At 68.3% G+C, this 40459-nt stretch carries 42 protein-coding genes; 14 read left to right on the forward strand and 28 right to left on the reverse strand.

Annotation, left to right across the window (positions count from 1 at the left end; translation table 11 throughout):
- Positions 1 to 38: 38 nt before the first annotated feature.
- Together aguA and ER13_RS03535 are read left to right on the forward strand one after the other, a co-directional pair.
- On the forward strand, positions 39 to 1163 hold the full coding sequence (gene aguA, locus ER13_RS03530) for an agmatine deiminase (RefSeq protein WP_035306577.1): 1125 nt from the start codon (positions 39 to 41) through the stop codon (positions 1161 to 1163).
- Between the two features lies 1 nt (position 1164).
- The gene (locus ER13_RS03535) at positions 1165 to 2067 is read left to right on the forward strand and encodes a carbamate kinase (protein WP_035306579.1); all 903 of its coding nucleotides are present in this window, start codon (positions 1165 to 1167) and stop codon (positions 2065 to 2067) included.
- A gap of 49 nt (positions 2068 to 2116) precedes the next feature.
- On the opposite strand, the gene ER13_RS03540 is transcribed toward ER13_RS03535, so the two are convergent.
- The 4 genes from ER13_RS03540 to ER13_RS03555 all read right to left on the reverse strand — a co-directional run bounded on the left by ER13_RS03540 (position 2117) and on the right by ER13_RS03555 (position 7151).
- Entirely contained in the window at positions 2117 to 3319 is a 1203-nt protein-coding gene (locus ER13_RS03540; protein ID WP_035306581.1) for an efflux RND transporter periplasmic adaptor subunit, read from the reverse strand.
- Between the two features lie 2 nt (positions 3320 to 3321).
- Positions 3322 to 5691 carry an ABC transporter permease gene (locus ER13_RS03545; protein WP_035306583.1) on the reverse strand — a complete coding sequence of 790 codons (2370 nt, stop codon included), beginning with the start codon at positions 5689 to 5691 and terminating at the stop codon, positions 3322 to 3324.
- On the reverse strand, positions 5688 to 6425 hold the full coding sequence (locus tag ER13_RS03550; RefSeq protein WP_035306585.1) for an ABC transporter ATP-binding protein: 738 nt from the start codon (positions 6423 to 6425) through the stop codon (positions 5688 to 5690). The genes ER13_RS03545 and ER13_RS03550 overlap by 4 nt, the downstream gene beginning before the upstream one ends.
- 105 nt (positions 6426 to 6530) lie before the next feature.
- Positions 6531 to 7151, reverse strand: a complete 621-nt coding sequence (locus ER13_RS03555; protein WP_035306588.1) for an NAD(P)H-dependent oxidoreductase — start codon at positions 7149 to 7151, stop codon at positions 6531 to 6533.
- A 155-nt stretch (positions 7152 to 7306) separates the two neighbouring features.
- Between ER13_RS03555 and ER13_RS03560 the strand changes: the two genes are divergently transcribed.
- The 5 genes from ER13_RS03560 to ER13_RS03580 all read left to right on the forward strand — a co-directional run bounded on the left by ER13_RS03560 (position 7307) and on the right by ER13_RS03580 (position 11177).
- On the forward strand, positions 7307 to 7942 hold the full coding sequence (locus ER13_RS03560) for a helix-turn-helix domain-containing protein (protein WP_052004819.1): 636 nt from the start codon (positions 7307 to 7309) through the stop codon (positions 7940 to 7942).
- Positions 7943 to 8001: 59 nt separating this feature from the next.
- Positions 8002 to 9462: a sensor histidine kinase gene (locus ER13_RS03565; protein WP_008259660.1), complete on the forward strand. Its 1461-nt coding sequence runs from the start codon at positions 8002 to 8004 to the stop codon at positions 9460 to 9462.
- Positions 9455 to 10045 carry a response regulator FixJ gene (fixJ, locus tag ER13_RS03570; RefSeq protein WP_035306590.1) on the forward strand — a complete coding sequence of 197 codons (591 nt, stop codon included), beginning with the start codon at positions 9455 to 9457 and terminating at the stop codon, positions 10043 to 10045. The genes ER13_RS03565 and fixJ overlap by 8 nt, the downstream gene beginning before the upstream one ends.
- Positions 10046 to 10111: 66 nt before the next feature.
- On the forward strand, positions 10112 to 10480 hold the full coding sequence (locus ER13_RS19280; RefSeq protein WP_081836113.1) for a response regulator: 369 nt from the start codon (positions 10112 to 10114) through the stop codon (positions 10478 to 10480).
- Between the two features lie 73 nt (positions 10481 to 10553).
- Positions 10554 to 11177, forward strand: a complete 624-nt coding sequence (locus tag ER13_RS03580; RefSeq protein ID WP_052004821.1) for a sensor histidine kinase — start codon at positions 10554 to 10556, stop codon at positions 11175 to 11177.
- A gap of 7 nt (positions 11178 to 11184) precedes the next feature.
- Here ER13_RS03580 and ER13_RS03585 read toward each other — a convergent pair whose 3' ends face one another.
- The 9 genes from ER13_RS03585 to ER13_RS17630 form a co-directional block, all read right to left on the reverse strand.
- Positions 11185 to 11652, reverse strand: a complete 468-nt coding sequence (locus tag ER13_RS03585) for a pyridoxamine 5'-phosphate oxidase family protein (protein WP_052004823.1) — start codon at positions 11650 to 11652, stop codon at positions 11185 to 11187.
- Positions 11649 to 12008 (reverse strand): c-type cytochrome, encoded by a 360-nt coding sequence (locus tag ER13_RS03590; protein ID WP_008260903.1) that lies wholly within the window; start codon positions 12006 to 12008, stop codon positions 11649 to 11651. The genes ER13_RS03585 and ER13_RS03590 overlap by 4 nt, the downstream gene beginning before the upstream one ends.
- Positions 12009 to 12075: 67 nt before the next feature.
- Positions 12076 to 12234 (reverse strand): hypothetical protein, encoded by a 159-nt coding sequence (locus ER13_RS18265; RefSeq protein WP_008259103.1) that lies wholly within the window; start codon positions 12232 to 12234, stop codon positions 12076 to 12078.
- A 141-nt stretch (positions 12235 to 12375) separates the two neighbouring features.
- On the reverse strand, positions 12376 to 12636 hold the full coding sequence (locus tag ER13_RS03600) for a nitroreductase family protein (protein ID WP_008259074.1): 261 nt from the start codon (positions 12634 to 12636) through the stop codon (positions 12376 to 12378).
- Positions 12637 to 12659: 23 nt separating this feature from the next.
- Entirely contained in the window at positions 12660 to 13121 is a 462-nt protein-coding gene (locus tag ER13_RS03605; RefSeq protein ID WP_008261884.1) for an Hsp20/alpha crystallin family protein, read from the reverse strand.
- A gap of 76 nt (positions 13122 to 13197) precedes the next feature.
- Positions 13198 to 13677 carry a host attachment protein gene (locus ER13_RS03610; protein WP_035306598.1) on the reverse strand — a complete coding sequence of 160 codons (480 nt, stop codon included), beginning with the start codon at positions 13675 to 13677 and terminating at the stop codon, positions 13198 to 13200.
- Positions 13678 to 13684: 7 nt separating this feature from the next.
- Complete coding sequence (locus ER13_RS03615) at positions 13685 to 14185, reverse strand: DUF2267 domain-containing protein (RefSeq protein ID WP_052004825.1); 501 nt, start codon at positions 14183 to 14185, stop codon at positions 13685 to 13687.
- 10 nt (positions 14186 to 14195) lie between these two features.
- Positions 14196 to 15764 (reverse strand): MBL fold metallo-hydrolase, encoded by a 1569-nt coding sequence (locus ER13_RS03620; RefSeq protein ID WP_035306601.1) that lies wholly within the window; start codon positions 15762 to 15764, stop codon positions 14196 to 14198.
- A 24-nt stretch (positions 15765 to 15788) separates the two neighbouring features.
- A complete protein-coding gene (locus ER13_RS17630) occupies positions 15789 to 16643 on the reverse strand; it encodes a universal stress protein (RefSeq protein WP_050771617.1) in 855 nt (284 codons plus the stop codon).
- Positions 16644 to 16718: 75 nt separating this feature from the next.
- Here ER13_RS17630 and ER13_RS03630 point away from each other — a divergent pair, with 75 nt between their 5' ends.
- Both ER13_RS03630 and ER13_RS03635 read left to right on the forward strand, forming a co-directional pair.
- On the forward strand, positions 16719 to 17603 hold the full coding sequence (locus ER13_RS03630; RefSeq protein WP_196066361.1) for a universal stress protein: 885 nt from the start codon (positions 16719 to 16721) through the stop codon (positions 17601 to 17603).
- A 14-nt stretch (positions 17604 to 17617) separates the two neighbouring features.
- Positions 17618 to 20158 carry a cation-translocating P-type ATPase gene (locus ER13_RS03635; RefSeq protein ID WP_035306605.1) on the forward strand — a complete coding sequence of 847 codons (2541 nt, stop codon included), beginning with the start codon at positions 17618 to 17620 and terminating at the stop codon, positions 20156 to 20158.
- Here ER13_RS03635 and ER13_RS17635 read toward each other — a convergent pair.
- From ER13_RS17635 to ER13_RS03685, 11 genes are all read right to left on the reverse strand, one after another.
- Positions 20148 to 20957 carry a universal stress protein gene (locus ER13_RS17635; RefSeq protein WP_052004830.1) on the reverse strand — a complete coding sequence of 270 codons (810 nt, stop codon included), beginning with the start codon at positions 20955 to 20957 and terminating at the stop codon, positions 20148 to 20150. The two genes, ER13_RS03635 and ER13_RS17635, sit on opposite strands and share 11 nt — an antisense overlap.
- An 11-nt stretch (positions 20958 to 20968) precedes the next feature.
- Complete coding sequence (locus ER13_RS18270; RefSeq protein WP_008263362.1) at positions 20969 to 21109, reverse strand: hypothetical protein; 141 nt, start codon at positions 21107 to 21109, stop codon at positions 20969 to 20971.
- Positions 21110 to 21359: 250 nt separating this feature from the next.
- Complete coding sequence (locus ER13_RS03645) at positions 21360 to 22730, reverse strand: metallophosphoesterase family protein (RefSeq protein ID WP_230307611.1); 1371 nt, start codon at positions 22728 to 22730, stop codon at positions 21360 to 21362.
- Positions 22731 to 22741: 11 nt separating this feature from the next.
- Entirely contained in the window at positions 22742 to 25891 is a 3150-nt protein-coding gene (locus tag ER13_RS03650) for a TonB-dependent receptor (protein ID WP_231492469.1), read from the reverse strand.
- 97 nt (positions 25892 to 25988) lie between these two features.
- A complete protein-coding gene (locus ER13_RS17640; RefSeq protein WP_052004832.1) occupies positions 25989 to 26963 on the reverse strand; it encodes a FecR family protein in 975 nt (324 codons plus the stop codon).
- The gene (locus ER13_RS03660) at positions 26953 to 27459 is read right to left on the reverse strand and encodes an RNA polymerase sigma factor (protein ID WP_164952572.1); all 507 of its coding nucleotides are present in this window, start codon (positions 27457 to 27459) and stop codon (positions 26953 to 26955) included. Before ER13_RS03660 ends, ER13_RS17640 begins: the two co-directional genes overlap by 11 nt.
- A gap of 180 nt (positions 27460 to 27639) precedes the next feature.
- A complete protein-coding gene (locus tag ER13_RS03665; protein ID WP_154726041.1) occupies positions 27640 to 28011 on the reverse strand; it encodes a hypothetical protein in 372 nt (123 codons plus the stop codon).
- A 70-nt stretch (positions 28012 to 28081) separates the two neighbouring features.
- Entirely contained in the window at positions 28082 to 28507 is a 426-nt protein-coding gene (locus ER13_RS03670; RefSeq protein WP_008264033.1) for a hypothetical protein, read from the reverse strand.
- Entirely contained in the window at positions 28507 to 28845 is a 339-nt protein-coding gene (locus ER13_RS03675; RefSeq protein ID WP_008260189.1) for a hypothetical protein, read from the reverse strand. The genes ER13_RS03670 and ER13_RS03675 overlap by 1 nt, the downstream gene beginning before the upstream one ends.
- Before the next feature lie 14 nt (positions 28846 to 28859).
- A complete protein-coding gene (locus ER13_RS03680) occupies positions 28860 to 29303 on the reverse strand; it encodes a response regulator transcription factor (RefSeq protein ID WP_035306612.1) in 444 nt (147 codons plus the stop codon).
- Between the two features lie 58 nt (positions 29304 to 29361).
- The gene (locus tag ER13_RS03685; RefSeq protein ID WP_035306614.1) at positions 29362 to 29781 is read right to left on the reverse strand and encodes a helix-turn-helix domain-containing protein; all 420 of its coding nucleotides are present in this window, start codon (positions 29779 to 29781) and stop codon (positions 29362 to 29364) included.
- Positions 29782 to 30153: 372 nt separating this feature from the next.
- Here ER13_RS03685 and ER13_RS03690 point away from each other — a divergent pair, with 372 nt between their 5' ends.
- The 5 genes from ER13_RS03690 (at position 30154) to ER13_RS03710 (ending at position 37318) form a co-directional block, all read left to right on the forward strand.
- Entirely contained in the window at positions 30154 to 31071 is a 918-nt protein-coding gene (locus tag ER13_RS03690) for an SMP-30/gluconolactonase/LRE family protein (protein ID WP_155988068.1), read from the forward strand.
- A gap of 58 nt (positions 31072 to 31129) precedes the next feature.
- Complete coding sequence (locus ER13_RS03695) at positions 31130 to 32383, forward strand: TetR/AcrR family transcriptional regulator (protein WP_035306617.1); 1254 nt, start codon at positions 31130 to 31132, stop codon at positions 32381 to 32383.
- 274 nt (positions 32384 to 32657) lie between these two features.
- Entirely contained in the window at positions 32658 to 34865 is a 2208-nt protein-coding gene (locus ER13_RS03700) for a TonB-dependent receptor (RefSeq protein ID WP_035306619.1), read from the forward strand.
- 68 nt (positions 34866 to 34933) lie between these two features.
- Positions 34934 to 36520, forward strand: coding sequence for an alkaline phosphatase (locus ER13_RS03705; RefSeq protein ID WP_035306621.1), 1587 nt, complete (start codon positions 34934 to 34936; stop codon positions 36518 to 36520).
- A 30-nt stretch (positions 36521 to 36550) separates the two neighbouring features.
- Entirely contained in the window at positions 36551 to 37318 is a 768-nt protein-coding gene (locus ER13_RS03710; protein ID WP_035306624.1) for a phosphatase PAP2 family protein, read from the forward strand.
- 7 nt (positions 37319 to 37325) lie between these two features.
- Here the strand turns inward: ER13_RS03710 and gspM are convergent, their stop codons facing one another.
- The 4 genes from gspM to gspJ all read right to left on the reverse strand — a co-directional run.
- On the reverse strand, positions 37326 to 37799 hold the full coding sequence (gspM, locus tag ER13_RS17645; protein ID WP_008259418.1) for a type II secretion system protein GspM: 474 nt from the start codon (positions 37797 to 37799) through the stop codon (positions 37326 to 37328).
- Positions 37796 to 38908 carry a type II secretion system protein GspL gene (gspL, locus tag ER13_RS03720; RefSeq protein ID WP_035306626.1) on the reverse strand — a complete coding sequence of 371 codons (1113 nt, stop codon included), beginning with the start codon at positions 38906 to 38908 and terminating at the stop codon, positions 37796 to 37798. The genes gspM and gspL overlap by 4 nt, the downstream gene beginning before the upstream one ends.
- Positions 38905 to 39891, reverse strand: a complete 987-nt coding sequence (gene gspK / locus ER13_RS03725; RefSeq protein WP_035306629.1) for a type II secretion system minor pseudopilin GspK — start codon at positions 39889 to 39891, stop codon at positions 38905 to 38907. The genes gspL and gspK overlap by 4 nt, the downstream gene beginning before the upstream one ends.
- On the reverse strand, positions 39888 to 40459 hold a 572-nt coding region (gene gspJ / locus ER13_RS03730; protein ID WP_035306632.1), incomplete at its 5' end, for a type II secretion system minor pseudopilin GspJ. The genes gspJ and gspK, both read right to left, overlap by 4 nt.

Below are 40459 nucleotides of genomic sequence, written 5' to 3' on the forward strand. Positions count from 1 at the left end.
CCGCTGAACCCACCCTCTCGTTTCCGAAAAGGTCCGCCATGTCTGAGGTTCTCGACACCACGCCCCGCGCCGACGGGTTCCGAATGCCCGCCGAATGGGAGCCCCATATCGGTTGCTGGATGATGTGGCCCGAACGGTCGGACAACTGGCGGGGCGGCGCAAAGCCGGCCCAGCACGCCTTCGCTGCGGTGGCGGCCGCGATCGCCGAAGGCGAGCCGGTGACGGTCTGCGTCTCGCCCGCCCAGTATGTGATCGCGCGCGCCATGCTCGCGCCGACCGTGCGGGTCGTGGAAATGACCAGCAACGACAGCTGGATCCGGGACTGCGGCCCGACCTTCGTCGTCAACGACCAGGGCGTGGTGCGCGGCGTCGACTGGAAATTCAACGCCTGGGGCGGGCTGACCGACGGCCTCTACTTCCCATGGGACCAGGACGATCTCGTCGGCGAGAAGGTCATCGAACTTGAGCGCGACGATCGCTACGCCCCGGACTTCGTGCTGGAGGGCGGCTCGATCGACGTCGACGGCGAAGGAACGGTGCTCGCGACCGAGGAGTGTCTGCTGAACCCCAACCGCAATCCCGGCAAGACCCGTGAGGAGATCGAGCAGTCGCTGCGCGACTACCTCGGCGTCGAAACCGTGCTGTGGCTGGAGCACGGCGTCTATCTCGACGAAACCGACGGCCACGTCGACAACATGTGCCGCTTCGTCGCTCCGGGCGAGGTGGTGCTGACCTGGACGGACGACCGCGCCGACCCGCAGTACGCCCGCTCGGCCGCGGCGCTGGAGCGCCTGGCCGGTTATCGCGACGCCCGCGGGCGTCCTCTGCAGGTGCACAAGCTGCACCAACCGGCGCCGGTGCTGATCACCGCTGAAGAGGCCGCCGGCGTCGACAAGGTGGCCGGCACCCTGCCGCGCGAGCCCGGCGACCGGATGGCGGCCTCCTATGTGAATTTCTACATCGCCAACGCGGTGGTGGTCGCGCCTGCCTTCGGTGATCCGCAGGACGCCCCCGCAATGGAGACATTGGCCCGACTGTTCCCGAACCGGCGAATCCTCTCCGTGCCTGCGCGGGAGATCCTGTTGGGCGGGGGCAACATCCATTGCATCACCCAGCAGGAACCGCTGGGGGCGCGCGAGCGCGCCGCAAGTCGGCCCCGGTGACATGCGGCGCGTGATCGCCGTGGGCGGCAACGCCCTGTTGCGCCGGGGCGAGCCGCTGTCGGCCGAAAATCAACGGCGCACCATGGCGGCGGCCGCCCCGGGGCTGGGCCGGGCGTGCGACGGTCACGATATCGCCCTGGTCCACGGCAACGGTCCCCAGATCGGCCTCCTGGCGCTGGAGGCGGAAGCCTATGAGGCGGCCCCTGGCTGGCCGCTCGACGTGCTGGGAGCGGAATCCCAGGGCATGGTCGGCTATGTCATCGCCCAGGCGCTGCGCAACGCCCTTCCCGCCCGCGAGGTCGCCGTGGTGCTGACCCAGACGCGGGTGGATTCCGCCGATTCCGCCTTTCTTCGGCCGACCAAGCCGATCGGCCCGGTCTATGCGTCGGACGTGGCCAAGGCGTTGGGCGCGGCGCGGGGCTGGACCTTCGCGCCCGACGGCTCCGGACTGCGGCGCGTCGTCGCCTCGCCCACGCCGCTCGAGATCGCCGAGGCGGCGACCATCGCCCGGTTGGTGGGGGCCGGCGTGATCACCGTCTGCGCCGGCGGCGGCGGCGTTCCGGTCGCCGACGCCCCGGACGGGTCCCGCCATGGCGTCGAGGCCGTGATCGACAAGGATCTGGCGGCGGCCCTGCTGGCCGCGCGGCTGGACGCCGACGAACTGCTGATCCTCACCGATGTCGATGCGGTCTACCTCGACTGGGGGCGGCCCCATGCGCGAGCGGTTCGGGACGCCCGGGCGGAAGACCTGCTGGGCCGCGACTTCGCCGAGGGCTCGATGGCGCCCAAGGTGCGCGCCGCGTGCGGCTTTGCGCTTCAGACCGGGCGGCCCGCCCTGATCGGGACGCTGGACGACATCGACGGCCTCCTGGCCGGCGCATCGGGCACCCGTATCCGACCCTGACATCGTTCGGAATGGCGTCGCTGTGCGGCCGACGAAGCTCGGACGGACGTCACCCCGCGCGCCGGGTCTTCACCCGGACGCCGTCCCGCACCTGGTCCGAAGGAAAGACCACCAACGAATCGCCGTCGGCTGCGCCCTCCAGAATTTCCGCGTCCCGGTCCGTGATCGCCCCGACCTTGACCGGACGCAAACGCGCCCTGCCCTGCTCAATCCGGAACACGGCCCATCCTCCGCTGTCGCGCACCAGCGCACCGGCCGGGGCGATCACCGCCGACGGGGTTTCGTGCAGGAACACCCGTCCCCAGACGCGATAGCCGGGCGCGAGCCCCGCGCGGCCGGATTCAGGACCAGTGAAACGCAGCATGACCCGCGTCCGCTGCTCCTCGATCCCCAGAGCAGATATCTTTGTGAAGGCCTGCGGCTCGACCAGCCGCACCTCGGCGGGAAGGTCTGCGGCGCCGCCCCAGTCATAAATCTCGGCCCGGTCGCCCGGCCGGATCCTGACGGCGTCCTGGGACAGGAATTCGATCTGCGCTTCCAGCCCTGCGGTCGCCCCCACCTCCACCAGCGGCGTGCCGGCGGCGACGTCGCGCTCGCTCTGCTGCAGCAGGGCCGTCACCACGCCGGATGTCGGGGACGTGATGGGGATCAGGCCGGCGCCCGCTGCTTCGGGACCGGTCAAAACCGCCTGGGCCGCCGCCACATCCGCGCGCCGGGCGAGAACCGCCGCGTCACCCGCCCGAAGCGCCTCGCGCGCGGATGTGGCCGCCGCCTGGGCGTTCTCCAGACCCTGGCGTGAGACGACGCCCTGCGCCGCCAGCGGCTCCAGCCGCGCCTGCGCCCTCGCCGCCCGGTCAGCCTCGGCCCTGAACTGAAGGCGCTGCGCCTCGGCCTGGGCCAGCATCGCGCGCGCAGCTGAAATGGAGGCCTCGGCCTGGGCGCGCATGCGTGGATCGAGAAAGGCAGAACGCGCGGGGCGCAGGGTCGCCACGACCGTGCGCCCCGCGATCACGGCGTCGCCCACCTCAAGCGGCAGCCGGGTCAGATGACCACTGACCGGGGCCGACACGACATAGGCCTGACGTACACGCGCCCACCCCTGGTCCGAGACGGTTTCCGCGATCGGCCCGCGATGCACGGCGGCAGCCTCCACCGTGACCGGACGGGGCGCGAACAGGACCGCCAGAATCGCCGCGGCCGCGAGCGCCAGCCCCCCCATGACGATCCAGCGTGTGTTGCGTTTTGCGGCCATGATTACTCCCGGGTCTTGAGGGCGGCGACAAGGTCAAGGCGCCAGATACGCTGACCGACGAGAACGGCGGCGGCCAGGACGGCGGCGAAATAGACGCAGACGGCGACGCCGTAGCCGTGCGCGGTGATGATCATCGGAAGTTGCATCTCCTGCTCCGCAAAGGCCGCGACGAGCGTCCTGGCGAGCGCCACGCCGCCAATGACGCCGAGAGGCATGGCCACAAGGGCCAACAGGAAGAGCTCACCCAGCAGGATGTAGGCGCATTCCGACTGGTCGAGGCCGAGAACCCGCAGGGTGGCCAGATCACGGCTGCGATCGGCGAGCGCGATCCGGGCGACATTATAGGCGACTCCGAAAGCGATGGCGGCGGCGAAGCCCGCGAAGAAGGTCATCTCGTCGTTCAGGATGCGCATGAAATTGGTCCGATACGCCTCGACCGTATCCGCGCGTGACGCGGCGCCCACGATCGCGGGCGCGCCCACGACGGAGCGGTAGAATTCGGCGCGACGGTCGCTCGCGACCTGGAGGGTCACCAGATTGACCAGGTCTCCCTCGCCCATGATCTGGCCGAGCGCCCGGCGGTCCATATAGGTGGAGAAGCCCGCGTAGTCCCGCGTGGTCCCCGTAACCGGCAGCACCACCCGGGGACGCCGGCCCTCGCTGACCTCGAGTTCCACCAGGTCGCCCGGCTTGACGCCCATACGCCCCGCCAGCGATTCTGAAAGGATCAAGCCCCGCCCCTTGAAGGGCACGCGGTGATCATCCGCGTCGATGGGCAGGGAGAGCACCGCGTCCGGCTCAAGGCCGGCGACGTACCCCTGTTCCTCGCGACCGTGGGCGCGGATGCGCGCGGCGGCGTAGCGCTCGCCTTCGGCCGCGACCACGCCCGGCAGGCGTCGAACCTCCGCCACCGCGACCACGCCTCGGTTCTCGGCGAAGGCCACGGCGTCCGTCCAGTGGCGCGCCCGGAAATAGGCCTGGTCGATCACCTCGTTGAGGCTGCCGAACATGAATTGCGAACCGACCAGCAGAGCCAGGCTCACCGCCAGGCCCAGCAGCGTCGACACGGCCCGGGTCGGAAAACGCTCGAGATTGCGGACGATCATCCGGCTGGACTGGTCCAGCCGCTCCCACAACGGAATCCGTTCAAGGAAACCTTTGCGATAGGCCGCCGGGGCCGGCGGGCGCATGGCCACCGCCGGTTCGAGGCGGGCGGCGCGCCTGGCGGCGAACAGCGATCCGCCCAGGGCGGCCGCGACGGAGAAGACCGAGGCCACAAGAAAGGCCTGCCAGGAAAACTGCAGGTCGAGGCGCGGAAAGCGCATGTACTGCGCCAGAAGCTCGGTGATGACCCGGCCCATCCAGGCGCCCAGAAGTCCGCCCCCGATCGCTCCGACCACGCCGATCAGCGCAGCCATCTTCAGATAGACGGCCGCCGCGTCGATATCGCCGTAACCGAAGGCTTTCAGCAGGCCGATCTGTTCGCGCTCGCTCTGCACCAGACGCCCCAGAACCATCTGCACCAAAGCCGCCGCCACCAGCAGAAACACCGGCGGAATGACCCAGGCGACGATCCCGAACCGGTCGATGCGATCCTGCTGGAACCGGTTCGAGACCTGGTCGGCGCGCCCCACCGCCGGAACCCCTCCATAGGGAGAGAGAATGCGGTCGACCGCCGCCAGAACGGCCGCCTCGCGCGCGCCCGCCGCAAGCTTGAGCGAGACCATGGCGAAGGCTCCGCCCAGGCCCGTCACCTTCTCGACCGTGGTCCTCGGCGCCCAGAACACGCCCTGGTGCGCTTCGTCCGGCATCATGGAGGCAGGACCGGGCACATAGACGAACTCCGGCGACAGGGCGGCGCCGACCACCTTGAAGGCGACCTGGCGACCGTCGATGACCATGGTCACCCGTTCGCCCATCTGAATGTGCGCGGCGTCGAGAAAGGTCTTGAGCGCCAGGGCCTCGTCGGTCCGCCCGGGCTCGGGATACCGGCCCTGGATCAGGACCAGCTTGTTCAGCGCCTGCCGCGGATCGTCCGGCAGAGAGATCAATTGGGCTGTGGCCGGACGCGTCAGCCCCGGGATCTGCATCAGGCCGTAGTTCACCGCGCGGGCGTCCACCGCGACGACGCCGTCGATGGTCGCCAGTTCCCGGGCGGCGGCCAGGGGCGCGGGCTTGACGCGGGCGAAGACGTCCGCAAACCGGGTCGTCTCATAGTAGCGGCCCTGGGCGACGACCAGCGCCTCCTGGGCCGAGAAACTCATGACGGCGACCGAAACCCCGCATGTGATCAGCAGGGCGATGGCGAGCACCTGCAGCCGCATGCGCCAGAGGTCGCGCAGGAGCTTGCGATCCAGCGACGAAGGTTTCACCAGCGCATCTCCCGCGGCGCGATCTTGCGGCTGTTCCGGATCGTCTCGGCGATCTGTCCATCCCGGAACTTGACGACCCGGTCGGCCATGTCCGCGATGGCGGCGTTGTGCGACACGATCAGGGTGGTGGCTCCCACGGCGGCGGTCACTTCCGCGATGGCTTCCAGGACCTGGATCCCGCTCTCGCTGTCGAGCGAACCGGTCGGCTCGTCGCAAAACAGCAGCTGCGGCCGTTTTGCGATGGCGCGGGCCACCGCCACGCGTTGCTGCTGCCCCCCGGACAGCTGCGCCGGAAAATGATCCATCCGATCCGCCAGCCCCACCCGCTCCAGCGCCTCTTCCGGCGACATCGGGTCGGTCGCGATTTCGGTGATCAGGGCCACATTCTCCCGGGCCGTCAGGCTCGGCACGAGGTTGAAGAACTGAAATATGAAACCCACGGACGCCCGTCGGTAGCGGGTCAACGCCGCGTCGGACGCGCCCGTCAGCTCGAAGGTCCTGAATTTCGCCGAGCCCGCCGTCGCACGATCCAGACCCCCGAGGATGTTGAGCAGAGTCGATTTTCCCGAACCCGAGGGACCGATCAGCACCAGGGTCTCGCCTTCGCGGATCTGGAAATCGACGCCGCGCAGCGCATGCACGGCCCCGGCCTCGGTCTCGGTCTCGTAGACCTTGGTCAGACCCTGGATGTCGAAGGCGATCGCGACGTCAGAGGCTGCTAAGGGAGAGGACATGAAGCTTGAGACCAGGCGGACCCTTTCCGGGCATGTTCGGACAATGCCACTTCGAGCGAAGGCGCGACTTGATGGAGGTCAACAGGGCCCCAGGGTGCGCAGAACCTAGGCGATCGGTGTGTGGCTGGCCATTAGTCGGCGGGCGCGGCGGTCGACCTCGGCGCAACATTCCTTAAACCGTACGGGAGCCAGTCCTGGCCCGATGGCGCCGAAGTTGTGACGATCCGCGATCTCCAGACCGGTCATGAGCGAGAGATGCTCATCGAACTGTTTATGCATGGCGGCCCAGGCGCCGCTGCGCTCTACCCAGTCCTGAGGCGCGCCGGACGAGGTGAAGCTGACAAGCTTGCGCCCGACCAGCAGAGGTTGATTGCCGCCGCGCTGGATCGGCGAATAGCCAAAGCCCATCCCGAAGACGCGATCCACATAGCCCTTCAGCATGGCCGGCGGCGCATTGAACCAGAGCGGATAGAACAGGGCGAAAACATTGGCGTCGCCGATCGCCTGGCGCTCGCGCACGACATCCGCCCGAGGCGCGTAACCGGGATGGTCCGGCATCTCCCGCGCGCGCATTCGCGGATCGAAGCCCAGGCGATAGAGGTCGCGCACCTCCACGACCGCCCCGTCGGCGCGGCACGCGTCCGCAAAGGCGGTCGCCATCGCCAATGTGAAGCTGCGGCGGCGAGGATGGGCGGCGATGACGGCGATGTGGAGGGACTGGGTCATGATCCAACCATGCCCCACCGACGGGCGGCGGCCTTGATCTCGCTCAAGGCGGGGCGTTTCGATCGCCTCCGTACCGACCCTTAGGGGCCGCTCCTGAATGTCGCGCAGATTGGCGGCTCTCTACTCAGATCGGGTCAGACAGGGAGAACCAGACGATGAGCGCCGCTGAAAGCTTCGCCTCCGCCCGTTCGATCGGCCACGACGCCTGGATCGGCGCGGCTCGGATGAGTTTCGCCGAGGGCAAGGAAATTTACGCCCAGGACGAAGACGCCGACCTGATCTACCGCGTGATCCGCGGCGCGGTGCGGACCTCACACCTGCTGGCAGATGGACGCCGCCAGATCGGCGACTTCTACTACGAAGGCGAAGTTTTCGGCCTGGAGTTGTCGTCGGCGCACCGGTTCTCGGCGGAAGCCCTCACGTCTTGTGAAATCGCCATGATCCGTCGAAGCTCCCCGGCGTCCGGCCGTGACGTCCAGGTCGACCGGCTGATGTGGGCGGCGGCGGGGTCGGAGCTGGCTCGGGCGCAGTCTCACATGCTGCTGCTTGGCCGGACCACTGCCGCCGAGAAGGTGGCCCGCTTCCTTCTGGACGTCCAGGCGCGGTGCTCGGGCGACGCGGCGATCCTGCCGATGAGCCGGCAGGACATGGCCGACTACCTCGGCCTGACCATCGAAACCGTCTCACGCATGCTGAGCCGGTTCCAATCAGAGGGCTTGATCCGTTTCGCTGGCGCGCGCCGTTTCAACGTCGTGCGGCCTACGAGCCTGGCCGCCAGCGCCGCATTCTGAACCGCCGTGCCGCTAAACGTGCTATATCGCCCCCAAGACGTGGAGCACGGGAAGGGGTGTTGCAGATTCAGTCGTCGATCCTGCGTCACACCCCGGGCCGCTGGGGCTATGCGGTGGCGGTCTTCGGCGCCCTGATCGCCCTGCTCCTGCGTCTACTGGCTGATCCGGTCTTCAATGACCGAAGCTTCCTGCTGCTCAACGTCCCGGTGATGCTCGCGGCGGCCGCCTTGGGCGGACGAGGCCCGGCGCTACTGGCCGCAGGCTTGTGCCTGCTCGGGAGCGTCCTGGTCTTGGGTGAGGCTTTCTGGCTCGGCCCCGCCAACCGGATCGAGGCCTTGGTCTTCCTCGTCATGGGGCCGGCGATCGCAGTGGTGGGGGAGCGACTGTGGCGAGGCGCCCGCGAGGCCGAAAGCCGGCAGGCGCAACTGCAATCCATTCTGGAGACCGTGCCGGAGGCCATGATCGTCATCGACGAGGCCGGGATCATGCAGTCGTTCAGCCCGACGGCCATGCGCCTGTTCGGCTGGAGCGCCGAGGAAGCGATCGGCCGGAACGTCAGTCTTCTGATGCCTGAACCCTACCGCCACGAGCACGATGATTACCTCAGCCGCTACCAGACCACGGGGGAACGTCGCATCATCGGCCTCGGCCGCATCATCGTCGGTCAGCGCAAGGACGGCTCCACCTTCCCGATGGAATTGGCGGTCGGCGAGGCGCGGATCGGAACCGGCCGCTTCTTCACCGGATTCGTCCGGGACCTGACCGAACGGCGGGCGCAGGAGCGGCGGCTTCAGGAGTTGCAGTCCGAGTTGGTCCATGTCTCCCGGCTCACCGCCATGGGGGAGATGGCCACCGCCCTCGCTCACGAGCTGAATCAGCCCCTGTCCGCCATCGCCTCCTACACCATGGGGTCAACGACCCTGCTCGCCTCGCCGAAGCCGGACCTGGACAAGGTGCGGAACGCCTTGTCCGCCGCCGGAGATCAAGCCCTGCGGGCCGGCGACATCATCAAGCGCCTGCGGGAGTTCGTCGCCAAGGGCGAGACCGAGCATGTGCTGGCGGACCCCGTGAAACTCATGGAGGAGGCGAGCGCCCTCGCCCTCGTGGGCGCCAAGGACCAGGGGATGCGGGTCGATCTCGCCTTTGACCGGAACACCGGCCCCGTCATCGTCGACAAGGTGCAGGTCCAGCAGGTCGCCCTAAACCTGATCCGCAACGCGATCGACGCCATGGGGGATGCGCCGAAAAGAGCGCTCCATATCGCCGTGGCGGAGGACGACGGCGATATGGTCCGCTTCACGGTCTCCGACACAGGGCCGGGCGTTCCGGAGACTGTTCTTGAGCGGCTGTTCCAGCCCTTTGTGACGACCAAGCCGGACGGCATGGGCATCGGCCTGTCGATCTGCCGCGGCATCATCATGGCACACGGCGGCCGCATCTGGGCCGAGAATCCGCCGGAAGGCGGAGCCCGATTCATCTTCACCTTGCCGACAGCGGACCAGGAGACCGCAGATGAGTGACCGAATCCATGTCATCGACGATGATGACGGCGTTCGCCAGGGGCTGGCTTTTCTTCTTGAGGCCCACGGGCTCGACGCGCAGTTTCATGCTTCAGCGACCGCCTTCCTGGCCGATGTCGAGGACCGGGGTGCCTGCATCGTGACGGACATCCGCATGCCGGAAATGACGGGTCTCGAACTCGTGAAACGGCTCCGCGACGAGGGCGATCAGACGCCCGTGGTGGTGATCACCGGACACGGCGACGTACCCTTGGCGGTCCAGGCGATGAAGGCCGGCGTGCACGACTTCCTGGAGAAGCCCTTCAGCGACGCACACCTGGTCGACGCCGTCAGGTCGGCCCTCGCCGAGCGGCCGCAGCCGGACGCCGCCCGGCGCGAGGCCGAGGCCCGGCTGTCTTCGCTGTCGCCCCGCGAACGGGACGTCCTGGCCGGAGTCGTGGAGGGCAAGCTGAACAAGGTGATCGCCTTCGAACTGGACATCAGCCCGCGGACCGTCGAGATTTATCGCGCCAATCTGATGAGCAAGACCGGCGCGCACAACATGGCGGAGCTGATGCGGATCGCCCTGGCCGCCGGCCTCTGACTTGCGCCAGATCAATGCGGTTGGACGGCAGACGCCTTAACCAAAGGCTTCACTTTGAAGCCGTCCATGTCTCTATCTCCACCACCGGTCGTTCTGCTCGTTGAAGACGACCCCGCTGTCCGCGCCGCGCTCGCCTTCGCCCTCGAAACCAGGAATTTCACCGTCGTCCTGGCCGTCAACGCCGCCCATGCGCTGGCTCAGGATGTCGAATCCGCCGCTGCCCTGATCCTTGACCAGAATCTTCCCGATGTTCAGGGGCTCGAGCTTCTGTCCTTGCTCCGTCAGCAAGGGGTAGCGGGGCCTGCCGCCCTGATCACGACTCACCCGCCCACGGACCTGGAGAACCGCGCGCGGGCCGCAGGCGTCCCGATCTTCGACAAGACCCGGCTTCATGATGGTCTGTTCGCCTGGCTCGCCGACGTGGTCCGGCCCTAGTCCGGCGGATTTCGGGCCGCGCCTCGTCCGCGCATGACTTGGATCAAACGCCGACCTGCCGGCGAAGGGTAGCTTGGCCGACAACCACAAGGAGATCGCCATGCCGCTGCAAAGCCAGGACGCGCGCGACGCTGTTCGCGCGGCTCATCACCAGATCGGGAACAGCCTGCAGTCTGTCGTCAGCCTCCTGCGCCTCGAAGGGCGTTCGGCGCGGCCGGAAGCCGCCGGCGTCCTCCTGGAAGCAAGTCGCCGGGTCCAGACCGTCGTGCGTCTACACCAGCGCCTGCAGGAGAATGGCGGGACCGTCCGCCTCGACGATCTGCTCGGCGACGTCTGCAGGGACGTGGCGGAACTCGACGCGTTGGATCGGGACGCCGAGATCCACATCGACGTCCACCCCTCCACGATGGACGCCCAGCGCGCCTCGGCTCTTGCGGCGGTCACCGCGGAATTGGTCGGCAACGCCCTGGAGCATAGCCTGGCGCGACGCTCCGGCCGGATCTCCGTCCTGCTGGCTCCTGCCGGAGAAAGCCTGATGCTGACCGTGACGGACGACGGAGAAGGCGCGGCCGGCGGTCGGCTGCCGGAAGGGTTCGGCCTGTCGCTGGTGCGCAGCCTGTGTCGTCAGTTGGAAGGCCAGTTCGCCTATGAGACAAGCGGTTCCGGAACGTGGGTCCGACTGGTCTTCCCTGTGTAAAGCCTGGCTAAACAGTATCCAGCCGGAAACGACGGGGCGCGCTGCGGCCGTCGCTCACCGTCACGAGACTCAGGCTTTCCGGCGAGAAACGGAAAAGCGCCACGGCGTTGGAGGCGGCGCCGAAGGCATGCTGATCGCGTCTGCACTTCGCAATCAGGTCGTTGACGTGCGCGACGAGCTCGAGGTCGACAACCTCTGCGGCGCGCCCGGTCATGGCGACGCCCAAGGCGTCCGCTGAGTCGGCGCCGGACCGCACCACCGCCGCCGTCCGGTCGTCCGCCGCCAGACGCTCGGTCCGAAGACTGTCGCGCGCAGAGACGAAATAGAGGATCAGGCCTTCGTTCACATAGCCGACCGTCGCCGCCCAGGGGTAGCCGTCGGCGCCGTTGACCGCGACCGTCGCCAGCCTCTGGCTGTCAAGGAGGCGGACCGCGTGGCGAACCACCTCGGGCGGCGCGGGAAGACGCTCGGTCACGGCGTGCGCTCCTCCGCCTGGAGCGATTCCAGATAGGCGATCAGGTCGTCGATCTCGCGCGCCCGGAACACATAGTCCGGCATCGACGGATGGTCGGCGATCGCGCCGTCGACGAAGCGGTTCTCAAGCTCCGACAGGGACCGTCGTCGCACGATGTCGCGAAAGGGCGGGGCCGTCTCCATCGGACTGGTTCCGGTCCGCGCCACGGCGTGGCAACTGGCGCAGGTCCGCCGCGCCACCCAGCCGCCCCGATCGGCCGCGTCCTGCTGGACCGTCCGCTCGACCGTCGGCTCCTGAGCGGCAGCCGCCGCTGCGAGATTGATCAACACCAGGGCGACAAGATGAACGCGGATCATGGGCTGTTTCTCCAATTGTCAGCTTGGCTCTTGTCCGAGGCGGCGCGTGTTCGGGGGCGAGCGCGCCTCAGGCGTCCGGACGTCGGCTGCGCCAGGCGGCCCACCCCGCAAGGGCGGCGAAGGCGGTCAGACCAGCGAAAATCGCGCCGCTCGTCACCGGCCGCGCGCGCGCCTGATCGCCCAGATGCTCCGCGCCCGCCTCGACCTCGCGTCTCAGGCGCCGCATTTCCCTGCGCCCCGCCTTTCGCCAGCGCTTGGCGGACTTCCGCAAGGCCGCCGTTCGCTCATCGACGGCATCATGCAGACGGGCGGCGGCATCGTGGGGGTTATGGGTTTCAGACCGTTCATGGGACATGGAAAACTCCTTTCATCGGAGGATCATGGTCGTTTGGCCGACGATAACCTTGACCGATATCAAGATGCTCTGAAGCCCCCTCCATAGGCTCGCAGAATACCGGGCGAGCCGTTCGCGCCCCTCGATGACGAAGAAGCGCCAGGGCTGCTGGTTCATGCCGCTGGGCGCCCAGACGGCGTCCTCGACCACCCCCTGGATGAGATCGCAACCGAGAGGGACGTGGCGGTAAAGACGGACCGCCCGGCGGCCTCGAATGGCGTCACGCGCGTCCATGACGCCCTCCCGGTCGCGACGGCCTAATGCGACGCCTGGATGGCGACGGTCCGTGTCGTCGCCTGGCCGTCCTTGGGCGCGGAAATCTTCAGCACGCCGTCCTTCATCACCGCAGTGATCTTGTCGGCGTCGACGCTGCGCGGCAGGACGATCGAGCGCGAGAAGGCGCCGTAGCTGCGCTCGGACAGGCGATAGTCCTTCTCCTCGACGGTCTTCTCCGCCTTCTTCTCGCCGCTGACGGTGAGCACCTCGTCCTCGACGGCGACCTTGACCTCCGCCTGGGTCAGGCCTGGAAGCTCGATGCTCAGCTCGAGGCCGTCCTTGGTCTCCGTGACGTCCATGCGCGGCGAGAGGGCGAGGTCGGAGCCGATGTTCCAGCCGGCGAAGCGGTCGAACAGTCGGTCGAATTCCCGCTGGATCGGCCCCAGGGGACCAGGAACGGCCGACCTGGCGGGAACGGAAGGCGATGTCGGGTGGGAGGCCATGAGAAAATCTCCTTGAATGGCTTGAACGCCACGACAATTCCCGATGCGCCGCCGACGCGTCTTGATAAGCGTCAAATCAGCTCGAATATCCCGTCAGCGGCCCCAGCAGCCGCCCCCGGCCGAGACGCTCGAACCAGGTGTCGAGCGCATGGTCCGGTTCCCGGGTCAGGTCCTTGCCGATCGTGCGCGCCACAAGCGCGACGCGGCCGTCGCGGAACCGGCGTCGCAGCGGCCCGATCAGTTGCGGAGGCGCAGCCAGGACCACGCCCTGAAGCCCGCGCCGTCGCACCAGTTCCACGGCGCGGCTCGCGATAGTGGCGACGAAGGCCTCCTTGGCGGGGCGCAGATAATCCTCCCGTCCGACGGCGTGCCGCAGCCGCCCCACGCTGTTGAAGGTTCGGGCCGGCGGGCTGGCGCGGAGTTCGCGGCGCAGACGACGGAGCGAGGCCGCATTGTCGATGGCCTCCAGGGTGACGAAGGCGCCGGTCTCGACGTCCCGTTCCACGAACCGGGCGCGCCCGCCGTCGGCCAGCACGAAGAGCAGTCCCTTGCGCATGACGACCTCACCTCCCCCCGGCTTCGACCGGCCATAGCGTGCGTAGCGCACCCGGCGAATGTCGAATGATCTTGTCGACCTCGCCCGGATCGAGCCGCTTGGCGGCGACCGCCAACACGGCCTGCGCGGCCGCAATCGTCTCGCGCGGAAACCCGGGCGGCAGCCGGCCTTCGACGTCGTCGAGGAAGGTCTTGAGGTCCCGCGAGCCGCCGGCCTCCTCAGGACGCCAGCCTTCCAGGACGAAACCTCGCATCAGCATCGGCAGCTGCGCCGACAGGCCAAGAACCAACGCCAGCGGCAGCCGGTCGCGCAACCCCTGCAGCACGGCGCACGTGGCCCCGTAGGCCTCGACCCGACTGCACGGCGGCAACCGCGTCTCGACGGCGCGCAGCCATTCATTCGTCTCCTGGACCGTCGTGTCGAAGACGGGAAGCCCGGTGCTCATGACGTCCTCCTCCTTTCGTCGCAGCATCGACGCCTGCCGGACGGCCGCCTTGATCTCGGTCAAGCGCCGTCGGTCACAGCAGACGACCAAGCCGTTGCAACAGCGCCGTCCGCGCGCCGTCGTCCGGCTGCGCCTGCAAAACCTCGTTCAGGCGCACCAGGAAGTCGGCCCGATCATTGTGCCAATCGAGCCGCGCCGCCTGTCCCGGCGCCAGGCGCGGCCGCCCCCCGACCAGGCGCTCGGCCGAGGTCTTCGTCAGGACGAAGGCGTCGTCCATGGCCGGGACGGCCGTTCTCCATCCTCCGTCGGCCAGCCTTGCGCGCAGGGCCTCCAGCGCTACGGGTTCGCCGTGGTCGAGCAGGACGCTTCCTCCCACCTGTCCGCGCGCCTTCAGCCAGTTCACGAGATCCGTCGCGTCGGCGTGGCCGGAATAGGCGTCAAGGGTGCGAATCCGCGCCCCGACCCGGATGTCCTCGCCCTGGATGCGGAGGATCGGCCGGCCCTCCAGCAGCAGGCGGCCAAGCGTTCCCGCCGCCTGGAAGCCGGTGATCAGCACCGTCGTCTCCCGTCGCCACAGCAGCCGCTTCAGATGGCGACGGATCCGGCCGGCGTCGCACATTCCGCTGCCGGCCAGGATCACGTGCCAGCCCCGTATGCGCTCCAGGCCGTCGCTCTCCTGCGGCCGCTGCAGATGATGCAGGCGCGTCGCATGACGCAACGTCTCGAACGGATTGGAGCCGGCGTCCGGATTCCAGCCCCGCCGCAGGAAGACGTCGGTCGCCTCAATGGCCAGCGGCGAGTCCAGGTAGATTTCCCCGGCGAGCGCGGGGTCGGCGTCCATGACGGCGAGGAGGTCGAGGATCAGCTCCTGCGCCCGTCCGACCGCGAAGGTCGGCATCAGCAGCGGCCCGCCGGCCGCCTGGGCCGCCCGCAACTCCTCGGCCAGCCCTGCGCGGCGTCCCTCCAGGTCGAGATCCTCGCGGTCACGGTCGCCATAGGTGCTCTCCAGGATCACATGGTCCACGTCGCGGGGGCCGTCGGGTGCGGGCAGGAAGGGCTGGCGCCCCGAGCCCAGGTCGCCTGAGAACAGCAGGCGGACGGTCTCCCCGCCTGCCGCGATCGCCAGTTCGATCGACGCCGCGCCGAGCAGATGCCCGGCCGGCCACCAGGTCGCCTCCATGCCCGGCCCCGCCGCGAACCGTTCGCCGAACTTCACCGTCTGGAACAGGCGCAGCGCGGGATCCACGTCGACGGTCGAATAGATCGGCTCGACCGGCTTTTCGCCGCGACGCAGCTTGCGTCGGTTCAGATGCTCCACCTCGCCTTCCTGGATCTCGGCGGAGTCGGCCAGCATCACCTCGCACAGATCGCGCGTCGCGCGGGTGGCGTAGATCGGCCCGCGATAGCCGGCCCGAACCAGCTTGGGCAGCAGGCCGGAATGGTCGATGTGGGCATGGGTCAGAAAGACGCCGTCGATCGAAGCCGGGTCAAAGGGAAAGGCTTCGTAGTTCAACGTCTTCAGCGTCTTCGGCCCCTGGAACATGCCGCAATCCACCAGGAACCGGCCATGGTCGGTGTCCAGCCGCATGCAGGAGCCGGTCACGCACTCCGCCGCGCCGTGGAAAGTCAGGGTGAGGCTCACGCGCAGGATCTTTCCATCACGGCGTCAGTGCGCCAGGACCAGGCTCGGCCCGTCCGCGTCCTTCAGGAAGGCCCGCGTGGCGCCGCCGAACATAGTCTCGCGCAGCCGCGAATGACCGTAGGCGCCCGCGACCAGCAGGCCCGAACGGCGGGAGCGCGCGGCGCCGACCAGGGCCGGCCCCTCCTCACCCTCCACCAGAACCGCGACCCCTTCGCCGACGCCATGGGCCTTCAGATAGGCGTTGAGCCGATCGACATCCGGGTCAGCTGTGGACCTGTCGAGGCCGGACACGCACTGCAGGATATGAATCTCCGACGCCATGGCCAGAAGCGGCAGGGCGGCGCGGACGGCCCGCCCCGCCTGCGGGCTGCCGTCCCAGGCGATGGCGGCCGGGCCGTCCAGCCTGGCTGGATCGCCACGGCCGACCAGGACCGGCGCGCGCAGGTCGAGCAGGATCTGGGCGAGTGCGTCGCGCCCCGCGCCGGCCGCATAGGCCTGTCCCATGACGACCAGGTCGCACAGGGCCAGGATGCGCGTCAGCGCCAGGGCCGGCCGCAGCCCGCGCTCCAGCACCGCCATCCGGGGGGCGCCGTCGCCGGCGCCGAAGACCACGTCATGGGCGGCTGCGGCACGGGCGGCCGTCGCCTCGATGCGGCGCTGCAATTCGAGCTGCGCCCGGGCCAATTCGTCGATCGCCTCCTGCGACAAGGTGGAACCGAGGGTCAATCCCAGCGTCACCATGTCCACGGCCATGTCCGGATAGACCGGCAGAACCTCCACACTCCCCTCGTGCTGGGCAGCTAGGGCCGCCGCGAAGGCCAAGGTCTCGCCGTCGCCAGCGCCCCCGTCCGTGATCGCCACCAAGCGCTTCAGGCTCATGTTCCGCTTCTCCCTGATGACCGACACCCTGGGCGCGCCCTCCGGCCTCCACCTTGATCAATGTCAATCGGCCGCTTGACCCTGATCAAGGCCCCCTCCCCGCAAGGCGTCATCCTGCTGTCCAAGGAGAACGCCATGACCTACGCCAGCCTGATCGTCGCCGTGGAGTCCGGAGAGGCGGGCGACGCCGCCGTCCGCCAGGCCGTTGAACTTGCCGCGCGGTTCTCGGCCGCTCTGACCGGCGTGTGCACCGTGGCCGTTCCGCCGCTGATCGGCGACGACCCCTTCACCGGCGGCGCCGCGCTCACGGTCTTGCTCAGCGACTACGAGGCGACCGCCGAGGCGGAGCTCCTGACGGCCGAAAGACGGTTTCGCGCCTTGGCCGAGGGTCTCGCCGTCGATTGGCGCGGCCGGATCGGATGGCCCGCCTACGTTCTGATCGAGCACGCCCGCCTCGCGGACCTGATCGTCATGCCGGGCCGCATCCCCAGGCCGCCCTATGGCCGGTCGAACCCCGTCGATATCATCATGAGCGCCGGACGCCCGGTCCTGATCGTCCCTTCCAGTGCGGGCCCGGCGCTCGGCCGGCCGGCCCTGGTGGCCTGGAAGGACACGCGGGAGTCCCGGCGGGCGGTCGCCGGCGCCGTTCCCCTGCTCAAGCAGGCGTCGGGCGTTCGTCTGGCCCAGGTCTGCGCCGGGGAGGATCGCGGCGACGCCCAGGCCGCGCTCGTCGAGGTCGCGACCTTTCTCGCGCGTCACGGGATCGAGGTCGATATCGAGATCCTGTCCGCCGAAGACGCTGCGGCAGGGAACCGGTTGCTGGACCACGCCAAGGAGACAGGTTGCGGCCTTCTGGTCGCCGGCGCCTACGGTCATTCCCGTTTGAGGGAGTGGGTTCTCGGAGGCGTGACCCGATCGCTTCTGGATCGGAGCGACCTGTGCCTGCTCCTCGCGCACTAGGCTCGCCCGGACGCATGCCGCCAGACTTCGCCGACGCCTGGGACGTCGCGGCGTCCCCGCGAGACAGGCGCGGCCTCGAGGAGGCCGAAGCGCGCCGCCGTCTCGAGAGCGGCGGGCCGAACAGCCTTCAGCAACCCGAAAACCGAACGATACGGGCCAGCGTCTACGACGCGGCGCGCGAGCCGATGCTGCTTCTCGTGGCCGCGGCGGCGCTTCTCTATCTGGTGATCGGCGATCATGGCGAGGGCCTCTTCCTGATCGGCGGCGTGTTGGTGACCCTCGCCCTTGTGGTCGTTCAGGACCTTCGCGGCGAACGCGCCCTGGCGGCGCTGCGGACCCTCGCCCAGCCGTCCGCGCGCGTCATCCGGGACGGTCGCGAACGCCGCATTCCGACCCAGGATCTCGTGCCCGGCGACCTCGTCCTCGTCGGAGAGGGTGAAAGACTCCCCGCAGATTGCCGCCTCCTCGGGGGCGACATGCTGGGCGTGGACGAATCCGCCCTGACGGGGGAATCCGCCACAGTGCTGAGGACGCCCGGCGGCGCGGGCGACGATGCGCGCCTGTTCGCGGGAACCCTGATCGTGCGAGGGCACGCGGTCGCCGAAGTGATCCTGACCGGACCTCGCACGGCGCTGGGGCGGATCGGCGGCGCCTTGGCCGAGATGGGCGACGAGCCCACGCCCCTGCAACGGTCGTCCGGGCGGCTCGTGCGTCTTCTGGGCCTGGCCGCCCTGGTCTTCTGCGCCCTGATCACTGCGGCCTACGGCCTGACGCGCGGCGACTGGATGGAGGCGATCCTGGCGGGGATGACCTTCGCCATCGCGCTGATCCCAGAGGAATTCCCGATGATCCTCACCGTCTTCATGGCCCTCGGCGCCTGGAGGCTGGCGCGCCACAATGTCCTCGTGCGCCGCCCCGCCGCCGTTGAAGCGCTCGGCGGCGTCACCCTGCTGTGCGTCGACAAGACCGGAACCCTGACCGAGAACCGCATGGAGCTGGTCCGGCTGACGGTCGACGGCGTCGACCATGCGATCGCCGACGGCCTGCCCGCCTCCGGCGCCGCCGTGCTGAGAACCGCCGCCCTGGCCTCGGCGCGCCGGTCGATCGACCCCATGGATCGGGCGGTGCTGCGCCTTAGCGCGGCGTCGGAGTCCGATCCGGTCAGGAGTTGGCCGCTGCGCCCGGAGAAGCCTGTGGTCGTGCAGCTCTGGTCCCGACCGGAGGGCGCGTTCGCGGCCGCCAAGGGCGCGCCGGAAGCCGTGTTCCGGCTGTGCCGCCTGCCCCCGGACCAGGCCGCCGCGCAGCTTCGCGCGGTGGACCGCCTCGCCGGCGAGGGCCTGCGCGTGCTCGCCGTCGCCGCCTGCCGAACCTCGGAGTCTTTTCCTGACGATCCCTGGGAGGCCGTCTTCGTCTACGAAGGCCTGCTGGGCTTTGTCGATCCGCTGCGCCCCGACGCGGCTGCAGCGCTGCGGGACGCGCGCGAAGCCGGGATCGCCGTCGCCATGATCACCGGCGACCATCCGGCCACGGCTCTGGCCATCGCCCGCGAGGCCGGTCTGGACGAGACGGCCGGCGTCATGACCGGCCAGGACGTCGCCGCCTTGTCGCAGGAGGCCCTTCCGAGCCGTGTCAGGGACGTTCGCATCTTCGCCCGGGTCACGCCCGACCAGAAGCTGCGGCTGGTCCAGGCCTTCAAGGCGGCGGGCGGCGTGGTCGCCATGACCGGAGACGGCGTCAACGACGCCCCCGCTCTGGAGGCGGCCCATATCGGCATCGCCATGGGACAGCGGGGCACGGATGTCGCGCGCGAGGCGGCGGACATCGTCCTGCTGGACGACCGGTTCGCCTCCATCATCGGCGGAGTGCGGCTCGGACGCCGCATCTTCGCGAACCTGCAAAGGGCCCTGACCTATGTCACGGCCATCCACGTGCCCATCGCCGGCCTCGCGCTCGCGCCGGTCCTTCTGGGCCTGCCGCCGCTGCTGTTTCCCCTCCATGTCGTTCTGCTCGAGCTTGCGGTCGATCCGATCTGCGCCCTGGTGTTCGAGGCCGAACCCTCCGAGCGGAACGCCATGCGCCGTCCCCCCCGTCCGGCGGGATCGCCGCTGTTCGGACCGAGGCAGGTGATCGCCGCCCTGGCCCAGGGCGCGGGCGTCCTCGTCCTGGTCCTCGGCCTGTATGTCTGGGGCCTGTCCTGGGCGACCGAGGCCGAGGCGCGGGGCGCCGCCTTCCTGGCCCTGATCGGGGGCAATCTGATGCTCGGCCTGGTCGATTCCGCCGCCTCAGCGCGCATCTTCGCGCGCCAGCGACGCGCCTACTGGGTCATCGTCCTGCTCATGTCGGGGGCGATGAGCCTCATCTTCGCCGCGCCGCCCCTCGCCCGGATGTTCACCCTCCAGCCGCCCGGCCCTGCGCTTCTGGCCGCCGCAGTCGCGGTCGCAGTCCTGGGCGGCGGGTGGGCCGTGCTGGCCCGTCTGGCCGGCGACTTCACGGGGAAGGACCGGAGTCCTGGTCACAGGGCGGCCGTCCCGGAGACGGCGCCGCTCAGTGGATGAGCAGGCAGGCGCGTCCGGTCTGCTGCAACAGCGCGTGGGTGACGCCGCCCAGCACGACTTCCCTCAGTCGGCCGCGACTATAGGCGCCCGCTACGATAAGATCGCTGTCGTCGTCTTCGGCGATCTGCAGTAAGCCTTCCGCCGCATCGGCGTCCGCTATGTCTGTATTCTGCCAGCCCTCCGCCGGCAATCCGTACCCCTTGAGGAAGTCGACGGCGTCCGCCAGCTGGGGTGCGGTCGTCCCCTCCCCCAGCGCCGCCACCAGGATACGGTCGGCGCGCGACATCAGCGGCAGTCCGGCGGATAGAGCGAGGCGCGCTTCGCGCGAGCGCTTGTAGCCGATCAGGACCCGTCTGAACCGCAGGGTCTCGGCGGACCTCGGCACGGCCAGCACCGGTCGGCCGGCCTGGAGGACCAGACGGCTCAGATCCGCCTGACCCAGATCGGTGTCCAGCGCACGGTGCTGGCGCGTCACGATCAGGTCGCAACGCGCCGCCTGGTCGAGCAGGAAGGCGGTCACATCGAGAACCCCGGCGCTGCGGAAGTCGAGCGCGAACCCGTCGGCCGCCTCGCACAGGGCCTGTTGGAGCGACTCGATCAGGTCGTACATCTCACGCTCTCGCGCCTGCGCCTGTGCGAGGGGAAAGGCTGCGGCGACGAAGGGATCGGGCAGCCGCCCAGGGGCGGCGGCGACGAGATCGCGCACCTGGTAGTCCCGGGCGAACTGCAGAAACGGCGGCGCGAAGCGCAGCGGCGCGTCGCCGTCATCGAGGTGGAACATAACGCTGCGCAGGGTCATAGCCGTACTCCTCAAGCCAGGCTCGACGCGCCGGTCTGGCGCGCGAGGAAGGCGTCGATGGCGTCGCCCTCGAAGCGGCCAAAGTTGCGGGTGAGCTCGATGTGAACACGTTCTTCAAACGCGTGAATCACGTCCTCGGTGCTGAGCGTCATGGCCGTCTCCTAGCGAGCGCTGGGCAGATCAGCAGATATCCGGGAGGCGGCCTTGACCAATATCAAGACTCTGCGGCTCTGACGGCGCTCGTCGGACGCCTCGACTGCGGAGGATATCCGACGACGCGCCGCCTATGTGGCCGGCGCCGCCAAACGCATGCAGGCGGTCCGGACCATAAGTTGGCCAGCCCGTCACCCTGACTCGGGCCGGAAAACGCCAGCCTCCGGCGCTTCAGAAAAAAAGGGCGGATCAGTCCCCCCGCTCTTCCCCCTCCAGCGTTTCCATCCTGGCGACCCCTTCCTCGCCCTTCGTCAGGCGGAAGGCGTCCAGTTCTCGGCCTGTCGCGGTGAAGGCGCGATAGACCACCGCGTCTTGCGACACATACAGCGTCTGGAAGGTCTGGGTCCGCGCGGCCGTCCGGTCGGCCCAGGTCAGATCCGCCATCGGATACATCTTCGGCCCGGCGACCGAGACCACATAGGTCGAGCCCTGGTCCGACCTGTGGCCGGGGCCGGCGTTGGTCATGGCCCCCTCGCCTATGGCGCCGCGCGCATAGCCGTGGTCGTGGGCCTGAAGCACCAGGTCCACTCCATACTTGTCGATTAGCGGCTTCAGCGCATCGCGGACGCGGCTGTTGTCCCGGTCGGGGTCGATCGAGAACAGCGGGAAGTGCAGGAACAGCACTGTCCAGCGGTTCGGATTGTCGGCAAGGACCTGATCCAGCCATCGCACCATTTCGGCCCGCATGGCTTCGTCGCCATGGAACAGCGGGGCGTCGATCGAGATCAGGCGCAGACCCTGATAATCGACGGTCCAGGCGGTTTCCTTCAGACGTTCGGCGCCCGCCGGCCCGGTCTCCGGCAGGGTGAACTGCCGGCGCCATTGGGGGTTCAGGATCGGGCCGCGGCCGTATTCGTGATTGCCCGGCGTCGGCATCTGCGGCGTCTGGGCGTACAGGAAGCCGCCCGAGGCGAACCATTCGCCCCATTCATTGTCGCTGTCATGCCGGTTGATCAGGTCGCCGGCGTGGATGACGAAGGCGGCGTCGCCCGCCTTGCGGAACCCCATCCTGAGCGTGCGCGACGCCTCGCTGAGGATATTGTTCTGCATGTCCCCGAAATACAGGAAGGTGAAGGGCTCGGGCGTCGCGGCGGCCGTCCTGAACTGCAGCCACTCGGACCAGGCCTCACCCGAACCGACCCGGTAGACATAGACCGTCGCCGGCTTCAGCCCCTTCATTACGGCCGAATGATAGGCGGCGCGGAAGTCCGCCGCCTCGCGCACCGCCAGGACCGCGTCGTCGGTGGTCGCGGCCACGCGAACGGCGGAGGCGATGAAGTCCGGCCCGTCCTGGGCCTCGGCGAACTCCACCTGACCGTCCAGGCCCGGCGCGGTGCGCCAGGTGACGGCCATCTGATGGGCCGGATCAGCGGTCAGGTTGAGAATGATCCGCTCCGGCTGCACCGTCGCCGGCGCTATCGGGCGTTCGGACGCCTGGACCGGCGCTGGTTCGGGGCGATCCGGACGCTGCGTCTGGGCCAGTGCCTGGGCCTGGGCGCCGGTGGAGACGCCCAGGGCCGCGACAGCGGCCCCGAGCATGAGGGTGCGAACAAACATCATTTTCGTCACCCTCAGAAGACGTAGGTCAGGCCGAGCGAGATCGACCGCCCGTTCTTGATATAGGCCCGGCTGGAGGCCGTGCTCGAACCGGCCGTGTACCAGTAGGTGTGGTTGTCGAAGAGGTTCTGCACCTGCAGCGAGGCGGTGGCGCCGCCCCATAGCTTGCGCCGCACGTTCAGGTCCACGAACTCATAGTCCTGTTCGTAGGGATTATTGCCGAAGTCCTGAATTCCCTCCAGGAATTCCGACTGGTAGCTGTAGGCGGCATAGGCTTCCCATCCGCTGTACTGCCAGAACAACTGTACATTGGCGATGGCCTCGGGCGTCTCCATCAGCGGCAGGGTGTAGCCCGCCGGGTGCCAGGAAATCCCGGTCTCGGCTTCCGAATGCTGCAGCGTCAGGTTCACACTGGCGCCCAGGCCCGACAGGGCGCCCGGCAACCAGTAGAAGATCTGCTGGGCGCTCATCTCGACGCCGTAAACCTCGGCCCATTTGCCGTTGTTGGGCATGGAGATGGTGACGCCGTCCGGCCCGATGTTCGCCCCCGCCGTGCCGTCGCGGATGTTGCTGGAGGCCGAGCGGAACAGGAAGTTCTCGATATCCTTGTAGAACAGGCCCAGCGAATAGGCGCCGGTGTCGCCGTTGTAGCGCTCGATCGACAGATCGTAGTTGATCGCCTTCATCGGCTTCAGATCCGGGTTGCCCTGTTCGATGCCGATCAGCACCCAGTCCGAGGTGGGGTTCTCCTCGCCGTCGCCGTCCGGATCGATGTCGTAGCTGTATTCCCGGGCCGAGGTCATGCGCGCGATGTCGGGACGGGCGAAGCTGGTCCAGATCGCCGCCCGCAGCTTGGTGTTGCGATTCAGCGCATAGTTCAGGTGGATCGACGGCAGGACATTGACGAAGTCGCTCTTGTCCGTAGTGAATCGCTCACCCTGAACCTCGTCCAGCACATAGGCCGAGATGTCGTTGCGGGTGCTCTCGACCCGCAGGCCGCCGATGATCTGGGCGTCGCCGAAGCGGGCCGTGGCCATCAGATAGCCGGCGAGAATGTCTTCCTTGAACTCGAAACTGTCCTCGCCGCTGAGCTTGGCGCTGGAGGGATCGGTGGCGAAGCCTTCGAAGAAGCTGCTGTCGCCGTTCATCGCCCGCTGAAGCTCGGCCAACATGGCCTGATTGTCGATGATCACGCCCAGACGATAGAGGCCCGTATATTCGCCGTCGAACAGGTCGGTGACCTCCTTGCCGTAGAAGGCCGAGAAGTCCGCCAGGGTCCCCTCCGCGTCCAGATCAAGGAACTCGCCGCTATAGGTGGCGCGTTTGGAGGAATAGAATTTCGCGCCGCCCTTTACCGAGTCCAGCCAGGGCGAAACGGGCCGCCATTCGGCGTTGAACTGGCCCTGCCACAGATCCTCCTGCGCCCCGCCGACCTCACCGGACAGGCCCGCATACTTGTATTGTGCCGGGTCCTGCACCGCCGCCATGCCGGCGTCGTTCAGCACCCATTTGGGGAAGCGGCTGTCGCCGAAGTTGACGATATCGACGCCCTTGTTGCCCAGCCAGCCGTATTTGTCGCTACGGAACTCCATGTCGTAGCTGTCGTCGATATTGTCCTCGGACTTGGCGTAGGACAGATCGTAGTCGAGCTTGAAGTCGCCATAGCGGCTGACGCCGCCCAGGTTCAGCGACATCAGCGAACCGGTTTCGCGCGAACCTTCCCAGAAGCGACGCAGGCGGAAGCCCTGCGGATCCCAGGTCCCCGAGGCGCCGTTCAGCGTGTAGTAGGACTTGCTCGATCGGTCCGCATCGGTGATGACGCCGTCGCCGTCCCGGTCGACGATCTGGGCGGTGGTATAGGAATAGATATTGCCCTTTGCGCCTGAACCTATGATGGCGTCGTCCGGGTTGGCCAGGCCCGTGGCGGTCTTGTCCACCTGGGTCAGTCGCGTGGAGTTCTTCGACGTGTCATTGCGGAAGTTCAGCCGGTTGTCGAACTCGTCCTGGGTATATTCATTAAACTGACCGCGAAAGTGGAAGTCGTGGTGATCGCCGCGATAGTCGAGGCTGGCGTTCAGCCCCTTGCGCTCGACCTCGGTCTCGCCGAACGCCAGGTCCATGCCGCGCAGCACGAAAGTGTCGGTGTCCCAACCCAGGCTTTCGCTGTCTTCGTACCAGACGGGAGGCTGGTTATCGCCATCGACGCCGTTCTGTTCGAACTGGGACTTGCGCCGCGACCAGCTGGCGGTGACGAACACGCCCCAGTGGTCGTTGAACTGGCGGCCGAAGGAGCCGGAAACTTCGCCCGAGGTCTTGTCGTCGAACTTGTCCAGCAGACCGGCCGAGGCAGACAGGACGCCGTAGGTCGGCTTGTGGTCGAAGGCGGTAGGGGTGCGGATGTCGATGGAGCCGCCCAGGGCGTCGCCGTCGCGGTCCGGCGTCAGGCTCTTGACCACCGTGATGGAGTCGATGCCTTCCGGCGGCAGAAAGCTGAGCCGCACGCCGCGATAGAAGCTGTCGTCCGGGGAACCGGTGCCGCCGATGCGGACGCCGTTCATGGTGTAGTTGTTCAGCTCGGTCGACAGGCCGCGGATCGTGATCCGGTCGCCCTCGCCCGTGGTGTGGTTGCGCACGGCGTTGACGCCCGGCAGGCGCGACAGGGACTCGGCCACATTGTTGGCCGGCAGGTCGCCCATGTCGTCGGCGCTGATGACGTCGGATATGAAGTCGGCGTCGCGCTTGGCGTCCAGCGAGCGGCGCATGCCGGCGGCGTAGCCGACCACCAGGACCTCCTCCAGCACCGTCGCATCCGGGGTGGGCATGGACGCCTCGGCCGTCTGGCGCACCAGGGTCAGAACGCCGCGAACCTCGCGCGCCTCGACGCCGGAGCCCGCGATCATCCGGCGAAGCGCCTCACGGGGAGTCATGGAGCCGGAAACGGCCTGAGCCCGCTGCCCCCGCGTCAGTTCAGGGTCGAAGACGATCTGCAGGCCGGTCTGACGTGACAGGGTCTGGATCGCACGTCCCAGATCCTGCGCCGGGATGTTGATGGCGGCGCGCGCCTCGGCGCTGCTGGCGGCCTGCCAGGCCTGGGCCGGAGCGGCGGCGGATGTCAGGACGGCGACGGCGGCCGCCGCAAGGAGGCCGGTCTTGTAAATACGCATGTGATAGATCCCCCGCGGCCGAACCTGGCCGCTATTGGGGAAGACGACGAACATCGCGGTCCTGACACCCGTCTTGAAAACTTGCTCTATCCGTCACCTAAACTTCAGACAGCAGATAGTGGCCGGCGTCTTTTCGGGTCAGCCTGAGCCCATGAAGCCGGGCGATCGCGGCCAGGGCGTTCTCGGGATTCTCATAGGAGAAACGACCGCTCACGAGCGCACGGCCCAGTTTCGGATCAGAGAGTGAGACCTCCACCCCGGTGGTCCGTTTCAGATCGCCGATCACGCTGGTCAGGGTCGTCTCATCCAGTTCCAGCCACCCCCTGGTCCAGGATGGAAGGTCGGTCTTGGCCTCGGGTTGTCGCAAGCTGGCGCGTTGAACACCGGCCTTCAGCACCCGACCACGCTCCCCGGCCCGGATTCTCACGACGCCCCCCTTGGTCGGCGTCACGTCGACGGCGCCTTCGAACACCACGACCTCGACCATCGGGCCGTCAGGGGTCTCGAGAGAGTCCACATTGAACCGAGTGCCGACGGCGGTGATCCGCACCCCTTCGGCTTCCACCGTAAAGGGGCGGCCAGCGTCATGGGCGACTTCGAAGAAGCCTTCGCCGTACAGTCGCAGTCTCCGTTCCGTGTCGCCCAGCAGGACACGCACCTTGCTTGCGCCATTCAGCCGGACCGCCGAGCCATCCGCCAGGGCCACGGCTTGCGGAACCCCGCGACGACCGACGATCATCTCTCCCCGAAGGGAAGAGGTCGCGACGAACAGGGCCGCGCAGGCGACACAGGCGGCCAGGCCGGCCGGCGCCCAGATCTTCACCCAGGCCGGCGTCGAGGCGAACAGGCCCGGCTTCGCCGTCCGGTGAGCGGCTCGCCGCGCCGCCCACAGGACGGCCGGATCGGCGACCAGAGCCTCATGCTGCTCCAGCAGGCGCTGTCGATCGGGCCGCCCCGCCAGCCAGGCGTTCAGCGCGGCCTGCCGCGCCGGGGTCCAGCCGTCTCCCTGCTTTTCATCCGCCCAAAGGGCCGCCGCCCGGTCGTCACGAGCGTCAAAGGTTTCAGTCGACATGACGCCCCTCCGCCGTCTTGCGAAGCGTCTGAGCGGCGCGACTATAGTGTTTCTGAACCGCCTCAACCGACATGTTCAATTCGCCGGCGATATGTTCATAGGATTCCTCGCCGGCGCGGCGTCTCACGAACACCTCGCGGCGCACGGCGGGCATGGCGTCCAAGGCTTTCTGACACAGACGCAGCCGTTGGTTCATGTCCAGCGCTTCCAAGGGAGACGCCGCGCCGTCCGCTTGGTGGTCCGTCTCGCCGAAATCGTCAAAAGGCGTGGTTTCTGATCGGCGCGCGCGATCGATCAGAATATTGCGGGCGGCCCGCATCGCGTAGGACAGCGGATCCGTGATCAGCGCCACCCGCGCACGGGAAAGCACACGCAGAATAGCCTCCTGCGCGACGTCTTCCGCATCGGCGCTCGACGCCAGTCTCCGTCGCACATAGGCGAGAAGCGCACGATTGTGCGTCACAAGCGCCTGCCCCACTTCGTGCTCGTGACTCACTGGGCGGCCCCTTACCGAAGGGGCCGACATAGAAGCGGCGCGTAACGGAAATTCGACATCTTGATGTCGGTTTGACTTCGCATCCGCGAATGACGGGCGCCGTCGAGCCTGGCCTGGCGCCCCAACGCAGGCTCTGCCCGCGCCGGGAACCAAGCCTCGGCTTCGACGGTGCGCGACGGTTCAAGGCCTGGGGGCGGCCTCCCTGTCTGCGGCGGACGCGGCATATCGTATCTGTGAGGGACGCGGCGATGTCGAAGCCATCCCCTCCGCCGTCATGCCGCGCGACATCATCCACGCCTGGATGCGGTTCAATGTGGCGAACGTCTGAGGCGTGAGCCCCTCGCCTGTATTGATCACCTCGAGCAGCCAGGCGGCTTCCCGTTCGGACGTGGGCGTGCAGGCGAGCAACTGGCTCTCGCATCGCTCAAGCCGCATCTCAAAATCGCGCTCGGCCGCGCAGCAGGCTTCGTAGGATGCAAATTCATCGGGCAGGAAGCCGTCGAACCGGCGAAGGATGTCCCATTCGGCGAACAGGTCGGCGAAGGTCGGCATGTGGCTCTCGGCCATGGGGGAATCTCCTCGCCGTCAGCCCCTGGGCGACGGCGAAATCAACAAGAGTGAGTTAGGCCGGCGCGCCAGGCAGCAATCGATACCGGCGCACCAGATGAGCTTCATAGGCGCCGGCCAGAAGCACGATCAGCAAGGCGATCCAGGTCGCAAGCCTGACCGTGACGGCCGTCCAGTTATAGATGAAGGCGGGGCCCAGGGCGGCGAAATGGGTCAGGACGACGGCGACCTGAAGACCAGCGGCGAACAGAAGCCACCAGCGGTCCGCCCGCAACGCCAGGCCGATCAGGCCGATCGCGCAGGCGAGATCCACCAGGGCGACGCCCCAGCGGACATCGCCGAGCATCAGATGCTGCGCCAATGGGCTGAGCACCATGTCCGCCAGCAGAAGCACGGCGGCCCAGCGGTCGGCGCGACCGCCCCAGACGACAGGGGCGGCCAGGGCGACCAGACTGATGATCAGCAGCCCCGCCTGGAGCATCAGGCGTCCAGCGCCAGCGCCGTCGCTCCGCCGGCGGGCTGATCCTTGCCCTCCAGCGGTCCGCCAGCTGTGACGATTATGCCGAGCGTGCGGGCGATGCGCGCCAGTCGATCGTGACTGGCCACGAGCCGGGACCGCCCCTCGACAAGCGCCCCGGCCGCCGCCTGGACGTCGACCAGGGCCTGGTGGCCCGCCTGGGCGGCGAACCGGGCGCCGGCGCGGTGGCGCGTCATGTCGTGGGTCAGAAGGCTGATTTCGGCGAGCGCCTGATCGAGCGCCTGTTCAGCGGTCTGAAGTCGTCTGGCGATTAAGTTGGCGAAGTCGGTCTTGTGATTCATGGCGAGGATCCCGGCTAAGAGGGCCGCCATGCGTCGAGCGTCGAGAAGATCGTCATCACCAAAGACGTCAGACCGCCCAGTACGAGCAGCCAGAGCGCCGTCGCGCCGACGATGACGCCCAGACGGATGAACCGGTTCGCCGGAGGCGGTCGCCAGAAGCGCGCCGCCCAGGGCCGGTCATCGATCGGGTTCCCCACGCCCGGCGAGACGGCCGGACGCAGTCGTTCTGGCAGCCGCTCGGCCAGTTCGGCATCGGTCATTCCGGCGCCTGGGTATTGAATGCCCAGCGCCTGGGCCGCCGCCCGCCGGTGACTGGTGCCGAGTTTGGCGTTGGCGCTTTGCAGATAGTTCGCCACGGTGCTGGGCGTGATGCCCAGCACGTCTGCAATCTCCTGATTTGACAGTCTCAGGCCGGCCAGTTGCACGCATTCGATCTCGCGCCGCGTCAGTCGCCCCATCGCCTAGCGTCCGATCCGCGAAAGGGCTCGCCGTCCGCAACGGACAGCGAGCCGAAGTCTAGACATCGATTTCCGCGCCGGTCTCTGCAGAAACCCGGGCCAGTTGCTGGATCAGGTCCAGAACGAGCTTCTGGTTTCGCACCGACAGCTCGGGCGCCCGCCGGGCGATCTCGGCCGTCTGTTTCGTGGGTGCGCCGCCCATGCGCGCCTCGGGTCCATCGGGCAAACCCAGACCCTCAAAGAAGTAGTTCAGATCCACGTTCAGGAATTCCGCAATCTCCCACAGACGCGAGGCGGCGATCCGATTGCTCCCGCGCTCGTACTTCTGGATCTGCTGGAAGGTGACCCCGGCCGCCTGGGCCAGTTGAGCCTGACTGTAGCGCAACGCCTGGCGGCGTTCGGCGACACGCCGGCCCACGTGCAGGTCTACGGGATTGAGGTTATCGCCCTGGGGCGTCTTGATCGCGACTCTTGCCATGGCGAAAGCTAGCCTTGGTCCGACCCGAGTCGTCAAGCCGCCTGACGGTCTCGCCGACGTTTGCCGCCGATATGGAAGACGCCGACAGCCATCGCTTCGATGATGCGACAGGATGATGGCTTGTCGTGACAGAAAAAAGCTCCAGTACTTGCGCTCCGCCCGCAACGCGTCGGCCGTTCAGATTGAAACAAGCCCGATGATCATGAAGCCTGCGCGCCACGCCGCCTCGCCCTGAAACCACACCAACCCTTCCCCTTGTCCCGGAGTTTCGCCCTGACCCTCTCTCGTCGTCTCGTTCTCGCTGGAAGCCTCGCGGGAAGCCTCGTCGGCGCCGGTTGCGCCGCGGCCCGCGCCCCCGCCTCCGCCGCCCCCGTGATCCGTCACGATCCGGCGCTGGACCGCCTGATCGCCCCGGACGCCCGGCTGGAGACGCTCGCGTCGGGCTTCACCTGGTCCGAAGGCCCGGTATGGATCGCTGACGGCGGCTATCTGCTGTTCAGCGACGTGCCCGAGAACCGGATTCATCGCTGGTCCGAGAAGGACGGCGTCTCGGTCTTCATGGAGCCGTCGGGCTATGATGGGCCGGACGCGTCTGTCTTTCGAGAGCCAGGGTCGAACGGACTGATCGCCGGCCCCCGCGGTTCGATCCTGATGGCCGATCATGGCGCCCGCGCCATTGCGCGCGTCGATCTGGCCACCCGCGCCAAGACCCTGCTGGCGACCCGCTATGGCGACGCCCGCTTCAGTTCGCCCAACGACCTGGTCCAGGCGTCCAACGGCGCGATCTTCTTCACCGATCCGCCCTATGGACTGAAGGACATGGACCGGTCGCCGCTGAAGGAGACGGCGTACAACGGCGTCTATCGGCTGGACCCCGACGGCGTCGTGACCCTGTTGGACGACAGTCTCAGCTTCCCCAACGGGATCGGCCTGTCGCCGGATCAGCGGACCCTCTATGTGGCGGTCTCCGATCCCGAACGCCCGTTATTGCTGGCCTATGATCTGAGCCGAACCGGGCAGGCGATGAAGCCGCGCGTGCTGATGGACTTCTCCGATCAGGTCGGGCCGTCCAATCCTGGCCTGCCGGATGGTATGGCCGTCGATCGCGCGGGCCATCTGTTCGCCACAGGTCCCGGCGGAGTACATGTGCTGACGCCCGAGGGGCGCATCCTGGGCCGTATCGACACCGGCGGGGCTGCGGCGAACTGCACCTTCGGCGAAGACGGCCGGAGCCTGTTCATCACGGCCGGAGACCGGCTTCTGCGCCTGCGGACCTTGACCCTGGGCTGAGGGTCTGACGACCTCCATAGGGTCTCGACATCGCGGCTTCGCCAGACCATTGACGCCTATGCTTCAGCGACAAGCCTCACCCAGATCGACCGACGCGCAGCGGATCATCGAGGCGGCCATCGACCTGGTGATCGCTCAGGGTTTCCGCAAACTGACCCTGCGCGACCTGGCCCAGGCCGTCGGCAAGAGCACGACCGTCATCGTCAACCTGTTCGGCGCCAAGTCCGGCCTGGTCCTGGCGGTCGGCGAACATGCGCTGGAGGCGGACGCCGTTTTTCATCAGCGCTTCTTCGGCGCCGTGGCTGGTCTGCCGGCGAGCCGCGACACCCTGCTCGCCCTTGTTCTGCGCTATCTGAGGCTCCGCGCCGCAGCCGAAGCCGGCTTTGTTCGGGTCTGGGAGGCCCTGCTGCTGGACACGGACCTGGGCGAGGCGCGCCATGACCTGATGCGACGCTGGGAGGCGATGCGCGAGGCGGCCTGGCGGACCTATCTGGCGACCGTCCCCGACGCCGCCGATTTCGCGGCGCCCCTGACCGCCTGTCTCGTCACCGAACAATTCTACGCCGGCGCCCTTCTGGGCCGCACCGACTATGAGGTCATCAGCGCCGAGGGCCTGGGCGCCCTGGTCGACCGAGCCCTGGGCCGAGACGACGGCCCCGCCCCGGCCACCTTCTGGTATCGCGAACATCTGGTTCTGCCCCAGGCGCCGGCTGCTGGACTGGAGGTCGATTCGATGCGGCTCAAACTGCTCGACATCGCGGCGGACCAGATCCTGGCCGGCGGCGTGGCCGGCGTGACCAATCGCTCGGTCAGCCTGGTGGCCGGCACCTCCACATCCACCATCGCCTATCATTGGCCGGACATGCGTCGCTTCGTCGTGGATGCGGTGTGGCACAGCGTGTTCCGCGACCTGCCCCATTATCTGGCGAGGCGGCGCCCCGACATGGACCCTTCCGCGGCCACGCTCGAGACCTGGGAAAGGCTCATGACGCCAACCGTCTCGATCGATCCTCAGGCCGAGGGCTTCTACACCCGATACGCCCGCCTGATCGCCAGCATCTGCCTGGAGGCCCGCCGAGATCCGCCGCTTCAGGACCTCGCCATGGTCCTGCGCGGACCGGAGGGCGGCGGCACCTTCTACAACAGCGCCGGCGTCTGGCCGACGGGTTTCGACCTGACCCGACTAGCCGCCACCCGGTTCGCGCTCTGGATCAAGGGCCAGGCCCTGGTCGCCTCGGCGACGGGGATTCCGCTGTCGGGCGCGACGCTCAAGACCGCCGCGACCCAGCTTGTGGCGCAGCAAGAGGCATAGAACGGGCGTTACTTCCAGCCTCAGGTTGCCAGGGCGCTGCCTGACAGAAAGTCTTCCTACAAGCGTCATAAAAGCTTAGCAGGGCGCGCCTAATGCCGAACCGTTGTCGAACAGTTGTTTTTCTGCGGGACGCCAGCGGCTCCAGCCTTCCTCCCCATCGCCAGGGGCCGCTCCCGTCAAATCGCCGAACCGAACAGCTGTTCGACAGCATCATCAACAGATCGGCCCGTGCGGCAGGGGGTGCCTGCGCGCGCCGCCCGCAATGGATCGTGCAATGCATCGTCTGCTCCTCGGCGTCTCGAGCGCCGCACTCGCCCTGGCCGCGGCCCTGCCCGCCGCCGCCCAATCTTCCTCGGCTCCGTCGGCGACGGTCGAGGACATCGTCGTCACCGCCCAGCGTCGGGCCCAGGCCAGCCAGGACGTCGGCCTCGCGCTGAGCGTCATCGGCGGCCAGGACCTGGACGAGAAGGGCGTTCAGGTCATCAACGACATCGAGAATGTCGTGCCCAATATGGAAGTGGACAGCCAGTTCGGCAGCGGCCAGCCCGCGTTCCGCATCCGCGGCATCGGCACCCGCGAATATTCCAGCAACAACGCCTCGACCGTCGGCGTCTACGTCGACGAAGTCGCCCACCCCTATACGGTCACCACCCAGGGCGCGATGTTCGACATCGCCCGGCTGGAAGTGCTGCGCGGGCCGCAGGGCACCCTGTACGGCCGCAACACCACGGGCGGCGCGGTGAACATCATCACCAACGCCCCGACGGCGGACCGGCACGCCGGCTTGACCGCCGAATACGGCTCCTATGACCGCTACAAGGTCGAGGGCTTTGTCTCGGGTCAGATCGTTCCCGGCCTCCTGGGCCGCCTGGCCGCCGTCACCGAACAGGGCGGCGCCTGGCAGTATCACCGCACGACCGGTCAGAAACTGGGCGACGTCGACAAGACCGCCGTGCGCGGCCGCCTGACCTGGGACGCCTCGGAAGACGTCACGGTCGATCTGGCCGCCACCTATTCCATCGACAAGTCCGACGGCCTGGGCTTCCGCCTGCGCAGCGACTATCCGGTCTTCGACGGCAGCGTGACCTATCCGGCCGACACCGCCCGCCGGATCACCGGCTGGAAGATCTCCAAGGCGTTGGCTGGCGTTTCCGGCCGCAGCCTGGACGCCAAGCCGGGCCGCGACAACGACGGTCTGGACCTCAGCGCACGCGTCCGCGCCGACCTGGGCTGGGCCACGCTGAACACCATCACCGCCTACCAGACCTTCAGCCGTTCGGAATACAACGACTGGGACGGCACGCCGGCGGCGGAGTCGGACGTCTATTTCTACAACGACATCAAAGTATTCTCGCAGGAAGCCCGCCTGTCGAACCAGGCTGGACGTCTGAACTGGATGGTCGGCGCCCACTATGCCGATGAGAGCATCGACGGCGGCTTCTACACCGAGTTCCGCGGCGCCAACCGCAACCTGATCAACACGCCTTACGACCAGTCGGTCGAAGCCATCGGCGTCTTCACCCACAACAGCTTCGCCCTGACGGATCGCCTCAGCCTGATCGCGGGCCTGCGTTACGAGAACGAAGACCGCAGCCTGACCACGACCGGCACGCGTCGCCTGAACGTCGCGGTCGGACCGGAAAAGACCTACGATATCTCGCTGTCGGAATGGACCGGGCGCTTCGGCCTGGAATACGATCTCGCCGAAAACGCCCTGATCTACGCCAGTGTCGCGCGGGGGGTGAAGTCGGGAGGCTTCACCACCTACAATGGCCAGTCGCAGACCCCCTTCAAGCCCGAAATCGTCATCGCCTACGAGACGGGGATCAAGTCGGACCTGTTCGACAAGACCCTGCGCGTCAATGGCGCGGTCTTCTTCTACGACTACGAGAACCAGCAGATTCAGGGCACCGAATACAGCCGGGAAACCGGCCAGTTGGGCAAGATCACCAATGTGCCCAAGTCCGAAATCTACGGCGGCGAAATCGAACTGACCTGGACGCCCTTCGCTGGCCTCACGATCAGCCAGAACTACGGCTACAAGGAAGGCGAATATAGCGAGTATTTCGCCATCGACGCCACGGCGACCAACGCCGCCAATCCGGCGAACGGACCGTGGGACGTGATCATCTCGAACGACCGTTCGGGCGAACCGCTGCAGTTCCCGAAGTTCAACTACGGCGGCTCCATCGCCTATGACTGGTCGATGGCCGGTTTCGCCCTGCGGGCCGAGACCAACTACAATCAGCGCGACGGCATCTACAACGCCTCTTCGGCTTCGGTTCTGCCTGGCTACTGGCTGTGGAACGCCAATCTGAGCGCAGGTCCGGAGAACGCCAACTGGCGCGTCGGTCTGTGGGCGCGCAACCTCTTCAACACCGAATACGAAGAGACCCGCAACAACTTCAACGGCGGCGCTCGTCCGACCAGTTCGCCGAACCAGGGCCGCACCGTCGGCGTCCGTCTGACGATGGACTTCTAAGACCAGGACAGGGCGGATCGGCTTCAGGCCGGTCCGCCCGATCCGTTGCTCCCGTTGGAAAGCCCCCCATGCTGCTGAAGCCCACCCTTCCGATGAACCGCCGCCTTCTGCTGGGCGGCCTGGTCGCCGCGCCCCTGGTGCTGCGGTTCGGGCAGGCTCAGGCCCAGGCGGGCGGGGCCTATGTCTTCCCGCTGGGCGTCGCCAGCGGCGATCCGGCCCCCGATGGTTTCGTCCTGTGGACGCGGCTGGCGGTCGATCCGGTGGCGCCGGACGGCCTGGGCGGCATGGGCGGCCCGGTCGCCGTGCGTTGGGACGTGGCGGCGGACGAGGCCTTCAACCGCATCGTCGCCTCGGGCGAGGCCGTGGCGGATCGCACCGACGCCCACAGCCTGCATATCGAGGTCGAAGGTCTGCGCCCCGACCGCCCCTATTGGTACAGGTTCACCGCCCAGGGCCAGCAGAGCCCGATCGGCCGCACCCGCACCGCCCCCGCCCCGAACGCCGACATCGACCGCCTGCGTCTGGCCGTCGCCTCCTGCTCGAACTGGGAGTCGGGCTATTTCAGCGCCTATGGCCATATGGCCGACGAGGCGCCGGACCTGACCCTGTTCCTGGGCGACTACATCTACGAATACACCCGCACGGGCGCCCAGGCGGCCAATGTGGTGCGGCCCTACGGACTGGAAGAGGCGACGACCCTGGCGGGTTATCGCAACCGGTACGCCCTGCACCGGACGGACGCGGACCTGCAACGGCTGCACGCCGTCGCCCCCTGTCTGGCGGTGTGGGACGACCACGAGATTCAGGACGACTATTCCGGCGTCTGGTCCAAGACGCCCGGCGTCATGCCCAATGATTTCCTGCTGCGCCGCGCCGCCGGCTACAAGGCCTTCTACGAGGCCATGCCCATTCGCCGCACGCGGCTGGACGCCCGGCTGCAGATGCCGATCTATCGCGGCGTCCGCTATGGCCGGCTGGCCCAGTTCTTCATGCTGGACGGCCGGCAGTACCGCTCGAAACAGGCCTGCGCCGACGGCGTCAACGGCGGCAAGGGCCAGGTGGTCACCGACGCCGCCTGCCCCGACCGGCTGGACCCGGCCCGCACCTTCCTGGGCTTCGAACAGGAACGCTGGCTTTACGACGGCCTGGCCCGGTCGCAGGCGCGCTGGAACATCCTGGGCCAGGACCTGGTGATGGCGGGGCTGAAGTTCGGAAACGGCGACGCCGAGACCCGCTACTGGACCGACACCTGGGACGGCTATCCCGTCGCCCGCGACCGGATGACCGACGCCCTGGCGACGCTGAAGCCCCGCAATCCGGTGGTGCTGAGCGGCGACTACCACTCGTTCTGGACCAATGACGTCAAGCGGGTCAGCGCCGATCCGTCATCCGCGACGGTGGCGACCGAATTCGTCGGCACCTCGATCTCGTCCTCAGGTCCGCCTTATGACGCCCTGATGGCGAACATGCCGAACAACCCGCAGATCAAATTCTTCGACAGCCGGGTGCGGGGCTATATGTCCATCGACATGGACCGCGATCGGATGAACACCCGTTATCGCGCCATCTCCGACGTGCGCGATCCCCATGCAGCGGTCTCGACCCTGAACAGCTGGGTGGTCGAGGACGGCCGTCCCGGCGCCGTCGCCGCCTGATTTCCCCACAGTCTGAGAAGCGTAGTCTAAATGTCCCTTCTTTCCTCGGCCGGTCGCGGCCTGGCGGTCCTGTGTCTGGCCCTGAGCGGCTGCGCCGCGACACCGGACACGGCGCCGGTGTTCTGGACCGGTTTCCAGGATCATCCCCACGGTTATCTGTCCGCAGACGCGGCGCCGAACGCCGCCCGGTTCCTGCCGCCGCCGCCCGCCGCCGGCTCCCTGCGTGAACAGGCCGATATCGAGACCTATCGCGCGACCCGCGCGCTGGAGGGCAGCGCGCGCTGGGCCATGGCTCAGGCGGACAATGAGATCGAGACCCCCTCGGCCCCGCGTGTCTTCGCCCCGGCCCTGGGCGTGACCTTCGACCCCGAGCGCGTGCCGACCCTGACCCGTCTGCTGGGCCGGATGCTGGGCGACCTGGAAACGATCCAGACCCCAGTCAAGAAGGGCGTCCGCCGCCCCCGGCCCTTCGTCGCCGAGCCGGCGGCCACCTGTATCGCGCCCCAGCCCTGGCTGACGGCCAGCGGTTCCTATCCGTCGGGCCACGCCGCCCTGGGCTGGGCCTGGGCCCTGGTCCTGTCGGAAATGGCGCCGGACAAAGCTGACGAGATCCTGGCGCGCGGCCTAGCCTATGGCGACAGCCGGGTGATCTGCGGCGTCCACTACCCCAGCGACGTCGAGGCCGGCCGGATCGTCGGCGCCGCCCTGGTGGCCAGCCTGAAGGCCGACCCTGACTTCCAGGCGGATTTCATCCAGGCCCAGCGCGAACTCCAGACCCTGCGCGCCGCCCGGCCCTGATCCGGCTTCAGGTCGAGGGCGCCAGCACGCCCTCGACGCTGATCGTCGCATCGGCGTTTTCGACGACGTTCAGCGTCGTGGCCTCGACCTTGCGGTCATGCAGGGCCGCCAACCAGCCGAAGGCCGCCGTGCTGGAGACATTGGTCAGGTTGAAGCCCAGGCCGCCGTCCGGCGACATGCCCATGACCGGCGTCACCCCAGTGATCGAACCGACCTCTGCGACCACCGCCGCGACATCGACGTCGCTGCTGGCGGCGTCTGTCCGCGCCATGCGACCCGTCGCCGTCTGAACCAGGGCCAGATCGGCCTCGGCCACGGCTCGCGCCTCGGCCGCATCGGCCCGCCAGGCCCATGCCGGACGAACGATCAGCAGCCAGACCAGAACGGCGGCGATCGCCAGGCCCATCACCGTCAGCATCCGCTGCTCGCGCAGGGTGCGGCCGTCCCACCAGGCGGCGGCTTGAGACATCAGGCCGTTCATGCGGCGCCTCCCACGATGATTTCACTGACCACCCGCCCGCCGTCCTCGACGGTCGAGGCGTCGGACATGGACAGGCCCGAGGCGGCCAGGGCGGTCCGCAAGGTCTCCAGGTCCGAAAAGGCCGGATAGCTGACGGTCGCGCGCACCCCCTGGCCGGGATCGGCGCTCAGACTGTCCAGTTCCGCGCCCTCGACCTGTTCCACGGCGGCGAACAGGGCGGCGCTGACCGAGGCCAGGCCGCCCGGCGGCGGGGCCACGGCGATCTGGCGACGCGCCGCCTCCATCGGATCGCTGGCGCGGGCGGCGTCGGGCATGGTTTCGGTGATCAGGGCCAGGGTCCGGCGTTCGGCCCGGTCGGCGGCGACCTGATCGCGCGCGCCGACGGCGAGGGTCAGGATCAGGGGCGACACCACCAGAGCCGCCGCCAAACCGGCCGCCAGCCGCCAGCCGCCCGCCCGAACCTCGCGTTTGCGCTCCAGGCCCGACAACAGATCGACGGCCGGCGCCGCCGCTGCGGCCGCCAGCAGCCGCTCCAGCGTCTCGGGATCGTCCATGCGGATCAGGGGGCGCCCGCCCGCCACCGCCTCGACCAGATCGGACTGGACCGTGGCCGCGAAATGCGCGCCGCGCAGCCCCATGTCGGTCCCGAAGACGGCGGCGCTCAGAGCGTCGTCGGCCGGCGCCGGCAGGATCAGACAGTCGGGCACTACGGCGACAGGGGTCACGCCCAGAGCGGCGAGATAGTCGATCCACGCCTCCAGCAGACCCGCGCCCACGGCGGCGACCAGACGCGGCCCCTCGCCCGCGACCGGCCCCAGGGCCACGACCGTGCGCTCGGGATCGCCGGCCAGATCGTCCTTCAACGCCCAGCGCGCCGCCGCCCGCACCTGGGCCGTCCCGCCGACCGGCAGGTCCAGCCAACGCACCAGGACATCGGCGCCGGGAGCGACGGCCACCGTTCGCAGATCGGGGCGGACATCGGGCGTCGCGGCCGAGTCTTCCAGCAGCAGCGAGCCGCGTTGGAGCACGCGTCCCCCGGCGTCGAACGTCAGGAAGGGCGCCGGCATCGAGGCCGCCGGGGGGATGATGACGATACGGGTCTGGCTCATTCTTCAGGGGTCCAGCGGCGAATGACAGTACGCACGCCGCCGTCCGGCGCGGCGTGAATCAGGGCGGTGCGGACGGCGTGGGCGCCGCCATAGTCGATATCGACCCGAAGATCGAAATAGCGCGTCGACAGCGAGACTTGCCCGCGCGTCTCATCATCGGGCGTGAAACCCTTGAGCGCCGGCTGGCTCCAGAAGGCGTCGACGCTGGACCAGCCCAGCGCCGGGCGGGCGGCGATGGCGGCGCGCGCGCCCTGAAGCCCCAGGGCGCCGCGCGTCAGCATGACCAGAAGGGGCGCCTCGGCCGGGCTCAGGGTGTTGATGTTCAGCGTCGTCTGGGCGGTCGCCGGCAGGGCGCAGACATAGGGGCGCAGCCGCCGATACAGGGCGTCGTCCATATTGGCGACGGCCCGCATCTCGCTGACGTCCGCCAGGATGACGCCGCCGGTGCGATACGGCGTGGACAGGCCGGCGTAACGCGCGTCTTCCGCCCCGCCGGCCGAGGCCTCGGCGTCATTGTCCATCCAGTCGGTCAGGGCGGCGGCCGCAGCGGCCATCCGGGCGCGCGACAGGCCGAGGGCGGCGCCCAGGGCGACGAACTGGGTCGTGGCTTCGGGGCGGGGAAACAGGTCCTCGTTCTGGCCGAAGACCAGGCTGTTCAGGTTGAAACAGGCCTGGCCGTCCGTGACGACGGCGCGGATCGCGCCCTCCTCCACCGGAAACTCCAGCACCCGGCCGTTCCAGCGCGGCTCCAGCGGGGTTCGGGCGGGATCGATCTTGACCAGGTCGGCGATCTGGCGCCGCGCCAGGCTTTCGGCGCCGGCGGCGTACCACTGGGCCTGGGCCTGGGTCTCGGCGTTGGTGGTGCGGCGCACCGAGAAGCGCACATCGTCCAGAATGGCGACCGCCACGACCGCCATCACCGCCACCAGAAGCAGCACGGTCAGCAGGGCCATGCCCTCGCGCGATCCCCGCAGCCGTCTCATGCGGCGGCGACCAGAAACAGTTGATCCAGGCGGCCGAAACCGTCCAGGGTCATGACGATCCGAACCGCGTCCGGCAGCGGCCGGTCGCTGGTCGAGATGAAGGCCGGCGCCTCGGACCCGTTCTGGATGAAGGTGACGGTTGCGTCCTTGACCCCGCGGTACAACACCTGGGGCGGCCCCGCGCGGGCGCCGTCCAGATAGGGAGAGACGCGCCGCTCCAGCCGCCCCTCGACCACCCGGTATTCGACCCTTTGCAGCGACGGGCGCGGCGCCGCGTCCGGGTTGGACCACCCGTTGCGAACCAGGACCAGAATGGGATCGCCGGGCGTCTCCTGCCCCATCAGCGCGCGCGGCAGGGGCCGGCCGGTCGGGCCGCGCGTGCGACGCGGCGACGCCTGGGCCAGATCGGCCTTCAGCAGGGCGCGCGTCCGTTGCAGATCGCCGATGCGGTCGGTCTCGGCGCGGATGGCGAATTTGGCGTCGATGGTCTGGCTCAGCACCAGGGCGCCGGCCCCGGCCAGAAGGGCGACGATGGCCAGCGAGACCAGGACCTCGACCAGGGTGAACC

The organism is Brevundimonas sp. EAKA (assembly GCF_000698025.1).
GTDB lineage: Bacteria > Pseudomonadota > Alphaproteobacteria > Caulobacterales > Caulobacteraceae > Brevundimonas > Brevundimonas mediterranea_A.

What these genes read in the sequence shown, in the direction of transcription:
- aguA (WP_035306577.1), top strand. Translation starts at nt 39, where the DNA reads ATGTCTGAGGTTCTCGACACCACGCCCCGCGCCGACGGGTTCCGAATG.
- ER13_RS03535 (WP_035306579.1), top strand. Translation starts at nt 1,165, where the DNA reads ATGCGGCGCGTGATCGCCGTGGGCGGCAACGCCCTGTTGCGCCGGGGC.
- ER13_RS03540 (WP_035306581.1), bottom strand. Translation starts at nt 3,319, where the DNA reads ATGGCCGCAAAACGCAACACACGCTGGATCGTCATGGGGGGGCTGGCG.
- ER13_RS03550 (WP_035306585.1), bottom strand. Translation starts at nt 6,425, where the DNA reads ATGTCCTCTCCCTTAGCAGCCTCTGACGTCGCGATCGCCTTCGACATC.
- ER13_RS03555 (WP_035306588.1), bottom strand. Translation starts at nt 7,151, where the DNA reads ATGACCCAGTCCCTCCACATCGCCGTCATCGCCGCCCATCCTCGCCGC.
- ER13_RS03560 (WP_052004819.1), top strand. Translation starts at nt 7,307, where the DNA reads ATGAGCGCCGCTGAAAGCTTCGCCTCCGCCCGTTCGATCGGCCACGAC.
- fixJ (WP_035306590.1), top strand. Translation starts at nt 9,455, where the DNA reads ATGAGTGACCGAATCCATGTCATCGACGATGATGACGGCGTTCGCCAG.
- ER13_RS19280 (WP_081836113.1), top strand. Translation starts at nt 10,112, where the DNA reads ATGTCTCTATCTCCACCACCGGTCGTTCTGCTCGTTGAAGACGACCCC.
- ER13_RS03590 (WP_008260903.1), bottom strand. Translation starts at nt 12,008, where the DNA reads ATGATCCGCGTTCATCTTGTCGCCCTGGTGTTGATCAATCTCGCAGCG.
- ER13_RS18265 (WP_008259103.1), bottom strand. Translation starts at nt 12,234, where the DNA reads ATGCGGCGCCTGAGACGCGAGGTCGAGGCGGGCGCGGAGCATCTGGGC.
- ER13_RS03600 (WP_008259074.1), bottom strand. Translation starts at nt 12,636, where the DNA reads ATGGACGCGCGTGACGCCATTCGAGGCCGCCGGGCGGTCCGTCTTTAC.
- ER13_RS03605 (WP_008261884.1), bottom strand. Translation starts at nt 13,121, where the DNA reads ATGGCCTCCCACCCGACATCGCCTTCCGTTCCCGCCAGGTCGGCCGTT.
- ER13_RS03610 (WP_035306598.1), bottom strand. Translation starts at nt 13,677, where the DNA reads ATGCGCAAGGGACTGCTCTTCGTGCTGGCCGACGGCGGGCGCGCCCGG.
- ER13_RS17630 (WP_050771617.1), bottom strand. Translation starts at nt 16,643, where the DNA reads ATGAGCCTGAAGCGCTTGGTGGCGATCACGGACGGGGGCGCTGGCGAC.
- ER13_RS03635 (WP_035306605.1), top strand. Translation starts at nt 17,618, where the DNA reads ATGCCGCCAGACTTCGCCGACGCCTGGGACGTCGCGGCGTCCCCGCGA.
- ER13_RS17635 (WP_052004830.1), bottom strand. Translation starts at nt 20,957, where the DNA reads ATGACCCTGCGCAGCGTTATGTTCCACCTCGATGACGGCGACGCGCCG.
- ER13_RS18270 (WP_008263362.1), bottom strand. Translation starts at nt 21,109, where the DNA reads ATGACGCTCAGCACCGAGGACGTGATTCACGCGTTTGAAGAACGTGTT.
- ER13_RS03645 (WP_230307611.1), bottom strand. Translation starts at nt 22,730, where the DNA reads ATGATGTTTGTTCGCACCCTCATGCTCGGGGCCGCTGTCGCGGCCCTG.
- ER13_RS03650 (WP_231492469.1), bottom strand. Translation starts at nt 25,891, where the DNA reads ATGCGTATTTACAAGACCGGCCTCCTTGCGGCGGCCGCCGTCGCCGTC.
- ER13_RS17640 (WP_052004832.1), bottom strand. Translation starts at nt 26,963, where the DNA reads ATGTCGACTGAAACCTTTGACGCTCGTGACGACCGGGCGGCGGCCCTT.
- ER13_RS03665 (WP_154726041.1), bottom strand. Translation starts at nt 28,011, where the DNA reads ATGCCGACCTTCGCCGACCTGTTCGCCGAATGGGACATCCTTCGCCGG.
- ER13_RS03670 (WP_008264033.1), bottom strand. Translation starts at nt 28,507, where the DNA reads ATGCTCCAGGCGGGGCTGCTGATCATCAGTCTGGTCGCCCTGGCCGCC.
- ER13_RS03675 (WP_008260189.1), bottom strand. Translation starts at nt 28,845, where the DNA reads ATGAATCACAAGACCGACTTCGCCAACTTAATCGCCAGACGACTTCAG.
- ER13_RS03680 (WP_035306612.1), bottom strand. Translation starts at nt 29,303, where the DNA reads ATGGGGCGACTGACGCGGCGCGAGATCGAATGCGTGCAACTGGCCGGC.
- ER13_RS03685 (WP_035306614.1), bottom strand. Translation starts at nt 29,781, where the DNA reads ATGGCAAGAGTCGCGATCAAGACGCCCCAGGGCGATAACCTCAATCCC.
- ER13_RS03695 (WP_035306617.1), top strand. Translation starts at nt 31,130, where the DNA reads ATGCTTCAGCGACAAGCCTCACCCAGATCGACCGACGCGCAGCGGATC.
- ER13_RS03700 (WP_035306619.1), top strand. Translation starts at nt 32,658, where the DNA reads ATGCATCGTCTGCTCCTCGGCGTCTCGAGCGCCGCACTCGCCCTGGCC.
- ER13_RS03705 (WP_035306621.1), top strand. Translation starts at nt 34,934, where the DNA reads ATGCTGCTGAAGCCCACCCTTCCGATGAACCGCCGCCTTCTGCTGGGC.
- ER13_RS03710 (WP_035306624.1), top strand. Translation starts at nt 36,551, where the DNA reads ATGTCCCTTCTTTCCTCGGCCGGTCGCGGCCTGGCGGTCCTGTGTCTG.
- gspM (WP_008259418.1), bottom strand. Translation starts at nt 37,799, where the DNA reads ATGAACGGCCTGATGTCTCAAGCCGCCGCCTGGTGGGACGGCCGCACC.
- gspL (WP_035306626.1), bottom strand. Translation starts at nt 38,908, where the DNA reads ATGAGCCAGACCCGTATCGTCATCATCCCCCCGGCGGCCTCGATGCCG.
- gspK (WP_035306629.1), bottom strand. Translation starts at nt 39,891, where the DNA reads ATGAGACGGCTGCGGGGATCGCGCGAGGGCATGGCCCTGCTGACCGTG.